Origin of the sequence: Bradyrhizobium sp. LTSP849 (genome assembly GCF_000938255.1) — a bacterium.
GTDB lineage: Bacteria > Pseudomonadota > Alphaproteobacteria > Rhizobiales > Xanthobacteraceae > Bradyrhizobium.
Window position 1 is genome coordinate 1 of the sequence record NZ_JYMR01000018.1, and the last position, 54,920, is coordinate 54,920.

Consider the following 54,920-nt stretch of genomic DNA (forward strand, 5'->3'; position numbering starts at 1 on the left):
TGTTGGATTAGTCCAATTGGTGCGTAACAGTCCTTATGGACAGCCATAAGCGCAGTACTCAGCTTGAACGGCTTGAGGTGGTCGAGACTGGTCGCCGGCGACGCTGGTCGGATGACGAAAAGCTGCGGATCGTGACCGAAAGCTTTCAAGCGCCGCGCGCGATATCGTCGACAGCAAGACGCCATGGCATATCACGTTCGTTGCTGATGACATGGCGGCGCTCGTTCGGTCCCGAGCCGATCAGCCCTCAAAGCGAGCAATCCGGCTTTGCGCGGGTCGTCCTTGCCGCTGAGGTCGAGCCGGCGGTTGCTGCCACAGCGACGAGCGGGCAGATGGTGATCGTCGTTGGCCGGGATCGTCGGGTGATTGTCGATGCGGGCGTCGATGCGGCCGCCCTGGCGCGGGTGCTGCAGGTTCTGGAGCGTCGATGATCCCAGTCTCTTCGAGCGCACGCATCTGGATTGCGACCGGCTACACTGACATGCGCAAGGGCATGCAGGGTTTGTCATTATTGGTGCAGGAAAGCCTTGGTCGCGATCCGTTCGCCGGAGATGTCTTCGTGTTCCGCGGACGCGGCGGTTCGCTGATCAAGGCCTTGTGGCACGATGGAATTGGATTGTCGCTCTACGCGAAGCGGTTGGACCGTGGCCGTTTTGTCTGGCCGGCGACGGTGGGCGGTGTGGTGGGGCTGAGCGCGGCGCAGATGAGTTATCTGCTGGAGGCGATCGACTGGCGCAATCCGCAGCACACGTGGCGGCCACAGAGCGCAGGATAGGCTCAAAAAAGTTCTGAGGTGCGGAAGAAAAGACGCCTCAAATCGCCTCTTTTGTGATTCCATCGGGGCCATGGGTGACGGCCTTGAATCGCTGCCAGACGACATCGAAACGCTGCAAGCGGCATTGATCGTTGCTCGGGCGGAGGCTGCGGCCGCCCGTGCCCGGCAGTCCGACGACCAGGCGTTGATCGCCCATCTGAAGCTGCAGATCGAGAAACTCAACCGCGACCGCCATGGTCCGCGCTCGGAGCGTACCGCGCGGCTATTGGATCAGCTTGAACTGACGCTGGAGGAGCTGGAGAGTTCGGCGACGGAGGACGAACTCGCCGCCGAAATGGCCGCGGCCAAAACCACGAAGGTGGCGTCGTTCACGCGCAAGCGGCCGTCACGCCAGCCGTTCCCGGAGCATCTACCTCGCGAGCGGGTGATCGTGCCGGGACCTGTGGCGTGCGCCTGCTGTGGCGGCGCGCGGCTGTCCAAGCTCGGCGAGGACATCACCGAGACGCTGGAGGTGATCCCGAAATCCTGGAAAGTGATCCAGCACGTCCGCGAGAAGTTTACTTGCCGTGATTGCGAGAAGATCAGCCAGGCTCCGGCGCCGTTCCATGTGCTTGCCCGCGGCTGGGCGGGGCCAAGCCTGCTGGCGATGGTGCTGTTCGAGAAGTTTGGTCAACATCAGCCGCTGAACCGGCAAGCGGAGCGCTATGCCAAGGAGGGCGTGCCGATCAGTCTGTCGACCCTGGCCGACCAGGTCGGCGGCTGCACCGCGGCGCTGGCACCTTTGTTCAAGCGCCTCGAGGCCTACGTACTGAGCGCCGAGCGATTGCACGGGGACGACACCACGGTTCCGGTCCTGGCCAAAGGCAAGACCGACACCGGCCGGATCTGGGTCTATGTGCGCGACGACAAGCCTTTTGGAGGGCAGGCCCCGCCGGGCGCGGTGTTCTATTACTCGCGCGATCGGGCCGGCGAGCATCCCCAGGCTCACTTGGCCAACTACAGCGGAATCTTCCAGGCCGATGCCTATGGCGGCTATGGCAGGCTTTACGAACCGGGCCGCAACGCAGGTCCGATCCTGGAAGCCGCGTGCTGGGTCCATGCCCGGCGGCCGTTCTTCGTGATGGCTGATCTGGCCGAGAATGCGCGTCGCAAGGCTCAGGGCAAGAGGCCGGCAGTGATCTCGCCGCTGGCGCTGGAAACAGTCCGCCGGATCGACGCCCTGTTCGAGATCGAGCGGACCATCAACGGTCAGAGCGCCGAAAGGCGCCAGGCAGTTCGCCGGGAACTCAGCGCGCCGCTCGTGGCCGATCTGGAAGCCTGGATGCGCACACAACGCGCCAAGCTCTCGCGCAGCAACGATGTCGCCAAGGCCATGGACTACATGCTCAAGCGCTGGAGCGCATTTACCCGCTTCCTCGATGACGGCCGCATCTGCCTGTCCAACAATGCGGCGGAGCGTGGCGTGCGCGGCATCGCTTTAGGTCGGAAGTCGTGGTTGTTCTGCGGCTCGGATCGCGGCGGCGAGCGGGCGGCGGTGATGTACAGCCTGATCGTCACCGCCAAGATGAACGACGTCGATCCGCAAGCCTGGCTCGCCGACGTTCTGGCGCGCATCGCCGAGCATCCCGTCCAAAGGCTCGACGAACTGCTGCCATGGAATTGGCGCTCTGCCATCCGGAACGTTGATCAAGCCGCCTGAGCCGAAAATGACCCGCGCGCGGTCTTCGCCGGATGCTTACTATGAATCGGCACTTCGCCTGCCAGTTTGGACACTTCCCCCATGTAAGGCACATGGTCACGGATGCGGGCGATGAATTGGTCAGCGACATGACTTGGGCGCACTACCGGCTGCTCAAAGCTGGCGACCGAAAAACGGTGTTTCATCGCCCGGCGGACTGGATTCCTCCCGCCTCGACCCCCAGCGACGGGTAAGTCTGCCGCATCTTGGAAAACCACGCGTTGTCAGGGATTTCCAAAAGCTACATGGCACATATTTGGCACATGGCGGGGGAGTTACGGTGCACTCAACGCGCCGTCAGAGTTGAGTGCACCGGACTGCAATCTCCGAAAATGGCCCGTATCACGCGGGCTATTCTTGTTTGACCACCGCTCCGGGTGGAAACGTCAGCGACACCCTCCCGCAAATCTGCTGTCGCGCGCGACTGCCCTCAATCAGGAAAGCTCAGGATCATCTTCAACAGTTTCGGAAACCGCGCATTGATGTCCCCCTCGCGCAAAACGTTGCGGTGCTGGACGCCCTGCTTTGACGTCCGGATCAGGCCGGCTTCGCGCAGGATGCGGAAATGGTTCGACAGGGTTGATTTCGCCATCTCAGGGCAAGGCGCCGCTTCGGTGCACGACATACAATCGTTTTGCGCGGCCAGGCTTTTGACAATGCGCAGCCGCATCGGATCCGCGAGAGCTGCAAGCACCCCGGCCAGCGTAATCTCGTCCCGCGATGGGTGAACGAACTGCACCATGACTAAAATATAGCGCCTCCCTTGAACTTATTCAATAGTTCACTAGTATTGAACTATTGAATATCGCGTACAGCCGGATCATGGAGAACTGCGATGACCAAGAGACTCGAAGGAAAAGTTGCGCTCGTGACCGGCGCATCCAAAGGCATCGGTGCCGAAATCGCTACCCGGCTTGCGGCTGAGGGTGCGGCGGTCGCTGTCAACTACAGCACCAGCAAGCAGGCCGCCGACCGCGTGGTCGCGGCCATCGTCGCCAAGGGTGGCAAGGCCGTCGCGGTCCACGGCAACCTGGCCGACTCCAAGGACGTGAAGAGCGTGGTCGCAGAGACCGTGAAGGCGTTCGGTGCGATCGACATCTTGGTCAACAACGCGGGCGTTTACGAATTCGCCCCGCTCGAGGCCATCACGCCTGAGCATTTCCACAAGCATTTCGACCTCAACGTGCTTGGCCTGCTGTTGGTCTCGGGTGAAGCGTCGAAGCACTTCAACCCCAATGGCGGAAGCATCATCAACATCAGCTCCGGCGTATCGACCATCGCGCCGGCGAACACCGCCGTCTACACCGCGACGAAAGCATCGGTGGATGCAATCTCCGCCGTGCTGGCCAAGGAGCTGGCGCCGCGCAAGATCCGCGTCAACGCCGTCAATCCGGGTATGATCGCCACAGAAGGCGTCGTCTCCGCCGGCCTGCACGAGGGCGACATGCGCAACTGGATCGAATCCGCCACCCCGCTCGGCCGCATCGGCAAGGTTGAGGAGATCGCCGCCGCGGTGGCCTTCTTCGCGTCGGACGATGCATCCTACATCACGGGCGAGACACTTCACGTCACCGGCGGGCTGCGCTGACAAGGCACGAACTTTGGCCGGCCGACGGTGCTGAAGGCCGTCGTCCCGGCATGGTCGGTGGTGGTGTATCTCCGCAACCAAGTTCGGACATCCGGTTCCGATGAGAAAATGGCCCGCATCAAGCGGGCCATTTTTGTTTTGCGGGGGACGGATCCCGACATCAGCGCGAGTCATTCAGGTCTCATCTCAGCGGGCGGAAGACCGGTAGCTCGTACCGCCGTCTGGCGTCGAAAATGATCGACGTCTCAATGCGCGTGACGCCTGGCCGGATCGTGAACTGATCGAGCGCAAGATCCTTGAGGTGCTGGGTGTCGTGGACCACGACATGAACGACCAGATCGTAGCGCCCGGAAACGAGGAAGGCTGACCTCACTTCGGGCACGCTGACAATCTCGTCCAAGAACTGATCGACGATGCCGCGGTTGTGTTTCGAGAGCTCGATCATCAGCAATGCTTCGAGCCCGATGCCGAGCGCCTTGGGATTCACCTCGACATGAGTTCCCAGCAGGATGCCGGTCTCACGCATCCTTCTGATCCGCTCATGCGTGGTGGAGGGTGCAAGGCCGATCTCGGCGGCGATCTCTTTGACCGAGAGCCGGGCGTTATTCTGCAAAAGCCGCAAAATGCCGACGTCAATTCGGTCAAGGTCGGGAGTCTGAGTGATATCCCGTGATTCATTCGGTCGATCTTTATCCATGCCGATGTAATATCAGTATAATGTCGAATTTTGCAGATTAATTATGGCTGGTGGGGCCGATCGCCGCTGATTTGACGGACGACGCGCTCGGCGAGCGGACAGCTCGCCGGGGCGGCTACTGGCCACGTTGTGCGCTCTGAGCCGGGAAGGATTGTGATGTCACGACGTAACGAACAGCAAGGGTTCGCCACCAGAGCGATCCATTTCGGATACGACCCTCTCGACTACCACGGCGCTTTGAATCCGCCGGTCTTCCTGACATCGACATACGCCTTCGACACAACGGAGTCTGGTAGCGCGCGTTTTGCAGGCGAAGCACAGGGATATATCTACGGTCGCGTCGGCAACCCGACGGCCACTGTTCTGGAAACCCGTCTCGCCGCGTTGGAAGAGGGTGAAGCCGGCCTTGCGACGTCATCGGGCATGGGGGCGCTGACAGCGGTCATCTGGACGCTCGCCAAAGCCGGGGACGAGATCATCGCCGACAAGACGCTTTATGGCTGCACCTTCGCCCTGCTTCACCATCATCTCGAGCGATTTGGAATCACCACGCGCTTTGTAGACATGACTGACGCGGCCAATGTTGCGGCTGCGATCGGCCCGAAGACGCGACTGGTCATCACGGAAACGCCGTCCAATCCGAACATGCGCGTCGTCGACATCGCCGCCATTTCCGAAATCACCTCCCGGCATGGCGCGTTGTTCGTCGTCGACAACACCTACTGCACACCCTATCTACAGCGACCTTTGACACTCGGTGCCGATATCGTCGTTCATTCGGCGACGAAATATCTCGGCGGCCACGGCGATCTGCTGGCGGGCGTCGTCGTCTCGCGCAAGGAACTCGTCGACCAGTTTCGTTTCATCGGTATCAAGGAAATGAACGGCGCATGCATTTCCGCGCTGGATGCATTCCTTGTTCTCCGCGGCCTCAAGACCCTGTCGCTGCGAATGGATCGCCATTGCGCGACCGCCGAACGATTGGCCCACGACCTCGAGGGCCATCCCGCGGTCGCGCGCGTTTTCTTTCCTGGCCTTTCCAGTCATCCTCAGCATGCGCTCGCGACCCGGCAAATGAAGGCCTATGGCGGCATGATCGCGATGGAACTCAAGGGCGGGCTCGCCGCCGGCAAGGCATTCATGGATGCGACAGCCTTGGTGACCCGTGCGGTCAGCCTCGGCGACGCCGAGACCCTGGTTCAGCATCCCGCCAGCATGACGCACGCGACATACGCGCCTGAGGAGCGTACCAGGCACGGATTCACCGATGGGCTCATCCGCTTGTCGGTCGGCCTGGAGGACTACGAGGATCTGCGCGCCGATATCTTCGGGGCTCTTTCCAAGATCGAGCAATAGAAAGGTTCAGGCGCTCGCCTGAGCTCGATATCGCTCGGCGATCTGGGCAGTTCGGGCCTGGCGTGGCGTGATCTTGATCTTTCCAACCGCCGGACATCTGCTAGCTTGGCGGCATGTTCCGGTCCATTCAGCAGCTTCGGGATACGGCGGCCGCAACCATGCTCGTCGCCGACGACGATCAGCTTACGCTGATGGGTGGAGGCGGTGACTACTTCATGCCGTGGCACTGGCATGACGGCCTGATGATTTTCCTGCCTCGCACCGGCGCCGTCGATTTTCGCGATGAGACGAGAAAGTCGGGGGCCTGGCTGAGCGAGGACCGTTTCGTTGCGGTACGAGGGGGCCTGGCGCACCAGACTGCCGCGGCCCGCAGCGGACATCGTCATCTGGCGATCTACACGACCGACGAGCAGTTCGCCAGGATCGAGGCGCGCCTGGGATCGCTGAGCCGGGTCCGGGCCAGGCTTGATCTGCCCGCCTTCTTTTCGATGACCCCGGAGATACGATCGCTCCAGAGCCTGTGCCAGGCAGCGGCAGATCCCGACGATGTGGCAAACCGCACCGCGCGAGGCCATGTCGCGGCGGCGCTTCTGATCAATTGCCTGTCTCAGATCGAACGCAGCGAGCAACTTTCGGCGGCCCGTGCCGAAGGTCATGGCGACGCGCTCGTGTCCGAGATCAAGAGCTTCATCAGGCAAAATGTCGCCAACGACCTGCCGCTGGATGTGATCGCTGATTTCTTCGGTCTCTCCAGGCGGCATGTCACGCGTTTGTTTCGTGAGAAGACCGGCATGTCGCTGCTGGAATGTCACGAGCGGGAGCGGGTGATGCGGGCGCGCGAACTCCTGCTGGAGACGAATTTGCCTGTCGGAGAAGTCGCCTGGCGGGTTGGATTTGAATCCGGCTCGTCCCTCGCCCGGACCATGCGGCGCGTGGTCGGCCTTACGCCCACGGACATACGTAAGGGTATGGCCCGATCTGACGGGACATAGGGCCCGTCCGGTCGCGCACAGGGCGGCATTCGCCCTTACCCTCAATCCTTGCCGGAGTTCGACATGGCGAGGGTGAGCAGATCACAATGGAAAATGTCCAGCGGGACGACTTCATCACCTTCACGGATGTGATGAAGACTTTCCAGATCGGCGCCGAGAGCCACACCGCGATTCGTGGTGTCACGATGTCGATCAAGCGTGGTGAAGTCGCGATGCTGCTGGGGCCGTCCGGCTGCGGAAAGTCCACGCTGCTCAATCTGGTTGCCGGGCTGATCGGGCCGAGCGCGGGGCAGGTCGCCTATGACGGCGCGCCTGTCGTCGGATTGAATCCGAAGGTCGCCTACATGACGCAGCAGGACCATCTGCTGTCATGGCGGACGGTTGTAGAGAACATCTCGGTCCCACTGGAAATCGCCAGACTTCCTCGCAGTCAACGTGAGGCGCGGATAGCAGAGCTCCTGGCGCTGGTCGGACTTGAGGACTTCGCCAGATCATATCCGAGCCAGATCTCCGGCGGCATGCGGAAGCGCTGCGCGCTGGCGAGACTGCTCGCCGCCGACCGCGAAACGCTTCTGCTCGACGAGCCATTCGGTGCATTGGATGCGCAACTCAGGATGACCCTCCAGGCCGAACTCCTGCGAATCTGCCGGAGCGTCAATCTCACCGTGATGTTCGTGACGCACGACATCGAGGAGGCTGCCGCGTTGGGGGACAAATGCGCGGTGTTCCAGGGCCGCCCGGGCACGGTCGCGAAAATTGTCGACAATCCGCTGCCCAGGGATCGCGACCTGATGCGCTTGCGATTCGACGCGCGCCACCACGCCTTCACCAACGAGCTGTGGACGCTGCTGACGCCGGACCTGAATTCGTCCTCGCCGACTCCACTTGCGGCAACAGCCTGAGGAGGCACGTCATGGAGAAAGCTCCGTCGACATCGACGATCCTGCTCGCCCGCCTCGGGCTCCTGATGTTCCTGCTGTTGGGTTGGCAAGTCGGGTCGACCTGGTCGGGGAGCGAGTTCTATGTTTCGACGCCATCCATCATTGCCGCGAGTTTCTGGTCGGCGTTGAGAAGCGGGGAGTTGTTGTTCCACGCCTCGATCACGACCGTCGAGGCCTTGCTCGGCTTCTTGATTGGCGGGGGCGCCGGCATCGTCGTGGGTTTGCTTCTCGGCAGTTCGCGTCTTCTTGCCGATATTCTGGATCCATTCCTGACCGCTTTGTACAGCCTTCCCAAGGTCGCTTTGGCGCCACTGTTCGTGCTGTGGCTCGGCATCGGCATTGAAATGAAGATCGTGCTGGCTGCCGCCACCGTTTTCTTCCTCGTCTTCCTCAATACCTACACCGGTGTTCGCAGTGTGAGCAGAGAGCAGTTGACCGTCATCCGCCTGATGGGAGCGTCCGAACGCCAATTGATGACGAAGCTGGTGCTGCCTTCCGCGATCAATTGGGTCTTTGCCGGCCTGCGGCTGTCGGTGCCGTATGCGCTGATTGGCGCGATCGTCGGCGAGATCATCGCCTCCAACAGAGGCCTCGGCTACCTCGTTTCCAACGCCGCTGCCAAATTCGATACGCCCGGCGTGTTCGCGGCCCTGATCGCGATTGTCGCTCTCACGATGCTGCTGAATCTTGCGGTCAAGACGGCTGAGCGAATGCTCATGCCCTGGAAACAGGCCGAAGAACACCGCGAAACCACCGTGTAGCGCGTCGTTCGCACCCACTCGCCCTTTCGTCCCGCGGAGATCAACATGCCAGTCACACGCCGTAAGGCAATCGCAATCACCAGCGCAGGTGTCGCCGGCATTCTCGGAGCCCCCGTCATTGCGCAGTCGAAGCAGAAGGTCGTCCTTGGTCAGCCCAGCGAGGGCTTCATCTACATTCCGATCTACGTGGCGCGAACCAAGGGGTTCTTCGAGCAGGAGAGCCTGGATGCCGAGGTGATCACCTTCTCCAAGGGAGGCGCCGAAGCGCTGGCCGCCGTGCTGGGTGGTCAATCCGACATCTATGTCGGCAGCCCGACCGTCCAATTGAGGGCACAGGAGAAGGGGCAGTTGTTGAAGTCGTTTGCCGCGGTGCAGACCCAGTTCGGCTCCGACCTGGTTCTGTCGGCCGACGTCGCCAAGAGGATCGACCTGGCCAATCTGTCGGATCCCAAGGCGAAGGCGGCGGCCTTGAAAGGGCTCACCATTGCCGTGGCCGGGCCCGGCAGCCTGACCGACCTGATGGTCCGGCACATTGCGCAGTTCGGCGGATTGAATCCGGATCGCGACATGACCATCACGCCGATCGGGGGAGGCGGCAGCATGCTCGCCGCCTTCGGTCAGAAGCGCATCGATGGATATGCATTGTCCGCGCCGACCTCGACGACGGGCATCGAGCGTTTTGGCGGTGCCATGCTGTTCAATTTTGCCAAGGGCGAGTATCCGCCGTTTGCCAACTTTCTCTTCTATACCTTGATCGCGCGGAATGACTGGATTGCCGGAAAGCCCGAGATGGCGCAGAAGGTGGTCCGAGCCCTCTGGAAGGGGCTTCGATTTGCAAAGACAAATCCGGATGAAGCTCGGGAGGCGGTGCGTCCCTTTTTTACGCAGGTGCCAAAGGGCGAGTTCGACATGGCCTGGGCGTTGAGCCTTCCGTCATTCGGCGACAATCCGAAAATCGACGAGGCAGGTATGTTGCAGAACTACGGTTTCCTGCAAGAGGCCGAACGGAGGCCTGTCACCGTTCCGGTCGCAGAATCCTACACCAACGCGATCGTCGATGCCGTCGCGCCGTCCATGAAGTGAGCCGTCCGATGACCGAGATCGAACTTGTCAGTGTGTTCACGCACCTGGGGCGCGGTGGCAACCCTTGTCCAATCGTCGTCGATGCATCGAACCTTCCGAGCGCGGGAATGCAGTCGGTGGCCCGGCATTTCGGGCACGAATCGGGTTTCGTGCTGCCGGCCCCAGGCCTCGACTCCGACTATACTTTCCGGTTCTGGGTTCCGCGGCATGAGATGGAGATGTGTGGTCACGCGACGATTGGTGCGCTCTGGGCCCTTGCGATCAAGGGCCGTTTGCCGGGCGAACAGGTTCGCATCCAAACGCTCAGTGGACCGGTGACAGGCTATGTCGATCGTGGAAGCTCGGGTGAGCCATCTGTCGAGATCAGCCAGCCGGTCGGCAAGGTCGTCGATTTGACGCGCGCCGAGGAGGATGAGGTTCTGTCTGCGCTCAAGATATCGCGTGGCGATCTGCTTGATCTTCCGGTGCAGAACGCCGTCACGTCGCGCGTGAAGACCCTCGTCCCGATCAAGGGCGGCCGCGAGCTCAATGAGCTGGTACCGGACCCGGCGCAGATCGAGGCGTGCTGTGGGCGGATCGGGTCCACTGGACTTTACCCCTACGCCATCGAACATCAGGGCGAACGGCGTTTCGAGGCGCGACAGTTTCCGAAATCATCAGGCTACCCGGAAGATGCTGCCACCGGCATCGCCGCCGCGGCACTCGCGTTCGGACTGCTTAGGAACGGCCTTGTCGAACGCAACAGCGAGCGGATCACTGTCATGCAGGGGCGGGCCATGGATGCCTTGTCCGAGATCCACGTTCGCCTCGGCTTCGCCGGCAGCCGGCCTGTCGGCTGCCTTCTTGGCGGCTCCGTGACGCTCGTGGAGTCGCATATCTTGCAGCTCGAAGACGCGAGGCCCACGGCTGATTCATGACAGCGAGCGAGACTTTAGCCTTCAGACCTGCGCCTTCAGACCTGCGCCTTCAGCGCGGTGGCGAGAAAATCAATCGTGGCGCGAACGCCGGGCAGCATGCCGCGCCGGGACGGAAACACGAGATGGATGATGCCGTCCTTGGCGCTCCAGTCCGGCAGAATGCGGACCAGCAGTCCATCGCGCAGGGCGTCCTGACATTGAATTTCGGGCAGCAGGGCTACGCCGATCCCGGCTTGGGCCGCCTCGATGAGAATGGCAAAGTCACCGGCCGAGACCTTCGGCTCGACCGCGATCGAGGCCTTTTGCCCCCGGGGGCCTGAAAGCTCCCATGTGCGCGGACCCGGCGTTTCCGTTGCATCGAGCAGCGGCAGCCGCGAAAGGTCGCTCGCCTCCTTGGGCGCTCCATGCTCCCTGAGGAGGGCTGTGTTCGCGACCAGAATCCTCCGGCTGATCCCGATCTTGCGCATTTGCATCTCGGCGTCGGTGTCGAGATTTTCCCGGATGCGAATGGCGACGTCGACCTGCTCCTCGATCAGGTTGATGGGCCGGTTGGTGATGAGGAACTGGGTCCTGAGGCGCGGATATTTCGCGAAAAGCTCGGGCAGTTTCGGCGCAAGCGTCCTCTGGACGCCGACGGGGCAGCCGATGCGGACGAGGCCCTGAGGTTCGGATTTCATCCGCAGGGCGACTTCATCCACGGCGTCTGCGGCGTCGACCACGGTTTGCGCGTACCGATAAACGTCCCGGCCGACGGCCGTGATGCTCAGACGGCGCGTCGATCGCTCGATCAGGCGAACGCCCAGCTGCTCCTCCAGCAGCGCGACATGGCGGCTGATCCTGGACTTAGGCAAGCCGAGTGCGCGGGCCGCTGCCGAAAATCCCTCGTGCTTGACCACGGCCGCGAAGAAGTAGAGATCGTTGAAGTCCCGCATGAAGGGCGCCGCCGGGTCAATTCCTCCCGCGTTCGGCGGGATCAGGGCATTCATCCGCATCATAAATTCTCCCGGCTTTCAACGCCGAATCGCTGCTGTCGACCGGAAAGCGGGTCGACGGGCCCCAAATCTCGCTTCAGAAATCAGTCTCGCTTCAGAGATCATCGTCCCCGCAGCTCTTCGGCGTCGCGATGTCACCGTCGTCTCCGTCATCGTCCCGCATGACCGGTGTCAGACAGGCGTGCTGGAAGCTTCGCAGCGTTGCGATCAGCTTGATTTTCAACATGTCGAACATGATCCGTCTCCTTCGATGGACCGGTTATAGAGACGGTTGATCCGCCGCATTAGCCGGCGTGGGTCGGACGGACCGTTCCATTGGCTGAACGACGTCGCGCAAGGCTGCTGCTGGCCGGCGATCGTTCACCAGATGGAACGATCCGTCTGAAATTGACCGACTAATCGCCAGACCGGTTCAGACCGATAACAGGGGGGAAGCGGACGCCGACAGGGTTCGCGACCGGCGAGGCCAAGGCCTGCGAAATCAAGGCTTGGCTCGCCGAAATTCAATCATCGCAAGCAAGGACCACGATCATGAGCTTCACCCGTTATCTTCCCTTCGCCGGCCGTCTTCTGATCGGCCTCCCGTTTGCCATGAGCGGCCTCGGCAAGCTGGGCGCCTACGCGGCGACCACGGCCCTCATCAGTTCGGCGGGGCTGCCGCTACCGCCGCTTGCTTATGCCGTGGCCGTCGTCGTCGAACTGGGCGGTGGCCTGCTGCTGATCGCCGGCTACCAGGCCCGCGCCGTCGGGCTTGCGCTCGCCGTGTTCTCGATCGCGACCGCTGTTGCATTTCACAGCAACTTCGCCGACCAGAACCAGATGATTCACTTCCTCAAGAACGTGATGATGGCCGGTGGACTGCTCCAGATCGCGGCCTTCGGCGCCGGCGCGCTCAGCATCGACAACCGCGCCAAGAGCACGGCGTCCTACGCCGGGGCAACTGTCACCGGCTAGGCCGAATTCGAACCCGGCGACGGGAGACATGACACCATCACGCGCCTGGGTTCAAAGTTCTCCGATGTGAAGAAGCCCGCCGTTTGGCGGGCTTCTTGTTTGCCGGTTGTTTGCCGGCTCCGCCCGGCGAAGAGCCGAACGGCACCACCGATGCTACGACGTAGACCGAGCTCTTCGACTCGGCGATCCGGACGCGGTCGCTCGGTTGGTTGCGTCCGGCCGTGCCGGAGAGTCGATGTCCGAGGAACGCGTTGCAGGCTTCCAGACCGCGAGGCGTTGCATGGTGTCGTGCGCGGCCGCAGCGACCTGAACAATCGCCCTGCTGATGTCCTCTTCGGTCGATGATGCCTCGGACAGAACCAGGCTGATGCAGCCGGTCAATCCGATACCCTTGTCCGCGAACGGGGAAGAGATGCCAATGCGTCCCTTGTCGACCTCGCCGCGCGCGACGCAATAGCCTGCGCGCTGGATCGCTTTGACGTTTGCCAAAAACGCCTCGCGGCTCTCGCCGAAGCCCGCTCGCCTGATATCATCCGACTGCCGATCGTACAGTTTTGTCAGCCGCGGGCGATCCAGCGCGGCGAGAACGGTCTTTGACGAGGAGCCGCGATATAGCGGCATCGGGCGCCCGACCTGATAGCTCACCGCCTCCTGCGGTCCCGGCGCCATCTCTTGATGGACGCACATCACGCCATCGAAATACGACCGGCAAAGCAGAACAGCACTTCCGCGCGGGGCAGTCGCCGCCAAGGCCATGCAAACGGGGCGTGCGACCTGGAGCAGGGGATCACCGACTTGCAGCAATCGATAAAGCTGAAGGATTCTCGGCCCGAGCGAATAGCCCTCGTCGGATACGCGGTCGAGGAATCCTGCGCGGCTCAATGCGCCCACCGTCCGATAGGCCGTGCTGCGGGGAAGCTCCAGTTTGGCCATCACCTCGTCAATGGTCACGATCCATTGCCGGTCGGTGAATAGATCCAGGAGCGCTGAAAGGTGTTGGACTGATCCAGTTCCTGCCACGGCCTTTACCTCAACATATTCAGTATACGAGATTCATTACAAATAAGAAAGTTTTAAATCCCAAATAATGGGATTATAGCAGATATGTCGATCTGATCCTGGAGGCATTGTGTTCAAACTGGCTCGTTTCACCGCTTTGGGTTTGCTGCTTGGTCTGCTTCCGGCCTACGCCGAAAACTTCAGCCTCGATAGCACCCATACCTCGGTCATGTATTCGCTGGATCATCTGGGCTTCTCGATCAGTCGAGGGGTGTTCAGAGAGGTTCAGGGACAGCTTTCGATCGACGAAAAGGCGCCTGAGGAGGCCCGACTTGAGGTTCGCATCAACGCGGCGAGTATCGATGCATTCGACGCCGGCAGGTCGAACGCGGTACGCGGCGGCAATTTTCTCGAAACGGACCGCTTTCCGGAAATGAAGTTTGTTTCCACCAAGGTGGAACGGTCCGGCGAATCGACCGCCAAAATCACCGGCGATCTGACATTGCACGGTGTGACTCACCCGGTCACGTTGAACGCGACGCTCCAGAAGAAGGGCAAGCATCCGATCACAGGCGCGCAGCGGATCGGGTTCGCGGCGAGCGGCGTTATCAAACGCAGCGACTTCAAGATCATGGGTTTTCTTCCGATGGTTGGTGATGACGTCACGATCACCGTTGATGTCGAGTTCGGTGCGTCATGAATCAGACGGCGGTTACGCGCTACAGCGGCCCGGCCATTCTATTTCACTGGGGAAGCGCCGCGATCATTGCCGCCCTGTTCGTGATCGGCTGGCAGATGGTCAGGATGCCGCTCAGTCCAGGCAAAATGGAAGCGTACGCCCTCCACAAATCTCTCGGCCTCTTGATCTTGGTGCTCGCCATCGTCCGTATCGTCTGGCAGAGGCTGCGGCCGCCACCACCCAAGCCGACGGGGACACCGGAGTGGCAGCGTCGCGCCGCCAATGCCACTCATTTCGGTCTCTATCTTCTGATGTTCGGTCTCCCGCTGAGTGGATGGGCCTATAATTCGAGCGTTGGATTTCCGCTCTCGTTCTTCGGCCTGATCGACGTACCCCCGCTCCTCGGTGGCGGCACGGATATGAGAGAGCTTTGGCGGTCCGCTCATTGGCTGCTGGGATGGGGAGTCGTCGGACTCGTTTCTCTCCACGTCGGCGCGGCGCTCTACCACCGGGTGATCATGCGCGATTCGATATTGCAGCGAATGCTGCCGAGCGTTCCGACGTTGCGGAGACGGTGATGAGCGTATTGCGTCATGTTGCCGTCGCGGTCGTTGGAAATCTGCTCGTCGGCGTCGGCGCCGGACAGGCTGCCACCCGATGGATACCGGTCACGGCCGCAAGCCGGATCGAATTCGAGGTGAGTCAAGCAGGGGCAACGGTCAAGGGAGAGTTCCGGCGGTTCAGCTCCGACATCGCGTTCGACCCCAACGACCTCCCCTCATCGAAAGTGCGGGTCGAAGTGGATGCCGCCAGCGTTTCGACCGGCGCGGAAGACCGGGACCGCGAACTCCCCAAGTCCGACTGGTTCGACATCGCGCGATTTCCGCGAGCCGTATTTGAAGCCGAGACTTTCGAGCGGACCGAAAAGGGCTTCATGGCCCGCGGCACGCTGTCGCTCCGCGACGTCAAGCAGCCGGTTGCCTTGCCTTTCACGCTCGATATTAACGGCGAGATCGCGCGGATGGATGCGAAGCTGGATTTGGATCGCACCACATTCGGCATCGGCCAGGGGATGTGGACCGCCTCCGACATGGTCGGGAAAACAGTGAGCCTGACCATTCATCTGGAAGCAAAGCGGAATTGATTCCATCATCGTTGAGGAAATAGCCATGACAAATCATTTGATTTCGAGGCGAATGGTCGTCGCCGGTGGTGTCGCGATGGCCGCCGGTGTGCGGTTCAGCCGCGACGCTGCGGCGGAGATCGGGGCCGGATCCATCGCGGCTTTGCCGAGCGAAGGCGGAGTTGCCCCCTGGGATTATTGGCAGTCGAATGCGGGAGCCGGAGCGCTTCGAGTAGCTTCCGGCGCCATCCTGGCAGCCAGCCCTTATAATACGCAGCCTTGGCTGTTTCGGCTCGGGTCCAACGAGATCCAGGTCATCGCGGATGAAAAGCGAAATCTTGGCGGCCTGGATCTCTTTCGCCGCGAATTCTATATGGGGCTCGGCTGCGCCATCGAGAACGCCTGCGTGGCAGCGCCCTCCCAGGGTTTCAACGCCAAGGTCTCGCTGCTGCCCGATGGGGCGGCGGACGGCGTTGCCGCAACGCTGGCATTCGAGCTGACGCCCGCGTCAGCCCATCCCCATCAGGACGCGATTGCGCGGCGGCATACGCACCGTGGGCCTTACCAGCGAGACCGGCAAATTGAGACGAGTATCCTCAATGCGTTCAACCGTCAGGCCACGTCGCCTGACGTCAAACTCCTGCTGATCAACGCCCGTGACGATGCAGGCAAGGCTTTCAGCGATTTGACCCTCGAGGGGACGCGGCGGATTCTCGATGTCGAATCGCTGCGCGAGGGCCGTCATGCCGGCATCCGGGCGTCGGCGAGCGGCACCAACATCGACGAGGCCGCGTTTCAGAAAATCGACAAGAGCTGGCTCGAATTGACCCAGGCCGTTACCTGCGCCACCGCACCGTCATTTGGATTGATCATGGTTCGCGGATCGAGGGCGGATCATCGCCTGCACATCGAGGCTGGTCGCTTGTGGCAACGCATTCACCTCGAAGGGGTGCAGCGCGGGTTGGCCTTGCAGCCGATGAACCATTCCATCGAAGTCATCGACTTCGAGACGCAAGGCGGCGGCAATTCTTCGATCGCCGCTCGAATGAATCTCGGCGGCGTCTGGAACGGCTGGGAGCCGATCTTCGGCTTCCGGGTTGGCTACGCGGATGGTCCGGCGCCGGCAAGCGGGCGTCGCCCTCTCAGCGCGGTTGTCATTTCCTGACACCCGTGCGGCGCAGGCTTCAGCACGCGCTTTGCGCGGCGTTGACGGCCGGTCTCTCGTGGGGCGGCGCATTATCGTGGGCTGAGTGGCGAGGGAAGGATCGATCCGTCGTGTAGCGCGGGCCGCGACGACGACGGACCATCTTCAGTCGATACAAAAGCTTCCGCGTTTGGTCTCTCGCGCAATCAGGATCTGTGCGGGCAGACCATCGTCAGATTGAGCAGCGTCGGCGCATGGTCCTCGCCATTATCATACTCCCACTCCAGCCTGATCTCGTGCCGATGGGCAAAGGCATCGCTTGCCGCGTGGGTGATGATCTTCGTCTTCATCGGGATCGGCGGCTCGGAATTGAAGCATTTCCGGACGCAGGCATCGAGCAGCGTACACCGCGTCAGGGGGATCACGCCGGGCTCGTCCTTGGACAGCGGAATCGTATTCGGCTGGGTGCTGAGGTCGACGCGAGCCCGGCCCTTCTCCTTGTGCCAGTGCGCTGCGCTTCCGTCCGGCCATCTGTCCGCCGGCGTCAGGATCAGGTGATACTGGCCATACTCCAGGGTCGGCAGGTGGATGTCCTCGGACGCCTTGAGGATGTCCACGCTCCTCTGCATGTTTTCCAACGGGAAATAATTGTCGTTCATCAAATCTTTGAATGAAGCCCCGGTGTAAGTTCTCGAGCCCATCGTCTTTTCCTTCAATATGTCCTTGGCTTTGCGGAAATACATACGGCTGCACGACGCTGGTCAGTTCGGCCAACCTAGCGTCGCCAGAATATATGCCCCATTTTTGCTGGGATTTGCATACGCTACCACTCAGGACTGTGTTTCGTCCAGATCGCCACCCACACCGTGCCCCGCGGCGATGGGCGAGCCTGATTGCTAAGCGGTTCTCGATAGGTATTCTTACCAGGGGTTGCTCGCGGGTGCTGGTCGACAGCAATGCCGCGATCTTTGAAGGCGCAGGAATGCATTGCTTCGCGTGCCAGTCGGCGATTGATCCGGACGATAGCTGGTGCTCCAAATGCGGGGCGGCGGTACGTCAGCGCGGCGATCCCGATAGCGAACGGCGATTTGTGACGATTCTCCGAGCCGACGTCATCGACTCCACGGGGCTTGTTGCCGAACTGGAGCCGGAGGAGGCGGTATCGCGCCTGGAGCCTGCACTGGCGGCCATGAGGGGTGCGGTACGCCAGTTTGGCGGAATCGTCAGCAAGGAGCTGGGGGACGGGCTGGCTGCGGTCTTTGGCGCGCCGATTGCCGACGACAACCACGCTCCCCTGGCCTGTCATGCGGCCATCGAACTGGTCCGGCGCGTTGGGAGCCTGGGCGATCCCGGACTTCAGGTCCGGGTTGGTCTCCACTCAGGTCACGTCGTCGCCTACATGGTCGCCAGCGAGTTTTCCAAGGTCTACGAGATCGGAGGCGCCGCCCAGCATCTGGCCGCCCGGCTGGAGGCGGCGGCCGAGGCGAATCAGATCTACGCGTCGGAAGCCTGCCAGAAGCTCGCTGATGGGCATGTCCGGTTCGAATCCTTGGGCCGCAAGGGGCTACGCGGCTTCAATGAGCCGCTGCCAGTCTACCGTGTCGTGGGCGCGAGCGATCTTTCGAGCTGGCGGGTGCGACGGGCACGGAGCGTTTCGCGGTTTGTCGATCGCACCACGGAGCGGGCGCTGTTGGGACGCGCCGCGGAACGGGCCAGCGCGGGGCGACAAACCGTCCTGCTGATCGGCGACGCTGGCATTGGAAAATCCCGGCTCGCGCACGAGTTTGCCCAGGACCTCAGGGCCGGCGGTTGGCGACTCGTTGACGCCGAATGCAGTCCGAATCTTCAAGGCGCGCCGTTCAGCGCGCTCAAGCGTACTATACTCTCGATCTTGGAGGTTGCCGCCAGAGATTCGGATCGTCTGGCTGACATCCGAAAGGAGTTGTCGGCGATCCATCAACTCGCGATCGACTCAATATTGGATATTCCGGTCACGGATCCTAGCTGGAGCGACCTGGAGCCCTACGCGCGTGCTCGCGCCATTTCCGATGCAAGTTGCGCCATCGTTCAGAGCTTAGCCCTTCAGCAACGCACGGTTCTTCTCGTCGAGGACTTGCACTGGATCGATCGAGCCAGCGACACGGTCGTTGCTGCAATCGCGTCGCTACAAGTCTCGAACCTGCTGGTTTTTCTTACGAGCCGGCCGAACGGGATGCCTGAGTGGGTCGCACGGTGCCGTGCGGAAGTGATAGCAATGCGTCCCCTGGACGACGATTCGGGATTGGCCATGTTGGCAGATATGCTCGGCCCATCCATGACGAACTTCGATTTGAAGAATCGGATCATCTCTCATACCGCCAACGTTCCCCTGTTTCTCGAGGAGGTCTGCCGCGGGCTGAAGGACAGTGGCACGCTTCGCGGTCAGTGGGGTGACCTCGCCCTCGTTCGTCCCATCGATGAGCTCGGAATCCCCACCAGCATCCAAGGAGTGATTGCCGCGCGGCTCGATCGCGTATCGAGGCAGGAACGCTCGGTTCTTCAAATCGCGGCGGCGCTCGGCCCACGTTCAAGCATAGCCATGCTGCGGAATGTCGCGGTCCTGCCTCAAGACGTCTTTCAGGATTGTCTCGAAGCGCTCGATCGGGCCGAGCTGCTTGTCAGGATCGATAGCGAACTTGAGGACTCGATCGAGTTTCGACACGAGATGGTCCGCCAAGTGACCTACGAGTCGATGGTGGAAAAAGTGCGCGAAAATATACACGCGCGGATTCTTGCGGCCTTCGAGAGCGATGAGACATGGAGCGATGGTCCTGACACGCTCTGCTACCACGCCATGCGGGCGAAGGATTGGCTGAAGGCGTTCAGCTACGGGAGGAGCGCCGCCCAGAAATGTCTCGTGCGCTCGGCATACGCCGATGCGGTCGACTATTTCGAGATCGGGATGAGTTCACTCGACAAAACCCCGATGACGCGTTCGCGGGAGTCGGATGCCATTGACCTTCGGATGGAGGCCCGCATGGCGTTCATCTGGTCCGGTCGGGTTGCCGAGTGGGTCGATCTCGGAAAGGAGGCCGAACGCCGGGCCAATGATATTGACGATATCGGAAGAAAGGTCGCCGCCATGACCGTCATGGCGGGTGGGCAGAACTTCTACGGGACGCCGATTGAAGCAGTTGCTCTCGGCGAGGAAGTCGTTGGCCTTGCCGAGGAGTCGGGCAACCCAGGTTGGCGTAACCTTGCACAATACAATCTCGGGCAGGCCTATTTCCTTGCCGGTCGTTATCGAGAGGCAGAGCAGACATTCGCGAGAGCCCGGGCCCATCTGATGGGGCCGGAGGCAAGTGCGCCCTTCGGCGCTCCCCCAAAATACACTCTCCTCCTCTGCTGCATGATGAAGAGCTTCACCCACACCGTCATGGGTGAGCTCGATGTTGCAGAACAGCTCCAGCAGCAGGCCGTCGCGATCGCGGAGGAGGCCAACCGTCCCTATGACCGCGTCGCCACCGCCTATAGCGGCGGCTGGCTGAAGCTCGGCCGCAACGATCCGGCGGCGGCCGCGGCCGTTCTCGAAGAGGGTTTCGTGCTGGCGCAGAAGCACGGCATCCGGCTGTTCGTACCGGTGCTCGCCTGCCATCTCGGCATGGCGTATCTTGAGCAAGGGCTATTCGACCGGGCGCGCGGCATGCTTGGCGAGGCGCGCGAGGAGGCGAAGGCGATCGGCTATACCTCGGCGGTGCTGCGCAGCTCGATCTACCTGGCGCTGGCCACCAGCCAGCTTGGCGATGTCCAGGCCGCGCAGAACATGCTGCGCGAGGCGCGCAACACCGCCCGGCAGCAGGGGTTTTCCGGCCTCGAGGCCGAGGCCCTGTTCGGCGAAGCCGTCGTGACGCCGGCCTCCAGCGCGGAGAACAAGGCCGCGATCCTTGTCGCCCTGCGCGGCACGATCGCCATTGCCTCCGCGAGTGGCGCGCTGCCGCTCCAGCACAAGGCCGAGGCGATGCTGAACGAGATGCTCGCCCGCGGCGATCAGCTCACCTGACCCTTGTCGCTCATGGGCGTGCGATCGTACCGTCGCGCCGATTTTTTTGCCCGACGGACCAACTTGATTTCGAAGTTGATACAATGGCTTGGCGCATTGCTTCTACTGTGCATGGGGTTGTTTTCGACATTTTTTGAAGGAAAGAGCTCCCGCGGTGGTCCCTGCCTGCCATTGCGATGACAAAGCCCCTTGCGCGGGGGCCACGGTCGGCTACCGTTGGCAGGCTAGCCGCGGGGTTAGGTGACCTTTTGATTCACATTTTTTAGCATCCGATTTTGCCGGCGCCGCGACGGCGCGACGCCTACCGGAAGAGGCGGGGGCCATGACCACACGGGACCAGCAAGCTCTCCTGGCGCCGGTCGAGCGCGATTTGCGGCTCGATCTGTTCCGCGGCATCGGCCTGTGGATGATCTTTCTCGATCACATCCCGCATGACGTCGTGGCCTGGCTGACGCTGCGCAATTACGGCTTCAGCGATGCCGCCGAGTTCTTCGTCTTCATCTCCGGCTATCTGGTCGGCTGGATCTACGGGCCGATCGTCGCGGGCGGCTGGTTCCTCGCCGCGCTCAAGCGGCTGTGGCGGCGGGCGGCCGAGATGTACGTCGCCCACATCATGCTGTTCCTGCTGTTCACGGCGCAAATCGCGCGCACGATCAGGAGATTCGACAACCCGTTGTATGCGGACGAGTTCAACGTTCACAGTTTTCTCGACCATCCGGACATTCTGATCGGGCAGGCGCTCTCGCTGCGCTACAAGCCGGTCAATCTCGACGTGCTGCCGCTCTACATCACGCTGGTGCTCGCAGCGCCCTTCATCGTGTGGTGTCTGGTGCGCCGGCCGAACCTGACGCTCGCCGCCTCCGTGGTGCTCTATGTCCTGTCGCGCTGGTTCGACTGGAATATCGCGTCCTATCCGCCTGGCACGACCTGGTACTTCAACCCGTTCTGCTGGCAGCTGATGTTCGTATTCGCCGCCTGGTGCGGCGTCGGCCAGATCGAAAAGATCGCCAAATGGGTCTGGTCGAAGCCGGTGATGGGCCTGGCGGCGGCATGGATTGCGTTCGCCCTCCTGATCGTGATGACATGGCACGTTCACGCGCTCGAGGCGCTGATCCCGAAATGGATGATCAAGGCGATCTACCCGATCGATAAGACCGACCTCGACATGCTGCGCTTCACGCACTTCCTGGCGCTGGGAATCTGGGTGGTCTATTTCGTCCCGCGCCATTGGAAGGCGCTGCATTCGAAATGGTTGCGCCCGGTCATCCTGTGCGGCCAGCACTCGCTGCCGATCTTTTGCCTCAGCGTGTTCCTGTCGTTCTCGGCGCATTGGATCCTGATGCAATACACCAGGGGCGTCTGGGAGCAGCTCGCCGTCTCCTTCGCCGGCTTCGTCATCATGATCGGGGCGGCGTGGCTGCTCGACCGCGCCGAGCGAGTGCCCAGCCTCTTCGTCAAGGTGACCGACGTCGACGACGAGTCGGAGCCCGCCGCCGAAGGCGCACCGGTCAAGGTCATCGCCGCAACTCCGTCTGGCCGCTGAGGGCCCATCGCGCCGCGCGGACGATTTTTCGGGAGAGATCCATGTCGAGACTCTTGTTGACGATTGCCGGCGCCCTTCTGCTTCTCCTCTGCAACGCGTCGGCGCAGGCGCAGGCGCCGTCGCCCGAGGCGATGGATGCTGCGCGAAAACTCGTCACCACGCTGAAGATAGCGGATCAGTATCGCACGGCTCTCCCGCAGCTCATGCTCAAGCTCAGGCCCGTGGTCGCGCAGGACAGGCCGGAGATCGAGCACGATTATGATGCGATGACGGCGCCGGGCGCCGAGATCTACGCCCCGTTCTTCGCGTCGATGGCCGATCAGATCGCCGCGCTCTACGCCGCGAGCTTCACCGTCGACGAGCTCCGCCAGATTGAGGCGTTCTACAGCGGACCCGCCGGAAAGAAGTATCTGGAGAAATCAGATGCGCTGGCGCAGGCGAGCGCGCAGATCGGCCAGGACGTCAGCCAGAAAGCGGCCGACGAGCTGAAGCTGCGCCTGATCGAGGCGCTGCGCCAGAAGGGGCAAAAGCCGTAGGCGCCTCCTTTAATGAATGGCCGCGTACATGATCCGCTCCTCCGTCGCCTCCAGCGCGGAGAACTCCTCCACGACCTTGCCCTGCCGCGAGACCAGGATGCGGTCGGACAGCGCCATGATCTCGGGCAGGTAGGACGAAATGACCACGACTGCCTTGCCCTCGTCGGCGAGCCGGTTGATCAGCTCGTGGATCTCGACGATGGCGCCGACGTCGACGCCGCGGGTCGGTTCATCGAAGATGATCAGGTCCGGCTCCTGCACCAGCGATTTGGCGATCACGACCTTCTGCTGATTGCCGCCGGAGAGCTCGACCACCTTGCCGTTCTCGCCAATGGTGCGAACCTTGAGCCGCTCGATCCAGGTCTTGCCGACCGCATCGTTTTCCCGCCGCGACAGCATCATACGGCCCTTGGGAAACTTCGACAGCAGGCCGAGATAGATGTTGCGCGCGATCGAGGAGGTCTCGAAGAAGCCCTCGACCTTGCGGTCCTCGGTGACATAGGCGATGCCGGCCTTGACCGCCGGCGCCGGCACCCGGTAACGCACCGGCTTGTCGTGCAGCAGGATCTCACCGCCGTGGAAGAAGTCGCGCTTCAGGACGCCGGCGACGATCTTGAAGGTTTCGGTGCGGCCGGCACCGACAAGACCAAACACGCCGGTGATCTGCCCCGCGAACACCGACAGCGAATTGTTCTTCACCATCGGCGCCATCTTCAGGTTCTGCACCGTCAGCACGCGCGCACCGGCCGGTCGAACGCTGCTCTTCCTCGAGCCGTAGAGGGTGTTGGAGAGGTCACGTCCGACCATGGCCTGGATGATCGCGGCGCGATCGAATTTGGCGGCGTCATCGGTTACGACGTGCTTGCCGTCGCGCAGCACCGTGATGCGGTCGGCGAGCAGCAAGGCCTCTTCCAGGGCGTGCGAGATGAAGACGATCGAGACGCCACGCTTCTTGAGGTCGCGGACGAGGTCGAAGAAGTATTTCTTCTCTTCCGGCGTCAGCGATGCCGTCGGCTCGTCGAAGATGATGACCTTGGCGCGGTGCAGGACCGCACGCGCGATCTCCACCATCTGCTTCTTGGCGGCACCAAGGCCGCCCACAGTCGCAGTCGGCGTCACATCGAAATTGAGCGACTGCAAGAACTGCTGCGCGGCGATGTAGATGCCGCGCAGGCGATTGTAGAACTTCTCCTGTCCGAGAAACAGATTCTGCGCCACGGTCATGGTCGGCACCAGGCTGTTCTCCTGGAACACCATGGCGATGCCGAGATGGCGCGCCTCCAGCGGCGTCTTCGGAGCGACGTCCGCACCGTCGACCGTCATGGCGCCCGAGGTCAGCGTCACGACGCCCGCCATCACCTTGGTCAGGGTCGACTTGCCCGCGCCGTTCTCGCCGACCAGCGCGTGAATCTCGCCGCGACGGAGCTCGAAGTCGACCCCGTCGATCGCGGGCACGCCGGCGTAGAGTTTTGTGGCCTTGCGCAGCGAGAGCATGATGTCGCTCATGGGCGAAACTCCTCGGCGAGTCCGGTCAGGGGCAGTTTCAGGACACGACCGGGCCCCTTGGCGATCAGGACGAGGTCGTCGCCCATCTCGATGGCCGCGACGATGCCGTGATTGACGCCGTCGACCCGGCTGTGCAGCGAATAGAGCGGCTGGCCGTCCGCATCGAGGCGGATGACGAGGCCATAGGAGCGCGGTGGCGCCCATGGCTTGATGACGCCCATGGTCTTGATGTGCGCGCCCTGCATCGGCTCCTTGAACGACATGCCGGAGCGTAAGCGAGGCGCAACCCAGTAGGCCGGATCGATCTCGGCCATCATGCGGCGCCGGTAGCCAGGCTCGCGCAAGACGAACTCGACGAGCTGAGTTCGTGCGGTGAAAGCGGTGAGCCAGTATCCGCCGCCCGAGGCTTTTGTCAGTCGCGACGGATAGACGGGAAGGTGGGCAAGCACGACCCGGGGCGATGCGCCGGGCGTCACGAGAACGAGGCGGTGGCGCCAGCTCTCGCTGACCAGCATGGCGTTGCCGTGGGCGCAGGCGCCGAAGGCGTAGCCGAGTCCCTGGGTCAATCGTGTGACGGTCTTGTTGGCGGGATCAAGCCGATACACGCGGCCGCTCCGGTTGAGCTCCAGCAGATCGCGCGCCCAGTCATCGACGCCGCAGGTCGCCGAGCCGTCCGTCGCAATAAGCGTGCTGTCGTCCGCCAGTGCGAGCGCGTTGATCGCGTTGAACGCCGGATCGGCGAACGTCACGCTCGGCTGCTCGGCCGAAGGACTTGCGTAGAGACTCACCTCGCGCCCGCCGAGCGCGACGGCGAGGCTGCCGTCGGGAAGGGCGCAAAGCGCCGATATCGGTCGTTCGAAGCTGCGCACCTGCGTTGCCGTGCCGCCGCTCAGGGACATCAGCCGCTGGCCATCAGCGATGAAGAGGTTGCTTCCATCGGTGGCGAGGTCTTCCGGTTCCTTGCACGTCAGCAGGGTCTCGGCCGATTCCAGCTTCTGGTTGGGCTTCAGTGCGCCGTCAAAGGACGGCACGGTGATGGTGGCGTCGCCGCGCCCGAGAAAGCGGTTGGCGAACTCTCTGACGGCGGCGATCACGACAGCTTCCCCCACCGCTTGTCATATTGGACGAAGTTCGGATCGGCATTGTCGAGCTTGTAGCGGCCGATCCGGTTGTTGAGGATGCCGCCCAGATAGAGATAGCCGCGATGCTCGCGCATCGAGGTGATCATCGGATGGTTTTCACCGTGCAGATCCCAGAACGATTCGACGATCTTGCCCTGCTCGTTGAACTTGACCACGCAGCCGGTGTTGATGTTCGGGAATAGCCATTCGTCGACCGGCACGCGCTTGGCCATGCGGCGCCGGAAGCCGGGCATCTTCCAGGCGAGGTCGAGCGAGGGGCTGCGCATGCCGACCAGCGCCAGCCAGTAATTGCCGTCCGAGGCGAGGTTGATGTTGTCGGGGTAGCCCGGCAGATTATCCATCACCACTTCGACCGCACCTTTCTTCGGTCCCGCGAACCAATAGCGCTTGATCGAGCAGCCGAAGGTCTCGGCGAACAGGATCGACTGGCCGTCACTGGCCACGCAGATGCCGTTGGGGAATTTGAGGCCGCGCAACTCGGTACGGGTCGCGCCGGTCTTGGTGTCGTAGGAGATGATGCGGCCGTTGCCACGCGCCTCGAGGCCGTCGATCGGCCATTCGTCCATCTCGTAGCGCACGGTCGCTTCGGAGAAGAAGATGAGGCCGTCATCGGTGATGTCGAGATCGTCGGCGAGCCTCAGGCGGCTGTCGTCGTTGACCGAACGCATGCTGCGGTTGGTCTCATCCGTTGCCTTTTCCACCGTGCCATCAGGTTTGATGCGATAGAGCCCCATGCCGCCGATGCAGACGTAGAGATTGTCCTGCCGGTCGAAGGCCATGCCGAGCGGCTGGCCGCCGATATGGGCGAACACTTCCATCGTCTGATAGTCGGGCGCGAGAAAGCGCATGATGTCGCCGTGGCGCGAGCCGGCATAGAGATTGTCATGGCGGTCGAGGATGACGTCCTCCGGTGCCTCGATCCGGCCAAGGCCGATCGATTCGACGTTACGCAGCTTGTCGTTCTGCTCGAACGGGCCGCCTTGCCCGATCTCGGTGGGCGGTGGAGGCGGCAAGGCGTGGTAGGTCGGCGCGACATAGACCTTGCTGATGATGCGCGTGCGGTTCTTCTGCCAGCGGATATCGACCATCGCGGCGACCAGCAGGATGCCGGCCAGCGCCATCCGGTTGACGCCGCCGCGCGCGTTCATGGTCGTGAGACCATTGGTGATCAGGAGCACGATCAATACCCCGACCGCCGATTTGGCGACCGAGCCCTTGCCGCCGCCAAGCGTGATGCCGCCGAGCACGGTCGCGGTCAGCACGATGACCTCGAGGCCAACGCCGATGTCGCCGCCGACGGTTCCCAGCCGCGATGCGAAGAACAGCGCGCCGATGCTGGTGAGCACGCCGCTCGCGACATAGCAGAGCGCAATCGTACGACGGACGGGAATGCCTGAATTGTACGCCGAACGGCGCGAGCCGCCGATCGCGGTGATGTGCCAGCCTGGCCGTAACCGGGTCAGAAAGATATGACCGAAGATGGCGATGACGACATAGACCAGTGCCACGGTCGGGATGCCGAAGACGCTGCCGCCGCCGATGAAATCCCAGGACGGGATGTCGGGGAAGGCCGACGCGATCGCGTTGGAGTAGCGCTGGATCAGGAGATCGTAGGCCGAGCGATAGACGATCAGGGTAATCAGCGTTGTGATGAAGGCACGTAGTCGCAAATATCCGACCAGAATGCCGTTGACTGCGCCGAGCAATGCGCCGCAGAGCAGCGTGGCGACGACCACCGCCGGGACCGGCCAGCCCAACACGTCGAGAAGATAAAGCGCGCAGAAATCGGTCAGTGCGAAGATCGAACCGACGGACAGATCGATGCCGCCGACGATGACCACCAGCGCCAGCCCGAGCGCGATGAAGCCGATCTCTCCGGCTTGGCGCGCGGTGTCGGCGAGGCTCGCCGGCGACAGGAAGTTATCGATGGATCGGCTGAGCGCGAGGCCAATGATCAGGAGAAGTATCACTGGAATGGCCGTCTCGGTCCATCGCTTGGACAGGATCTCGCCGAGCAGATGATCGGGCCAGTAGCGGTAACGCAGGCTTGTCAGGGTGTCGCGCATCGGCATTCCAGGACCTTGCAAAGTTCGGGACAACGTCCCGGACATGAAGCTGCCCGGGACGTTTGGGTCGTGCGTTGGAAGACCTATTTCTTCAGGTCGCTGAGATTCCAGCAGGCCGTCTGGCTGTCGGCGTTCTCTTTGGTGATCGGAATCAGCGTGGTGTATTCCGAGCCCTTGATCGAGCCGGGCTTGGCGCCCGAGGACAGCAGAAATTTGATCGTGCCCGCCATCTGCGCCGCCTGGGTCGGCACGTCGTAGCTCATGTTGAGATCGAACGCGCCGGACTTCACCAGCTCGCAGGCGCCCTTGCGTTCGCCGCCGCCGGAGGTGGTGAGGAACACCTTGCCGGTGAGACCAGCTTCCTTGACCGCGGCAGCGGTGCCGATATCCATGCCGTCCCAGAAGCCGACGATGCCGCAGAGATCGGGATTTTGCTTCAGCACCGTCTGCGTGATCGCCTTGGCCTTGGCAGCGTCCCAATCGGCGGCCTGGCTCGACACCACCTTGATCTCGGGATGCTTGGCGAGAACGTTTTCGACGCCTTTGAGCGTATAAGCGCTTGCCGCCGCCGATAGCGCACCCTGGATGATCGCGATCTTGTTCGACTTGCCCTCGCAGGCCTTGACCACGGCTTCGGTCTGGCGTTCGCCAATCTCGACCCAGTTGGCGCCGACGAAGGCGGAGCTTCGATAGGCAGAGCCCATGTTGATCTGGATGACGTAGATGCCTTCGTTCTCGGCGCGCTGGAGCAGCTTGGCGTAGGTCTGCACGTCTGGATTATGAACCACTATCACCGCCGGTTTCTCTGAGATCAGCGAGGTGACGGCCTGCGCGCCGGCGTTGGTGTTCCAGTTGGCATCGCGGATCACGAACTTGACGCCAAACGGCTCAAGCTCCTTCTTCAGTCCGGCATACCAGCCCTCGGTGAGGTCGAAATTCATCGCGACCGGAACATAGGCCACGGTCTTGCCGGCCAGCGCGTCCTTGAACGGCTTCTGGAACGGTTCGTCGAGGCCCTGCTGGGCGAGAGCCGGTGCGGTCATCGCCGCGAGAGCCAGTGCGGCCAGGGTCGCCTTTGTCGGGCTGCCAAAAGTCTTCATTGCTTCCTCCTTGGTTGTGGTTGTCGTTCTTGTCGGTGGTTCAGATGTCGCCCTGCTGTGCCGTTTCTTCGTTGCGCGGATTCAGGAATGAGTCCGTGATGACGGCGAGCAGCAGCACCACGCCCTTGATGAGATTTTGCCCGGCGTAGGAGATGTCCATGATGGTCATGCCATTGAGCATGGTGCCGATCAGCAGCGTGCCGATGACGACGTTCAACACGCCGCCGCGCCCGCCGGACAGACCGATGCCGCCCAGCACGACGACCAGGATGACGTCGTAGATCAGCGTCGAGTTGAAGACGCGGGTCGGCATCGAATTGACGGATGCGGCCATCACGAGGCCGGCGAAGCAGCCGATCAGGGCGGCGACGACGTATTGCAGGACGATGATCGGACGCGAAGGGATGCCGGTGACGCGCGCGGCGTAAGGGTTGTCGCCGATGGCGTAGATATAGGCGCCCCAGCGCGTTTGGCGCAGCAGGACGGCGACCACCACGCAGGCGATCGCGAACATCACGATCGACGTCGGAATGCCGAGAATGGTGCCCTGCCCAAGCCGCTCGAAGCCGTTCATGCCCGGGCTCCACTGCACCACGTCGAGCTGGAACAATGCGGCTTGCCCAAGTCCGGCCAGCAGCAGGCCGGTTGCGAGCGTCGCAAACAGCGAGGGGACTTCGGCATAGGCGATCAGCCAGCCATTGACGAGGCCGAAGGCAATCGTGAGCAGCATGGCGGTCAAAAGCGAAGCCGGCAGCGAGTGACCGTTCTGCACCATCTGCAGCACGAGCCCGGGAGGCACCGCGAGCGCCGCGATCAAGGAGATGTCGATGCCGCGGCCGATCACGACGATCGCCATGGCAAGGCCGAGGATGCCGAGCACCGCCACGTTCTGGAGCAGCGTCAGCATATTGTCCGCCGTCAGAAAGCCGCGCAGAAAGATCGAAAACACGAGGAACAGCAGCGCGAAAACAGCGAAGACGATCTCTTGTTGATTGAACCGGAATCGTTTCATCGCCTGGTCTTTCCTGCGTTCTATGAGTGCGCCATCTGCTTTGGCTTCGAGCGGCTCCTGACGGCCGTGCGCGCGTTGATGCGGCTGCCGCTCGACAATGCGGCGCCCACGAAGTTGCCGACGCCGTCGATGTATCCGTCGATCGACGTGCCGCGTTTGCGATATTTGGCGCGCTTCACGTACCAGTCCTGGAGCAGGGGCTTGATGAGTGACGCCGTGAGCCTGACATGGTCGATCGTGAAGGCGCCGCTGGCGACGCCCTGCTTGAGCACGTCGGCGATGATCTTCTCGGTCGTCGCTTCCATGTCGATCGCGCGCTGGCGTTCCGCCGGCGGAAAGGACTTCGCCTCCATGAAGGCGAAGACGAACCAGGGCTGCATCGCTTCGCTCATGCGGATGTGGGTGGCGATGATCCAGTCGAGGTGCTTGTGGGCATCATGCTTGACGTCGTCAGGGGGCGCCGTCAGCACCTCGGTCGCCGTTGCCGCGACCTCGCCGAGGATCATGGACAGCAGCCTGGGCTTGCTGTCGATATACGTATAAAGGCCGCCCATGCTGAGGCCCGAGGCCTCCGCGAGCTGGCGCAGCGTGGTGGCGTGAAAGCCCTGCTTGTTGGAGAGCGTAAGGGTGGCGCCGATGATGCGTGCGAGATTTGCGACCGCGAGCCGCGGCTTCTGGACGCGGATGGAGGCGCGATGACGTTCCAGAATGCGCGTGCACAGCGCTTCTGTCGAGAACGCGTTGGTCCAAGGTCGTCGGCGCGCGAGATTCACGCTGCCTCCCCAAATTTCCCCCTGGACCTTTTGGCGTTGTTATTGATCCAGGCGTGGGCTTTGCGCCCTTGCCGTTATTCCTAGCGCAGAGCGTGCCTGTCAGGAAAGGGGTTGGAGCAGATTTTCTGAGAGAGCGCTCGCTCGCTTTTTCCGCGCCATGCAATGCACCTTGCCTGATTTGACGCGGCCAGTTGCCCCGAATACCCTTCTTGCAAACTCGAAAAGCGCGTAAACGCAAGAGCCTGACGGCGATCAAGGCTGGCGTACACGGATGACGGACTGCCGGGGGAACGAACATGTCGAGCGACGTCGCAGCGACCATCTCGAAAGCGCGCGAGCATTCCATCGGCGATCTGCTGCGCCGTTCGGCCGGCCGCGAGCCGAACAAGCTTGCGGTGAGCTGCGGCAGCGTGAGCTGGAGCTTTGCCGAGATGGACGCGATCTGTAACCGGCTCGGCCGCGGCCTGCTCGGCCTCGGCGTCAAGAAGGGCGATCGCCTCGCCGTGCTCTCGCGCAACTCGCACGCCTTTGCCGCACTGCGCTTTGCGGTGGCACGGATCGGCGCGGTGCTGGTGCCGATCAACTTCATGCTCAATCCGGACGAGATCAATTTCATCCTCAAGAGCTCCGGCGCGAAGCTGCTGGCGGCCGGGCCTGATTTCGTCGAGCCCGCGCGCGCGGCAAGCGCCAAGGATAGTGCGGTCGAAAAGCTGATCTGGCTGCCGGGCGAGGATCCCGCCACAGCGCCGGCTGGTCTCACCACTTTCGACGATCTCCTCAGCCCCGACGGCTCATTCCTGGAGGCGTCCGTCGATAGCCGCGATCTCGCGCAGATCGTCTACACCAGCGGCACGGAATCCCTGCCCAAGGGCGCGATGCTGACGCATGAGGCCGTGATGTGGCAGTATGTCAGCTGCATCATCGATGGCGGCATGAGCGTGGACGACAAATTCCTCCACGCGCTGCCGCTCTATCATTGTGCCCAGCTTGACGTCTTCCTGGGGCCGCAGATCTATCTCGGCGCCTCCGGGGTGATCACGGGCAAGCCGACCGCCGACAACATCCTGGCGCTGATCCAGTCGCACAAGACCACCTCGTTCTTCGCGCCGCCGACGATCTGGATCGCGATGCTGCGTTCGCCGAATTTTGACAAGACCGATCTGTCGACCTTGCAGAAGGGTTATTACGGCGCCTCGATCATGCCAGTGGAGGTGCTGCTCGAGCTCCAGCGCCGCCTGCCCAATGTCAAATTCTGGAACTTCTACGGCCAGACCGAGATCGCGCCGCTTGCAACCGTGCTGCGGCCCGAGGACCAGCTCCGCAAGGCCGGCTCGGCCGGCAAGCCCGTGCTCAACGTCGAGACGCGTGTGGTCAATATCGCGATGGAGGACGTCAAGGTCGGCGAAGTCGGCGAGATCGTGCACCGTTCGCCGCATCTGTTGTCCGGCTATTACAACGATCCCGTCAAGACCGCGGCGGCGTTTTCCGGTGGCTGGTTTCACTCCGGCGATCTCGCCACCGTCGATGCCGAGGGCCACATCACCGTGGTCGACCGCGTCAAGGACATGATCAAGACCGGCGGCGAGAATGTCGCGAGCCGCGAGGTCGAGGAGATGGTCTATCGCATCCCCGCGGTGTCTGAAGTGGCCGTCGTCGGTCTGCCCGATCCGCGCTGGATCGAGGCGGTCACTGCGATCGTCGTGGTCAAGACCGGCGAGACGCTGGACGAAGAGTCCGTGATCAAGCATTGCGCCGGCCAGATGGCGCATTTCAAGGTGCCCAAGCGCGTCATCTTCGTCGACAGCCTGCCGAAGAACCCGAGCGGCAAGCTGCTCAAGCGCGAGCTGCGCCAGCGCTTCGTCGGCGGTGAGACGCTCGACAAGGCGATCCAGAAGAATTTTGCGACGTGAGGGATCACGACCATGCCTCTCTGGACCTGCGAAACCTGCGGCGCGCAATTCCCGGACAGCGGACATCCGCCAGATTCGTGTTCGATCTGCGAGGACGAGCGGCAGTTCGTGAACTGGAAAGGACAGACCTTCCTGACCCGCGAGGCGCTCGCGGAAAGCCATCGCCTGGCCTGGCGTGATGATCTCGGCCTGACCGGGATCGCCCTCGATCCGAGCTTTGCCATCGGCCAGCGTGCGTTGCTGGTGCCGCTGGGCGATGGCTGCATGATGTGGGACTGCATTCCGTTGGCAACGCCCGAGGCGACCGCACATGTGCGCTCGCTCGGCGGATTGAAGGCGATCGCAATCTCGCATCCGCACTACTATGGCGCGCTCGCCGACTGGAGCGAGGCATTTGGCGGGGTGCCTGTCTATCTGCATGCGGATGACCGCCAATGGGTGACGCGTCCGCATGCCTCGATGGTGCACTGGACCGGAGACAGCCATCGCCTCTCCGATGATGTGCTGCTGCTGCGCACCGGCGGTCATTTCGCCGGTGCCACCATGCTTCACTCTGCGCACGGAGCGGACGGCAAGGGCGCGCTGCTCACCGGCGACATCGCGCAGGTGACGATGGACCGCCGCTTCGTCAGCTTCATGCATTCCTATCCGAACTACATGCCGCTCAATGCAGCCACGGTGAGAAGGATCGCAGCTGCCGTGGAGCCGCTCGCCTTCGACCGGATCTACGGCGCCTGGTGGGGCCGTAACATCGCCGCCGGAGCCAAGGCGGCGTTCGCGGCATCCGTGGAGCGGTATATCGCGGCGATTGCCTGAGCCGAGCCGATTGTCCTTGCCCTCAAAAAATACATGTACTATTAGTACAGTTATTGATCGCGGACGCAACGATGCGTTTGCTGGTTCGGCATGATCGATGCATCCTCGAACCGGCGGCGCGTTCTGTGGCCGCGTCACCGGGAGCCGGGTGGATGGCGGAGCGCGATTACGAGATCTTCGAAGCGGGCGACGTTACGCTTCAATCCGGTGCTGTCTTCCCCGGGCTGAAGCTCGCCTACAAAACCTTTGGCCGACTTAACCCGGGCAAGGACAACGTCATCCTCTATCCGACCTCGTTCAGCGCGCAGCACTACGACACCGAGTGGCTGATCCAGCCCGGTGGCGTGCTCGATCCCGAGCGTTACTTCATCGTTATCCCGAACCTGTTCGGCAATGGTCTGTCGTCTTCGCCGTCGAATTCGGCCGTGCCGTTTCCGCAGCTCAGCTATCACGACGCCGTCGCGATCCAGCACCGGCTGCTCACCGAGCGCTTCGGTATCTCAAAGCTTGCGCTGGTCTATGGCTGGTCGATGGGCGGCATGCAGGCCTATCACTGGGCAGCCTGTCATCCCGACATGGTCGAGCGTGCCGCCGTCGTGTGCGGCAGCGCGCGCTGCGCGCCGTACAATCATGTCTTTCTCGAAGGCGTGAAGGCGGCGCTGACGGCCGATCCCAACTTCCGCAACGGTCGCTTCGTCGAAAAGCCTGTCGTCGGCTTCCGTGCGATGGGGCGGGCCTATGCCGGCTGGGCGATGTCGCATGCTTTCTATCGTGACGAGGTCTGGCGCGAGGCGGGCTTCACCTCGCTCGAGGATTATCTTGTCCGTGCATGGGATGCGACGTTCGCTCGGCGCGATGCCAACGATCTGCTGGCGCAGATCGGCATCTGGCAGAACGGTGACATCAGCCGCTGCGCTGCGTTCAGCGGTGATTTTGATCGCGCGCTTGCGGCGGTCACGGCGCATATGCTGCTGGTGCCGGGCGCGACCGATCGCTATTTCGACGTTCGCGACAACGAGGACGAACTCGGCCGGTTGGTCAACGCAAAATCCGCGGCGCTGCGCCCAATCCCGTCGGTGCACGGCCATCGCGCCGGCAATCCCGTCAACAATCCGCGCGATCATGCCTTCCTCAAGGCCGAGATCGCAGAGCTTCTCAGCAAGTAGGGCAGGCAACCGATCATGAGCGACGCGACCGTTTCAGAGTCCGGCCATCGCCTGAAGCCGCTGACGCCAGCAATGCTGCGCGAATTGTCGGTGCGCTCCGATCTCAGGGGGGCCGCGAAAAGCCTCAGCCATTACGGCCTGGTCGTGCTGGTCGGCGCGCTGGTCTGGAAGGTCTCTTCGGCCTGGGGTGTGTTATGGGCGCTGCCGCTGATGGCGGTGCAGGGCTATTTCGTCGCCTTCCTGTTCATGGCGCTGCACGAGACCGCGCACAAGACCGCGTTCAGGAGCCGTGGCCTCAACCTTGCGGTCGGCTATCCCTCGGGCTTCATCATCGGACAACCTTACGAATATTACTGCCTGTTTCACTGGGACCATCACCGCTACACTCAGGATCCGGACAAGGACCCGGAGCTGATCGTCGGCGTGAAGCCGAAATCCGACACGCAGCTCGTGCTCGCCTATAGCGGCCTGCTCCAGGTCGCCGGCCGCCTCTGGCTGATGTTCCGCCATGCCGTCACCGGCAAGGTTACCGTGCCCTGGATTCCCGAGAACAAGCGCGCCATCATCGTGACCGAAGCCCGCGTCTATGCTGGACTTTATGTCCTTTTGCTCGCGCTCTCGCTGTGGTCTTCTTCTGCGCTGCTGCTCTGGGTCTGGATCGTGCCACTGATCATCGGGCAATTCTTTCTGCGGCCCTATCTCTATGCCGAGCACATCGGCTGCGACCGAACCCGCAGCGCCTTCGAGAATACCCGCACGACCTATACCAGCGCGATCGTCAAATGGTTCGCGTGGAACATGCCCTATCACGTCGAGCACCACGCCTATCCCTCGATCCCGTTTCACGCGCTGCCGAAGCTGAACGAGATCGTCGACGGCGAGATCGTCTATCGTGGCCGTGGCTATATCAGAACGACGCGCGAGACCTGGGCTTGGTTTCGCCGGCAAAGGCAGGCCGGCTAGCCAGACGAGAATTCAAACGCGCAAAGCCCCGATCGCGATGCGATCGGGGCTTTGTCGTGGTCTCCTGATATCAATAGACCCCATACGCGCAGACGTTCACGACGCGCACGCGCGGCCCATGGCGGGTCGGAACGACGCGCTCCTGGTAGCAGTTGTTGACGGCGGTGTTGACGTAGAGGCCGCCAAAGCCCCAACCGGGACCCCAGTGGTGGAAGCCGTGGGCCGACGCGGCGGTGGGCGCGAGAGCGGCAACGCCGAGCGAACCGGCAGCGATCAGACCAAGAGCAAGCTTACGAAACATCTTTCATTCTCCAGTGTGGCGCGAGGCCGTTGTTGTGTCCCTGCATCTCGGTCGGGCCGAGGCGGGAACGCGTTCATGCGGCGGGCCGAGAATCGTGTTTCAGGATTGTTTCGTGGGCTGCGGCAGAATGCGCCGTCGTCCGGCTTTCCGCGCCGCGCGATAGCGCGCGGCCATCGCTTGCGTCAGCTCTGTCATCTTCTCGCGGAGATCGGCGGGCTCCAGCACGTCGGCCTCGGGCCCAAGCCGCAACAATTCGGCGGCGGCATGCCACGAGGTCTTGCCGGTTGGCACTCTCGCAATGCGCCAGCCGTCCGCATTGGCGGTCTCGTCAATCTGCGTGCGCGCCTTGACATAAGGCTGGCTCAGCGCGTCGAGCAGCTTTACGCCCAATGGCGACAGCCGAACGATCGCGACATTCGGATGCATCTCGGCCTCGAGACGGAGCGTTGCAGCCTGCCAATAGGCGGCGAGATCGAAATCGGCGGGGCGATCGAAACGGTCGTCAAGCGCAGTGCAATCGAGCACGCGCGCGACGCGATAGGTGCGCACGCTGCCGTCGACCTGCCCTGCGAGATACCAACTGCCGCCCTTCAGCACGAGGCCGAGCGGGGCAACGCGGCGCTGCTTCTCGGCGCGCCAGCTCTGGTAGCGGATCTTGATCAGTGTCCCACGTAAAGCCGCGCCGGCAATGGCGCGTAGATGTTTTGGCTCGTCCGCCTCGCCGAACCAGCCGGGCGCGTCGAGGTAAAAGCGCTCCTGCATCCGGCCGGCATCCTGGCGCAGGTGAGCGGGCAGCGCCGCCATCAGCTTGTTCTGCGCGGCGATCATCGCCGCATCCAGACCGAGTGCGGCGGCAGGGCCCGGCAATCCCGTAAGGAACAGCGCCTCCGCCTCGCGCTGCGACAATCCGTTCAACCGCACCCGGTAGCCGTCGAGCAGGCGATAACCGCCCTCGGCGCCGCGGTCGGCGTAGACGGGAACGCCGGACGCCGCGAGCGCGTCGATGTCGCGATAGATCGTGCGCACCGACACCTCGCAGGCCACCGCCAGTTCAGGCGCGGTGACTTGTCCCCGCGCCTGAAGGGTGGTGAGGATCGACATCATTCGGGTCGCGCGCATGATCCCTTAAACCATACCTGACACAGGATGTCAGGTATGGTCGGCTACAAGCGCGCCATCGCCAGCCGGCCAGATGGGAGACCCGCCATGACCGATCCGAACCGCATCACGCTGTATTATTCGCCGCAGAGCCGCGCCACCGGCACGCGGGTGCTGCTGGAGGAGTTGGGCGCGCCCTACGATCTGCATGTCCTCAATATGAAGGCGGGCGAGCAGCGCCAGCCCGCCTATCTCGCCATCAACCCACTCGGCAAGGTGCCGGCGATCCGCCAAGGCGAGGCGCTCGTGACCGAGCAGGTCGCAATCACCATCTACCTTGCCGATCTGTTTCCGCAGGCGGGGCTCACGCCCACGCTGAGCGATCCGCTGCGCGGTCCTTATTTGCGCTGGATCGCCTATTACGGCTCCTCGTTCGAACCGGCCCTGATCGACAAGTTCATGCAGCGCGAGCCTGCGCCGATCACGCAATCGCCCTATGCCGATTACGACGCCATGCTGGGCGCACTCGAGGCGCAATTGTCGAAGGGGCCATATTTGCTCGGAGATCGCATGACGGCCGCGGATATCTTGTGGGGTGTCGCCTTCAGCTGGACGATGATGTTCGGCATCGTGCCAAAGAAGGATGTGTTTGTTCGTTATTCCGAGCGGATTACGTCGCGTCCTGCGTTTCGGCGGATCAATGCGGCCGACGATGAGATGGCAGCGCAGCATGCCGCGGCCGCTGAGGGATAGACGGCGCGTGCCCCACATTCAGTGTCGTCCCGGCGAAGGCCGGGACCCATAACCACCGAATTAAGCTTTGCGAAAACGCGGAGTTACCAGTCCGCCTTAAAACCACTCCCTGGGAGTATGGGTCCCGGCCTTCGCCGGGACGACACCGATGATGTGAGACACTTGCTTTTCTAACTCAAAACCTCGGCGCTCGCTTCTCCGCGAACGCCTTGATGCCTTCCTTGATCTCGTCGCCGCGCATGCTGTCGCGGTGGCGTTGGTCGGCGGCTTGCTCATCCAGCTCGCCGCGGGCGAATTCATTGATCGCGCGCTTCATGCCGCGCATCGCGTTCGGTGCGTTGCCGGCGAGGATGTTGGCGAGCTTGTCGACTTCCTCGTCCAGAAATTCCACCGCGACCATGGCGGTGAGATAGCCGATGCGCAGCATCTCCGGTGCGCTGATCTTCTGCGCGGTGAGGAACAGCTTTTTCGCGTTGTCGACGCCGAGCCGCGTCACGTAGCGTTTGATGCCGCTCCTGTAGTAGTGCAGCCCGAGCCGCGCCGCCGGCATGAACATCTCGGCGGTATCGACACCGATGCGGAAATCGCAGGCGAGCGCGAGGTCGGTCGAGCCGCCATAGACGCCGCCGTTGAGCCGGCAGATCGTCGGCACGCCGAGATCCTCGAGCCGGTTGACGACCACCTCGAACGCCGAGCCCGCGCTCTGCTGCTCGTTGGCGCTCGCGGCGCGCTCGGCGACAGAGTTGAGATCATAGCCCGCGGAAAAGGCGCGTCCTGTGCCGGTCAGCACCAGCACGCGGATCGCCGGATCGGCCTCGATCCTGTCGAACAGCTTGACAAGCTCGCCAAGGTCTTCGGCTTGCAGCCGGTTGAGATGCTTGGGACGGTTGAGGCGGATGGTGGCACGTGCGCCGTCAATTTCGAGCACGGGGCCAGAGGCCGCGTCGGCGGTATCAGACATTCTTGTCTCCGATTACTTGTTTTCGAGCGTGCGCCGTTTCGCTTCAGTGTCGATGGTCTCGGCGAGATCGGGGTGCCGTGCCATCAGCACGCGGAAATCGACGAGGTCGAGCACCAGCAGCCGCGACACTTTCGTGGTCGAGACGTTGGCGCCGCGCATGTTGTTGCCGAGCAGCGCCATCTCGCCGAAGAAGGCGCCGTCGCCGAGCTGCACCTTCTTGCCGGGGAGGTCGACCTCGACCTCGCCGGCGGCGATGAAATACATGCAGTCGCCCTGGGTACCCTTGCGGATGATCGTGGTGCGCGCCGGCAGCTCCATGGTGCGCAGCATGTGGGTGACGTCGGCGATCGCAGCCGGCCCAAGCGCCGCGAAGAACGGCACCTTGCTGACGGATTCCCAGGTCTTGAGGAAATTGTCGCGCCGAGTCTCGGCCGCAAACCCGGTTGCCAGAATACCGGTCCACAGGCCGAACACGCCGAGGCCGGAGATCATCACCAGCGCTGCCACCATGCGACCCGCTGGCGTCACCGGCACGGCATCGCCATAGCCAGTCGTGGTCAGTGTCACGACGGCCCACCACAGCGCGGCGGGGACGCTGCCAAACGTCTGCGGCTGCACGTCCCGCTCCAGAAAATATTCGGCGACGGAGGCGAGGAAGACCACCATCAGGAAGATCACGAGCACGCTGAACAGCGGCCCCGATTCCAGCACCAGCACCCGGCGGAGCTGGCGCAAGCCGGGAATGCCCGGCACCACCTTCAAGACCCAGAGCACGCTGAGCAGCCAGGCCGTCCTGGGCTCGGCGCCGAGTATCAGCGCGACCGGCACGGCCAGCGCCCCCATTGCGTCGACCAACCCGGCGGAAGAGGACATATAGAGCGCCAGCCGCTGCTGCCGCGCCATGTGACGCAACCGGACCAGCCATTCGAACACAAAATAGACGAGGGAAGCCCAGAGCAGCAGATCGACCCAACGGTGCGCTGTCTCATAGGCCGGATCGACCGTCAGCAGCACCATGCTCAGCACGCCGACGGTCACCGCCACATAGGCCGCCTTGGTCATGTTGCGGCCGGCCGTGGCGGCCACGAACTGGGCCAGAGCGGGAATCATCGGCTTGGACATGCGGGAGGGCGGCTCGGTCTTGATTTTGCGGTCCCGGCTGGGACGTCGGCACCAAAGTGCCCGCCCGTACCGAGGCCGTCAACGACGGGGCGGCTGCCCGGCGCTGCAGCTGACGCGGCGGCGGGCCGGATCGTTACTTGAAGTGTGGCGGCTCATCATAGCCGCGGCGGCTGCTCAAAAACAGCAGCAACATCAAGCCGATGCCAACGATCACGGAGAAGCCCGCTCCCAGCGCCAGTGCCACGTAACCTTCCGTCGGGATCGGGTCGCCCTCGACCGACATGGCCGAATAGGCGAAGTAACCTACCGCAACCAGCATTCCCAGCAGGATGATGAGAAGGAGCATACGCATGGTGCGTTCTCCGGTTGAGCCGGGAGCCAACGGTTGCGTAGGGGAAACGGTTCCAGGGGGGCGGGCTGCGACCAGCCTAAAGCGCGAGCGAGCCGGACCCTGAGGCACGAATGGATAGGTCAGGCACTCTGAGCTGTCTTCACCACCACGACATTGGTGTCGTCATCCGGGAGAGGGGTGGCCTCGCGGGCGGCTTTCTCGATCTCGTTGGCGTGGCGCTTGAGGTAGTCGCGGCGCATGCCGATCTCGTCGCGGACGAATTCATAGCCGAGCTTGAAGGTGTCGAGCCCGTCGGTACTGATCGTGCCGTCGCGCAAGCCTATGACCGCACCGCGCAAAATGCCCTCGAGCTCGTCCTGGAGACATTCGATCTGGTCCAGCGAATGGGCATGCTCGATGCGTTCGCCGATATCGAGGATGGCAGTGGAGAGCTCGCTGGCCTTCTCCGGCGCGATCCGGGTGATCTTGGCGTAGATCCCGGCGAAGATCGAGCCGATCACGCTGAGCGCGCCGGCGCCCAGATACATCAGATCGCTGTACTTATCCATGAACGACTTGGTGTCGTCGTTGATGTAGTCGGCCGCTCCCTGATGCGCCATCACGAAGGCATCCTTCTCGACGGAGGCTGGTTCGATGTGGGTCGCGAAGCCGCTGTCGAGCCCGAGCGCGGACTTGTTCTCGTAGACAGTACGCGCGAGGTCGCCGGCGGTGGTCGCCGACATCTTCGATTGCGCGACCAGCAGCCATTCGAGCCCGATCGTATCAAGATCATCGTCAGGGATCTCGGGCGAGGCGGATAGCGTGCCTGCCGTCAGAGTCTCGTCGGAAATCCCGGGGAATTTGCGCGCCAGCGCCTTTGCCTCGTCGATCGCGTTGAGCGTGAAGCCGCCGCGCTTGGCGACCTGCTCATAGGCCTTGTCCCGTACCGCCTTGGAGGTATGGACGATGGCGATCACCGCGCCAAAACCGCTCGACGGCGCAAATAGCTTGTCGAGGGTGGCGCCCTGCGGCGCCATCTGGATCTTCGCTGCGTCTGGACCGTCGGGAATGTCGAGAATGCTGCGGACGAAGGCGAGCGAGGACTCGCTCTCGGCGACGACTGCGACCTTCTTCTTTTTCAGCTCGGCGAGCGATTTGATCTTCTTGTTGCCGGGACCGAGCAGGAGCACGAGATCGTGCTCGAGGATTGCGAGGGCCCGTGCCCGCGGCGGCACCTTGGCATCAGTGCGCAGGACAGCGAGGTCGGCCTGCTTGCGGTCGAATTGCGCGATCGCTTTGGTGTTGTCGGGGTTGTTGACGACCTTGATCCGGAAGCGCGAGGCGTTGTTCTTCAGCACGGTGGCGAGCTTGGTCGCGAACAGCGCCTCGTCGCTGTTGGGGGCGCCGACGGCAAAGGTCAGCGTCTCCGAATTGTGCACCAGCGCGCGGCCGGCCCAGACGGTGGCAAGCGACAGCAGCAGGGTCAGCACGACGTACAGTAGGACCTGCTGCTGATTGGTCTTGATGACCTTGGGACGCCGGGGCGGCGGGAGCTCGGTCGACGAGGTGGGGCCTTCAGCACTCATGGCAGCACCCTGGCCTTATTCCTGGGATGGCGGGCGGCGCGGGATCGCCGGACGCACGCGCTTGAAAATTCGTAAGCGTCTGAAAAAAGAAAGCTATTTCTCTACCTGGGGATGATAGCGCTGTGGCAACAGAAAGCAAATTCCGCGCCGAAGGTAACCTTACTCAACTCGTCCGCGGCGATTGGTCGTCCTATCACCGTTTAGCCACAGTTGGTGATTTTCCAGTTCCCCCCGGCTGCATTCCGCCGCGGGAGATGTCATAAATCACCGGTCCTCGATAATCTGACGGGGTCCAAGAAGAAGTTGCGCTGAACGCTCCATTTTTCCTTTTGAAGTCAACGAGGGCGTCAGCTTTGTCGTTTCCACCCATGTCATCGGCGATTCCGGTTGAAGCGCTCATTGGCTGGATGTTGCTGCTCACCTTCAAGCACATCATCGCCGATTTCGTTCTGCAAACCGCCTGGATGGCGCAAGGCAAGGACCAGAAGCACGGCTGGGCTCTGCCGCTTCTGGTGCACTGCCTGATTCACCTTGCGGTTGCGCTGCCTCTGATCCTGATCGTCGCGCCCAGATTCTGGTTCGTCGCGCTGATCGATTTCGCGATCCACATCACGATCGACCGGGCCAAGGGGCTGGTCTCGGCCAATTTCGGCGTCAACCAGGAGCATCCCTGGTTCTGGACCCTGATCGGCGTCGACCAGGCGCTGCATCATCTCACCGGCTTCGGCCTCTCCATCTTCATGGCGGCGAACTGAGGCCGATGCCCCCGCCGGAGGCCGGCTGATTCGCGGCCTAGGCGCAAGGACCCCGGGTGACTACCGCCCCGGGTGGTTAACCTTTCATTAGAGAATTGCGCTGCATCTTCGGCGTCGAGGGAGAACTTAAATGTTTTCAAGCCGCGACGCCTATGAAAGCGATTTCTGCCCGGTCCGCGACGAGCTCCTTGGCGAGATGTATCGCGCCAATGAAAGCGGCCTGCCGAGGTTGGTTGAGACTGTTTCCCCGGACGTCCGCGCCATGCTGGCGCTGTTCTGCTATCGCCGCAGCCATCTACATTCGCTGGCGGTCGCGATCGCAGCGAGCTGTAACGAGCGCGACCTGATCGAGAGCGGCGGCCGTGTCGGCTCGACGCTCTACGCGCTGTCGCGTGAGGGCTCGGCCAAAGCATCACCGTCACAGACGGGTGGCCGCAAGCCAATCACGCTGTCGACAAAACCGCTCTCGGTGCTTGCACCGATCGATGACGAGCTCGACGACGAGATCGGCGAAGCCGTTCTGGCTTAAAGCGCGATTGATCGCGCTTTAACTTTCTAGTTGACGCATGATCTTGTCGGAAAACCGCTGCGCACTTTTCCGGATCATGCGCTAGCTATCTCGATCACCGGCAGCCCGAACTTCCGCCGCGCCATCGTGCATTCGGCATCGCCCGGCATACAGGTGCGACACACCTCCGGCCGCACTTCATAGATGCCGCAGGCGGTCTCTTTCCCGATCCCTCCACGCAACGCCGAACAGCGATCGCCCTCGCAGCGAATGCCCGATTGGCGTTCGTTGACGAGCGCCTCCGGGATCAGCGCAAGCTCCTCATCGCTCTCGATAGAGAAACGCGGCCAGTTCTGCGAATAGCCGCAGCAGGCGCCGCAACTCTGGCAGAGGCTCGACAGGTCGATCGCGGACGTCTCATCCATCGTCGTCATGTGTCCTTGTCAGGTATCCTTGGGCGGGCCCCAGACCAGGCTCTGCCGCCATTTCGCGCGCAGCACGTCGCGCCGCTCCGGATATCTTTCGTCGAGATATGTCGCCTCCACCACGCGGTCAGTGCGGAAGCTGCGGAAATCGCTGCGCAGCTCGCACCAGGCTGCGAGCAGGCGCACAGCTTCGAGATAGCCGACCGAAATTGGCCAGATCATGCGCTCGCTGGCGCGGCCCTGCTCGTCACGATAACGCAGCATGATCTTCTTGCCTTCGTGGATATGGGTGCGCGTGCGCGCCATATCCAGGCGGTCCGGCTCCCTGTTCCAGCTCGGCCGCGCGCGGCTCGCCGGCTCCAGCACGAAGGGACGCAGGCGCTCCGGCACAGTGTCGGCGATCTTGGCCATCAAATCTTCAGCCGCGCGTGCCAGCGCGGAATCGGCATGCCCCGCGACCCATTGTGCGCCCAGCACCGCCGCCTCGATCTCATCGGGTGTCAGCATGAGGGGCGGCAGGTCAAAACCCTTTTCCAGGATGTAGCCCATGCCGGCTTCGCCGCGGATCGGCACGCGCTGGCCCATCAATGTCGCGATGTCGCGATAGATGGTGCGCTTCGAGGTCTCGAGCTCGGCCGCGATCGCATCCGCGGTCAGCGGTTTACGGGTGCGCCTCAGCACCTGGATGATCTGAAACAGCCGGTCCGCGCGTCTCATGTCAGTTCTCTTATCGGTGATCGATTCAAAAGACGGCGCGCTGATGCTGACAGGATGTTGGCAGCAGGGGAGTTCTATACCGGGACAACACATCGACTGAAGAGGATTTGTCCATGATCATTCCAACCCATTTCGGTCCGGCCGGTCCGTTGTGGCGGCCACAGGCTTTCCAAGCCAAGGCTTTCCAGGGGAAGGCTTGGCAAGCCTGGGCGTTCAACCGCGTCGTGTCCCTCGATCTCATGGCCGTCGACCTCCGCCTTGCGCTTGCGACCGTTGTGGCTCGCTCGCTGGTCCAGGCCGCGGACGCACTGGTCCGCCACGTCATGGGCCGCGCCTGGCGAGGGGCCCGTTTTGCAGAAGATATCACGGCTGCTGCCACCATGGTGGCAGCAGCCGGCAGGTAGGTTCCCGTCAACTCGTTCGGTGGTTCAGGAGAGCTCACATGATCACGCTTTACGGCTTTGGTACGGGCTTCGGCCTGCCGGAAATCAGTCCCTTCGTCACCAAGACGGAGGTGCAGCTCAAGATGGCGGGACTGCCCTACCGGAAGGAGCGGGCGATGCCGCCGGCCTCGCCCAAGGGACAGTTGCCCTTCATCGACGACGGCGGCGAGGCGGTGGCCGATTCCACCTTCATCCGCGCCCATATCGAACGCCGCTACGGCTTCGATTTCGACGCCGGCCTGTCGCTTGCCGAGCGCGCGCAGGCCTGGGCGTTCGAGCGCATGATCGAGCATCACGTCTATTGGTCGCTGGTCGGCGCTCGCTGGGTCGACGCCGCCAATTTTGCCAAGGGGCCCGCGCATTTCTTCGACGGCGCGCCGGAGCACAATCGCGAAAAGCTGCGCGAGGATGCGCAATTCCGTGTCGCCGAGAACTATCTGCTCTCCGGCCTTGGCCGCCACGGGCCCGATGACGATGTCGATCTCGCCGTGCGCTCGCTGTTCGCGCTCTCGGTGCAACTCGGCGACAAGTCTTATCTGATGGGCAACAAGCCCTGCGGCGTCGATGCGACCGCCTTCGGCGCGCTCGCCGGAATTCTGACGCCGTTCTTCGAGTCCCGCCTGCGCGAGCGCGCCGAAGGATTTCCGAACCTCACCGCCTATGTCGATCGCATGATGGACACATACTATCCCGAGTTCGCCTGGACGCCGTTGCGGCAGGCGGCCTGAGACGGCTCAAGCATCTCAAAAGGAAAGAGCCGGCCCATCGGGCCGGCTCTCGTCGTCTCAAAACTGCCCGTGCGCTTACTTCGCGAGCGTATACTTGCCGTCCTTCACCGTGAGCAGGATGCGCGAGCGGTCGTCGAGACCGTAGCGGTCTTTTTCGGTGAAATTGTAGACGCCCTGGCTCGCGGCGATTTCTCGCTCCGACAACAACGCCTGGCGGATCGCTTCGCGGAATTCCGGCGTGCCGGGCTTGGCCGTCTTCAGCGCGGTCGGGATCACGCGCTTGAGGATCTCGAAGGCGTCGTAGGAATGGCCGGCGAACTGGCTGCGGCTGTTCGGGCCGTACTTGCCTTCATAGGCCGTGTTGAGCGCGAGGCCCGGCTTCTTGGTCGCGGCTTCGTCCGGCTGGTCCTCGGGGTCCATCACCGGGCCCGACGCCATCAGCACGCCTTCCGCCGCCTTGCCGGCGATGCGGATGAAATCCATGCTGGCGGCGCCATGGGTCTGGTAGATCAGGCCCTGATAGCCGCGCTCGCGCAGCTCGGTCTGTGGCAGGGCGGCCGCGGTGCCGGAGGCGCCGACCAGGATCGCGTCGGGATTGGCGGCGACGAGCTTCAGCACCTGGCCCGTCACGGAAGTGTCCGGACGCGCGAAGCGCTCCTCGTCTGCCAATGTCATGCCCATCGGTACACCCTGGGCCTTGAAGTCGTTGAACCAGAGGTCGCCATAAGAGTCGGAATAGCCGATATAGCCGACCGTTTTCACGTTGTGCGCCTTCATGTGCTCGTAGAGCACCTTGCCCATGATCGGAATCGGCTGCGGCATTGCTACCGACCACTTGGCCCGTTCTGGCGTGATCGGGAAGGGGGAGAGGCCGAAATGCGGAATGCCGGCTTCGTTGGCGACGTTAGAGACCGCGATCGTCGGCGGCGTGATCGCCGAGCCCATGATGATGTCGGCCTTGGATTCGGTGACGAAGCGGCGGGCGTTAGTGGTCGCGGTGGTAGGATCGCCGCCGTCGTCGAGCACGATGATCTTCAGCGGCACGCCGCCAATCTCCTTCGGCACGAATTCCAGCGCATTGCGCTCGGGTATGCCGAGGGCTGCGCCCGGGCCGGTCGTGGTGGTGGTGATGCCGATGGTGATTTCAGCGGTCTGGGCCAGCGCGGGCAGGGCCGGCAGCGCGAGCGCAGCCGCCGCGACGGCGGCGGTCAGGTAAAAGCGGTTCATTTATTCTATTCCTCCCTTGACGTGTTTCTTTGAAAGCAGAAATCGCGGGGTAATTCAGCCCCGTCTTTTGGCGATGCGGCGATTTAGCCTCAGTTTCTAACTCCCTGTGAATTTCGCTACCATTTCCGCCGGAAACGGTGCCGACTTCAGCTTGTCGGGGTTAACGGGATCGCGGCCGACCAGGACGCGGGTCTCAAAACCCTCGATCGCCAGTGCCTCGCCCTTGTAGACGTTGTGCTTCACCTCAAAGCTCGAGCGCTTGATGCTCTCGATCTTCGTCTCAACGGTGATCCAGTCGCCGTAGGTCGAGGGGATGTAGAACTTGGCCCGCGTGTCGACCATGGGGATGCCGACCAGGCCGTATTTGCGGACCAGGTCCTGCTTGGAGAACCCGGCGACCTCGAACAGGGTCGACGTCGAATCGTCGAACATCGCGAAATAGCGCGGGTAGTAGACGATGTTGGCGGGGTCGCAATCACCCCACTGGATCTGGACGTCGCGCCGGTTCACGAACATGCGGTGGCCTTGCTTTTCGTTGCGCCCTACTTCGGTGCCATGCGCAGCGAGCCGTCGAGGCGCACCACTTCGCCGTTCAGGTACGAATTCTCGACCATGTGCAGTGCGAGCGCGGCGAACTCGTCCGCGTGGCCAAGCCGGCGCGGGAAGGGGATCGCTGCGGCGAGCGAATCCTGGGCTTCCTGCGGCAGGTTGGCGAGCAGTGGGGTGAGGAACAGGCCGGGCGCAATCGTCAGCACGCGGACGCCGAACTGCGCGAGCTCACGCGCGATCGGCAGCGTCATGCCGACGATGCCGCCCTTCGAGGCCGAATAGGCCGATTGCCCGATCTGGCCGTCATAGGCGGCGACGGAGGCGGTGTTGATGATGACGCCGCGCTCGCCGGTTGCCTGCGGCTCGAGCTTGGACATCTCGGTCGCGGCGAGGCGCAGCATGTTGAAGGTGCCGATCAGATTGACCTTGATCACCTTGTCGAAATCGGCGAGCGCCATCGGCCCGTCGCGACCGACGACTCGCTTTGCAACGCCAATGCCGGCGCAGTTGACCAGCACGCGGGCAGGCCCATGAGCTTTCGTGGCCTGCGCGATCGCAGCTTCAGCGGAGGCGGCGTCGGAGACGTCGCAGGTCACGGCCACGCCCTTGATCTCGGCGGCGACGGTTTCCGCGAGCTTGGCATTGAGATCGAAGACTGCGACCTTGGCGCCCTGCGCCGCCAATTTTCGCGCGGTGGCCGCGCCCAGTCCCGATGCGCCGCCGGTGACGATGACTGCCTGATCCTTCAACAACATGGCGTTCTCCTGTAGCGATGGTTTCTTAGCCGACCGATATCACACGGTCCGATGGATTGGCAGCGTAGAGCTCGTCGATCAACGCTGCGCGATGCTCCAGCACCTTGCGCTGGTTGATCGAGCCCTTGTCGGTAACCTCGCCCTTGTCGATCGACAGCGGCGTATCCACGAGGATCGCGCGCGTGATCCGCGTCGAGGAGCCGGTGGCCGAGGCCAGGAACTGCGTCAGACGCTCGCGGAAGGCTTCGCGCACCAGCCGGTCGCGCGCGGTGACGGTGAGGTTGTCCGCCGGCAGCGTCGGGTTGATCAGCCGGCAGCCGTCGAGATCAAGCAGCACCAGCGCGGAGATCTCGTCGCGGTTGATGCCGGCGATGACGACGTCGCGCACCAGCGGCGCGCAGGCCGCGACAAAACGTGCGCGCAGCGGGCCAACGCTGACCCAAGTGCCGCTGCCGAGCTTGAAATCCTCACCGATGCGGCCGTCGAAGTCGAAACCGGCGTTGAAATCACTGGGGTCGGACGGCTTGAGCGCATCGCCGAGCTTGTAAAAGCCCTCTTCGTCGAAGGATTTTGCGGTGATGTCGGGCTGGCGCCAGTAGCCCGGCATCACGTTCGGCCCCTTGCAGCGCACTTCCAGCTTGCCGTTGTTTGGCACCAGCTTTGCGTCATTGCCTGACACAGGCAGCCCGACATGGCCGGAGCGGCTGGTGCGCGGATTGACCGACATGAAGAACGGCGCGGTCTCGGTGGCCCCCAAGCCGGTCAGCATCGGTACGCGATAGCCCTTCTCCTTCACCGCGAGCTCGTCGAGGCTGTTCCAGACGAAGGGCGAGAGCGCCGCGCCGGAGAAAAACATCGCGTGCAGCCGGTCGAAGAATTTTGCGCGCAGGCCCTGGTCGTCGCGCAGATAAGGCAGCAGCGATTCGTAGCCCTTGGGCACGTTGAAATAGACCGTTGGCGAAATCTCCTGGAGATTGCGCACCGTCTCCTCGATGCCGCCGGGCATCGGCTTGCCGGCATCGAGATACATCGAGCCGCCATTGTAGAGCGTCAGCCCGATATTGTGGTTGCCGCCAAAGGTATGATTCCAGGGCAGCCAGTCGATGATGACCGGCGGCTCGTCCTTGAGGAAGGCGAGCGTCTCGCGCAGCATCACCTGGTTGGCGCAGATCATGCGCTGGGTGTTGATGACGGCCTTGGGATTGCCGGTCGAGCCCGACGTCAGCAAAAATTTCGCGATCGTGTCGGGGCCGATCTTGCCGTGTACCGCGTCGAGATCATCGCGAACCGGCGTTGCCATGAGGTCGGCGAGCAGAGTGACATCGCGGCCCGGCACGTTGCCGTAGGACGCCGCGATCTCGGTGCCGAGCGGGACGTTGGCCGCAAGTGCGCCGGCGAACCTGTCGGCGTCCTCGGCGAACACGAGGCCGGGCGTCAGCAGCTTCATCAGGTAGGACAGCTTGCCGTAATCCTTCGACACCAGCGAATAGGCCGGCGACACCGGGCAGAACGGGATGCCGGCATAGAACGCGCCGAAAGCTATGAGCGCGTGGTCGATCGAATTGCCGGAGAGGATCACGAGCGGCCGCTCCGCCGACAAGCCGCGCTGGATCAGGCTCGATGCAATGTGCCGGCTCGCGGTGAGCAGCTCGGCATAGGTGATCTTGCGCCAGAAGCGGCCGCCTTCGCGCTCAGCCATGAAGACGCGGTCTGGCGTGGTTGTTGCCCAATGGTGCAGGCGATCGGTGATGCGAACGGGATAATTGCCGAGCGGCTGCTTTGGCCGCAGGTAAATCGTGCCGTCGTCGCGCCGCTCGATGTTGATGACGGGATCGCCGAACGAGATCGGCCGCAGCGGAGAAGTGCTCGCACCGCGCTCTGTGCTGGAAGAGGACGGCTGCGCGCTCATGATTTCGGCTTTACCTTGGCGGTCTTGTGCTCGAGGAATTCGCGGATCCTGCGCTTTGCTTCCTTGTCGCTCTGCGCCACCGTCGCCATCAGCGATTCCATCAGCAGGCCGGTCTGCGGATTGGCCTCCGCAATCATCGGCAGCGCCTGGAGCACGGCGAAATTCGTCAGCGGCGCGTTGGTGGCGATCTTGGTCGCAAGCTCCAGCGCCTTGCTGAGGCCGTTGCCGGCCTCCGTCACATATTGCGCAAAGCCATAGGACGCGCCCTCGGTCGCGGAATAGACCCGGCCCGTCAGCATCATGTCCATCATTCGCGCGACGCCGATCAGCCGTGGCAGCCGCACCGAGCCGCCGCCACCGACGAAAATGCCGCGTTGTCCCTCGGGCAGCGCAAAATAGGTCGAAGGCTCGGCGACGCGGATATGGGCGGAGCAGGCGAGCTCCAGCCCGCCGCCGATCACGGCGCCCTTCAGCGCGGCGATCACGGGCACGCGGCTGTACTGGATGCGGTCGAACACCCGGTGCCACATTTGAGAATGCAAAAGGCCGCCGGTGGCGTCGTGGTCCTGGAGTTCGGAGAGGTCGAGGCCGGAGGAGAAATGATCACCGATGCCATGAATGACGACTGCGCCGATATCCTCGGGCAGGGACGCAAAGCACTCGCCGATGTTCAGAATGATGCCGTCGTTGAGCGCATTGCGCTTGGCGGGGCGGTTCAGACCCACGGTCAAAACCCGGTCCACCCGCTCAATCCTGAGCAGCCCTGCGGCACCCGCGTCAGCGGTCTCGGCGTTTCCCTGTGTCATTTGCGTCCTTGTCAGAATAGTTATGTTGTATAACGAATTCTGGGGGAGTCAATAAGGGGGAGCCGCACAGCTCCGCCGAAGCGGGTTCCGTCAAAGGTGGAGGATGTCAGGCAATCGGCCGTAATGTGGGAGAGCGCCTCAGGCGGCTTCGGTCATCAGCTTCTTCGCAGCCTGAGCAAGCAGGCCCGATCGTGTGTATCCGTGGGCCTCAGCATATTTGTCGATTTGCTCCAGGACATCGCCGGGCAAAGTGACATTGACGCGCACGATCTTTGGCTGGTTGTTCTTCACCGACACCAGAATGGCGACGCCCGAGCGGTTCTCGGGATCTGACATGATGTCTTCGAGCGACGAAGGCTCCGGGATCGCTTCTCCGTCTTCCGCCATGCCCTCCAGGTGAAACGCCAGCGCTTCCTCGGCCATGTCGCGCGCTTCGTCGAGCGTGATCCCTGCGGTCACGAGGCCCGGCAAATCGGGAAACGACACACCGAAATCGCTGTCGGCATCCTTATGGATAAGACCAATGTAGTGACGCATGGCGCTCACCTCAGCTTCAGGCCGGATTGCCGTTCAATACTCTTCAGGGTCCCGAGCGGGATGTCCCGCTTCGGATGAGGGACCGTGACGCGGTCCTGCTTCGTCGGGTGCTTGAATTGCACGTGGCTGCCTTTTTGAGCCACTTGGACCCAGCCATCCCTCTGAAGGGCCGAGATAATCTCCCGGCTATTCATGGTGTGTATTTATACACATTTGCGACATTTGTCAATGAGAGCGTCACACCACCTGATGCACGTCGATCACGACGCGGTCGGCATGCCGCGCGGCTGAGCCCACAAAAATGTGCTCCATCAACCAGCGATATTTTTCGTGCCCGGTCTCGAATCTCGGCACGGTGCGGAAATAAATCAGCTTTGGATCGACCGGCTCGCCGCGCTTGAGCTTCTGCAACAGCTCGACCGGGCCGAAGCGCATGCCCTTGTTCTCGACATAGACGGTGGCGCCGTCGTCGGTCTCGAAGGCGTACTTTGCTTCGAGATCGATCAGCTCGTTGGGACGGATGGTCTGGAAGTCGGCGCCGAACGGCAGCACCCTTCCAGTGATCGCACCCTTCACCTCGCCGCCGATGATCGGAATGATGCGGCGGACGCCGATGCCGGTCTCGCCGGCGGTGACGACGTCGCCGATCTCTGCGGTGATGGTGAAGACGTACTTTGTCTCAAGCGTTGGTCGGGTCATCGCTTCGCCTCTCAATGCGCCATCATGCGCGTCGGCAGCCACGTCGCCAGCAGCGGGAACGCGATCAAAATCACCAGCCGCACCAGGTCGGTCGCCACGAACGGGATCACGCCCTTGAAGATGGTGGAGAAGGATACGTCCTTCACCACGCTCTTGATGACAAAGACGTTCATGCCGACCGGCGGATGGATCAGGCCGAGCTCGACGGTCATCACGATGATGACGCCGAACCAGATCGGATCGAAGCCGAGATGCATGATGACGGGAAAGATGATCGGTACCGTGAGGATGATCATCGCCATGGCGTCCATCAGGCAGCCGAGCACGAGGTACATCACCATGATCAGCGCCAGCACGCCGTAGGGGCCGAGGCCGAGGCCGGTCAAAATTTCCGTCACCTTCTGCGGGGTCTGCGTCACCGTGAGGAAATAGCCGAAGATCAACGCGCCGATCAGCACGGTGAAGACGGCCGCCGCGGTGCGCGTTGCTTGCAACAGCGACGCAAAGATCTTCTCGCGGTCGAGCCGCCCTGTGACCACGCCGATGATGAAGGCGCCGGTGGCACCGACACCGCCGGCTTCCGTCGGCGTAAAGCGCGGCAGGAAGGGCAGGCCGTAGAGGCCACCGATGACGAAGACGAACAGCAGCACGGGTGCCCAGATGTCCTTCAATCCGGCAAAGCGCTCGCGCCATGGCAGCACCTTGCCCTTGGGCAAAAAGTCTGGCCGGAAATAGCCGATCAGGAAGATCGTGATCATGTACATCGTCATCGCGAGCAGGCCAGGGATGATGCCGGCGATGAAGAGTTTTCCGATGTCCTGCTCGGTGATGATGCCGTAGACCGCAAGCACGGTGGAGGGCGGAAGCATCGCACCCAGCGTGCCTCCCGCTGCGATCACGCCCGTGGCGAACGATTGCGGATAGCCGAAGCGGCGCATCTCAGGGTAAGCGACCGCGGAGAAGGTTGCGGCAGTCGCCACCGACGAGCCGCAGATTGCGGCGAAGCCGCCGCAGGCGCCGACGGTGGCGATGCCGAGGCCGCCGCGCAAATGCCCGACAAAGCCGTTGGCGGCGCGGAACAGCTCGCGGCTCATGCCGGAATTGCTGACGAAGGAGCCCATCAGCAAAAACATCGGGATGACGCCGAAGGTGTAGTCGGTGACCGTGCGCATTGAGGTCTGGCCGACCAGCTTCAGCGCCGGCGTTGCGCCGACCAGATAGGTGAAGCCGGAGACGCCGACGAGGCCCATGGCCATGCCGACGGGCACGCGCAGCAGCATCAACGCGAACAGGGAAACGAAGCCGAGAACGGCGACGGCGTCAGTGCTCATGATTACTCCGTCGCCTTCAGCTTGGGGTCGTGCATTTCTTCGGGATGGAAGATCAGCCGGTAGGTGCGGATTGCGATCAGCAGCACGGCCGAGACGTCACCGATCCAGGCGATCGCGAAGAACGGCCAGGTCGGCATGTGCATGTCGAAGGTCTGGACGTTGTCGTTGTAGGTGCCGCGGACTTTGTCAAACAAGGTCCATGTCTGCACGGTCACGACGAACAGCAGCACCAACGTTGCGAACACGTCGATCCAGCGCTGATAGCGCGGGCTCGAATTGGCCCAGATCAGGTCGACCGTGATGTGGGTGCCGCGATAGGAGGTCGCCGCGATGCCCCAGAAGATGAGGATGCCGAGCAGCATGCGGCCGATGTCGAAAGAGTCGGGGATCGCATAATTCAGCGTGTTGCGCAGCAGCACCGACAGGAAGATGTCGAGCGCGACGATGCCGACGAAGCCGGCCGCGATCCATTCGATCGCATCGATAAAGCGATCCATCCAGGCGCGCTTCATGGGTGGAAGGTCCTCAAGGTGGCAGGAAAACGGCGGCGGGACGATTCCCGCCGCCGTTTCTGTTTCGGTGAAAACTACTCCGCCAGCGCGTTGTACTTCTTCAGCGACGCCTTCAAATCGGCCAGTGCTGCGTCCGGGTCGGCGCCGGCCTTCTTGGCACCGTCACCCCAGGTCTTGACCAGCGGATCGGCGGCCTTCTTCCAGGCGGCGGTCTGGTCCGGCGTCAGCTTGTAGACCTCGTGGCCCTCTTCCGCCTTGACCTTGTCGACACCGGCGTCCTCGAACTTGCCCCAGTACTCGCCGACCACGCCGGCCATCTCGGTCGTGCAGTTCTTGTCGATCGCGGCCTTCTGCTTGTCGGACATCGAATTGTATTTGTCCTTGTTGATCACGAACACGAAGGTCGTGGTGTAGAGCGGCGCCTCCATGTGGTACTTCGTGACCTTGTCGATGCCGAACAGCACCAGCGAGCCCCAGGGGAAGGTGACGCCGTCGGCGACGCCGCGCTCGATGATGTCGCGCACTTCAGGCGCAGAGGACTGCACATTGGTGCCGCCGAGCGAGGTGACGAAGTTCGCCATGGTGGCGTGGGCAGGACGGATCTTCAGGCCCTTCACGTCCTCCGGCATCACGATCTTCTTGGTGCGGGAGTGGAAGGAAGAGGGCGAGTGGACGAAGGCGAGGCAGTATTTGACGTCCTTCATCTCCTTCTCGGCATATTTGCGATACCAGGCGTCGAGCCCCATCGAGCCGCCCTTGGCGTCGGAGATCAGGAACGGCAATTCGCCGGCGCCGATAATCGGGAAGCGGCCGGGCTGGTAGCCGGGATTGACATAGGTGACGTCGGCGATGCCGTCGCGCGCCATGTCGTAATGGTCGAAGGCCTTGCCGAGCTGCTGGGCCGGAAACACCTTGCCCTTGATGGTGCCGCCGGAGTCCCTCTCCACGGCGGCCGCCCAGTCTTCCAGCGATTTTTGCAGCGGATGCGAGGCCGGCACCCAGTGCGAGATCTTGAGATCGAAGGTCTTGTCCTGTGCGAACGCAGGCGTCACGCTTGCTGCCAGCAGCAAAGCCAGACAGGCTTTTCTCATCACGCGTCTCTCCCTCTTTTCGACGGCGGGCTTCGATGGCCCGGCCTCTTTAGTTAACATGTTATCTAATTGGCCGGCGTGTTCAAGCCGGAAACTGGCGCGGCCGTGCCGCCGCGTCATCTATGTCAGCCATGTTGCATGGATTTGTCGCGCTGCGGCGACGAGCATTCCCCTTTTGCCCAACCGTTATATGTTATAATTATCCTGCGTGGTCAGCAGCGACAAGCGCGACCGCGCCGCACCCTACAAGATCGGGAGGAGCAAGTATTGCGGACAAAAGTCGCAATCATCGGGGCCGGGCCGGCAGGATTGTTGCTTGGGCAACTGCTGCACACATACGGCATCGACAATGTCATTCTGGAGCGCCAAAGCCCGGATTATGTGCTCGGCCGCATTCGCGCCGGCCTGCTCGAGGAAGGAACCGTCGCGCTGCTCGACCAGGTCGGCGCCGGTGCACGGGCGCAT

General features: G+C 62.7%; 59 protein-coding genes (1 of these 59 running past the window's edge). 28 read left to right on the plus strand and 31 right to left on the minus strand.

The window, feature by feature from the left end:
• Positions 1–35 precede the first annotated feature (35 nt).
• The 3 genes from tnpA (at position 36) to tnpC (ending at position 2,474) form a co-directional block, all read left to right on the plus strand.
• Positions 36–431 (plus strand): IS66-like element accessory protein TnpA, encoded by a 396-nt coding sequence (tnpA, locus tag UB31_RS13445; protein ID WP_044999804.1) that lies wholly within the window; start codon positions 36–38, stop codon positions 429–431.
• Positions 428–775 carry an IS66 family insertion sequence element accessory protein TnpB gene (gene tnpB / locus UB31_RS13450; protein WP_044999806.1) on the plus strand — a complete coding sequence of 116 codons (348 nt, stop codon included), beginning with the start codon at positions 428–430 and terminating at the stop codon, positions 773–775. The genes tnpA and tnpB overlap by 4 nt, the downstream gene beginning before the upstream one ends.
• Positions 776–845: 70 nt before the next feature.
• Entirely contained in the window at positions 846–2,474 is a 1,629-nt protein-coding gene (tnpC, locus tag UB31_RS13455) for an IS66 family transposase (RefSeq protein ID WP_044999807.1), read from the plus strand.
• 469 nt (positions 2,475–2,943) lie between these two features.
• Here tnpC and UB31_RS13465 read toward each other — a convergent pair whose 3' ends face one another.
• Complete coding sequence (locus tag UB31_RS13465) at positions 2,944–3,255, minus strand: ArsR/SmtB family transcription factor (protein WP_045011186.1); 312 nt, start codon at positions 3,253–3,255, stop codon at positions 2,944–2,946.
• Positions 3,256–3,348: 93 nt separating this feature from the next.
• On the opposite strand from UB31_RS13465, the gene UB31_RS13470 reads away from it, so the two are divergent.
• Positions 3,349–4,101, plus strand: coding sequence for an SDR family NAD(P)-dependent oxidoreductase (locus UB31_RS13470; RefSeq protein WP_045011187.1), 753 nt, complete (start codon positions 3,349–3,351; stop codon positions 4,099–4,101).
• Between the two features lie 181 nt (positions 4,102–4,282).
• Here UB31_RS13470 and UB31_RS13475 read toward each other — a convergent pair whose 3' ends face one another.
• Positions 4,283–4,798: an Lrp/AsnC family transcriptional regulator gene (locus tag UB31_RS13475; RefSeq protein ID WP_045011188.1), complete on the minus strand. Its 516-nt coding sequence runs from the start codon at positions 4,796–4,798 to the stop codon at positions 4,283–4,285.
• 156 nt (positions 4,799–4,954) lie between these two features.
• On the opposite strand from UB31_RS13475, the gene megL reads away from it, so the two are divergent.
• The 6 genes from megL to UB31_RS13505 all read left to right on the plus strand — a co-directional run bounded on the left by megL (position 4,955) and on the right by UB31_RS13505 (position 10,848).
• Positions 4,955–6,154 (plus strand): methionine gamma-lyase, encoded by a 1,200-nt coding sequence (gene megL / locus UB31_RS13480; RefSeq protein ID WP_045011189.1) that lies wholly within the window; start codon positions 4,955–4,957, stop codon positions 6,152–6,154.
• 158 nt (positions 6,155–6,312) lie between these two features.
• Positions 6,313–7,146 carry a helix-turn-helix domain-containing protein gene (locus UB31_RS39890; RefSeq protein ID WP_197090815.1) on the plus strand — a complete coding sequence of 278 codons (834 nt, stop codon included), beginning with the start codon at positions 6,313–6,315 and terminating at the stop codon, positions 7,144–7,146.
• Positions 7,147–7,232: 86 nt separating this feature from the next.
• Positions 7,233–8,048 (plus strand): ABC transporter ATP-binding protein, encoded by an 816-nt coding sequence (locus UB31_RS13490; RefSeq protein ID WP_045011190.1) that lies wholly within the window; start codon positions 7,233–7,235, stop codon positions 8,046–8,048.
• An 11-nt stretch (positions 8,049–8,059) separates the two neighbouring features.
• The gene (locus tag UB31_RS13495; protein WP_050031906.1) at positions 8,060–8,848 is read left to right on the plus strand and encodes an ABC transporter permease; all 789 of its coding nucleotides are present in this window, start codon (positions 8,060–8,062) and stop codon (positions 8,846–8,848) included.
• A 45-nt stretch (positions 8,849–8,893) separates the two neighbouring features.
• Positions 8,894–9,931: an ABC transporter substrate-binding protein gene (locus UB31_RS13500; protein WP_045011191.1), complete on the plus strand. Its 1,038-nt coding sequence runs from the start codon at positions 8,894–8,896 to the stop codon at positions 9,929–9,931.
• A gap of 8 nt (positions 9,932–9,939) precedes the next feature.
• Entirely contained in the window at positions 9,940–10,848 is a 909-nt protein-coding gene (locus UB31_RS13505) for a PhzF family phenazine biosynthesis protein (protein WP_045011192.1), read from the plus strand.
• Between the two features lie 35 nt (positions 10,849–10,883).
• Here UB31_RS13505 and UB31_RS13510 read toward each other — a convergent pair whose 3' ends face one another.
• Positions 10,884–11,843 carry a LysR family transcriptional regulator gene (locus tag UB31_RS13510; protein WP_050031905.1) on the minus strand — a complete coding sequence of 320 codons (960 nt, stop codon included), beginning with the start codon at positions 11,841–11,843 and terminating at the stop codon, positions 10,884–10,886.
• A gap of 91 nt (positions 11,844–11,934) precedes the next feature.
• Positions 11,935–12,075, minus strand: coding sequence for a hypothetical protein (locus UB31_RS41415; RefSeq protein WP_156175330.1), 141 nt, complete (start codon positions 12,073–12,075; stop codon positions 11,935–11,937).
• Between the two features lie 296 nt (positions 12,076–12,371).
• Here UB31_RS41415 and UB31_RS13515 point away from each other — a divergent pair, with 296 nt between their 5' ends.
• Positions 12,372–12,794, plus strand: a complete 423-nt coding sequence (locus UB31_RS13515; protein WP_045005511.1) for a DoxX family protein — start codon at positions 12,372–12,374, stop codon at positions 12,792–12,794.
• Between the two features lie 153 nt (positions 12,795–12,947).
• On the opposite strand, the gene UB31_RS13520 is transcribed toward UB31_RS13515, so the two are convergent.
• Complete coding sequence (locus UB31_RS13520; protein WP_082078521.1) at positions 12,948–13,814, minus strand: IclR family transcriptional regulator; 867 nt, start codon at positions 13,812–13,814, stop codon at positions 12,948–12,950.
• Between the two features lie 109 nt (positions 13,815–13,923).
• On the opposite strand from UB31_RS13520, the gene UB31_RS13525 reads away from it, so the two are divergent.
• From UB31_RS13525 to UB31_RS13540, 4 genes are read left to right on the plus strand one after another with little or no spacing between them, the layout of a single operon-like run.
• A complete protein-coding gene (locus UB31_RS13525) occupies positions 13,924–14,493 on the plus strand; it encodes a YceI family protein (RefSeq protein ID WP_063775629.1) in 570 nt (189 codons plus the stop codon).
• Entirely contained in the window at positions 14,490–15,050 is a 561-nt protein-coding gene (locus UB31_RS13530) for a cytochrome b (protein ID WP_045005510.1), read from the plus strand. The genes UB31_RS13525 and UB31_RS13530 overlap by 4 nt, the downstream gene beginning before the upstream one ends.
• Entirely contained in the window at positions 15,050–15,616 is a 567-nt protein-coding gene (locus UB31_RS13535) for a YceI family protein (RefSeq protein WP_050031899.1), read from the plus strand. The genes UB31_RS13530 and UB31_RS13535 overlap by 1 nt, the downstream gene beginning before the upstream one ends.
• Before the next feature lie 25 nt (positions 15,617–15,641).
• Positions 15,642–16,760 (plus strand): hypothetical protein, encoded by a 1,119-nt coding sequence (locus UB31_RS13540; RefSeq protein WP_156175331.1) that lies wholly within the window; start codon positions 15,642–15,644, stop codon positions 16,758–16,760.
• A gap of 185 nt (positions 16,761–16,945) precedes the next feature.
• Here UB31_RS13540 and UB31_RS13545 read toward each other — a convergent pair whose 3' ends face one another.
• Positions 16,946–17,440 (minus strand): hypothetical protein, encoded by a 495-nt coding sequence (locus UB31_RS13545; protein WP_045011428.1) that lies wholly within the window; start codon positions 17,438–17,440, stop codon positions 16,946–16,948.
• 281 nt (positions 17,441–17,721) lie between these two features.
• Here UB31_RS13545 and UB31_RS13550 point away from each other — a divergent pair, with 281 nt between their 5' ends.
• From UB31_RS13550 to UB31_RS13560, 3 genes are all read left to right on the plus strand, one after another.
• Positions 17,722–20,778, plus strand: a complete 3,057-nt coding sequence (locus tag UB31_RS13550; protein ID WP_045011194.1) for an ATP-binding protein — start codon at positions 17,722–17,724, stop codon at positions 20,776–20,778.
• Positions 20,779–21,100: 322 nt separating this feature from the next.
• A complete protein-coding gene (locus UB31_RS13555) occupies positions 21,101–22,321 on the plus strand; it encodes an OpgC domain-containing protein (protein ID WP_045011195.1) in 1,221 nt (406 codons plus the stop codon).
• Between the two features lie 41 nt (positions 22,322–22,362).
• Positions 22,363–22,857 (plus strand): DUF2059 domain-containing protein, encoded by a 495-nt coding sequence (locus UB31_RS13560; protein ID WP_045011196.1) that lies wholly within the window; start codon positions 22,363–22,365, stop codon positions 22,855–22,857.
• Between the two features lie 9 nt (positions 22,858–22,866).
• On the opposite strand, the gene UB31_RS13565 is transcribed toward UB31_RS13560, so the two are convergent.
• The 6 genes from UB31_RS13565 to UB31_RS13590 form a co-directional block, all read right to left on the minus strand.
• Positions 22,867–24,363, minus strand: coding sequence for a sugar ABC transporter ATP-binding protein (locus tag UB31_RS13565; RefSeq protein ID WP_045011197.1), 1,497 nt, complete (start codon positions 24,361–24,363; stop codon positions 22,867–22,869).
• Complete coding sequence (locus UB31_RS13570; protein WP_045011198.1) at positions 24,360–25,457, minus strand: SMP-30/gluconolactonase/LRE family protein; 1,098 nt, start codon at positions 25,455–25,457, stop codon at positions 24,360–24,362. Before UB31_RS13570 ends, UB31_RS13565 begins: the two co-directional genes overlap by 4 nt.
• Complete coding sequence (locus UB31_RS13575) at positions 25,454–27,577, minus strand: ABC transporter permease (protein ID WP_045005501.1); 2,124 nt, start codon at positions 27,575–27,577, stop codon at positions 25,454–25,456. Before UB31_RS13575 ends, UB31_RS13570 begins: the two co-directional genes overlap by 4 nt.
• Before the next feature lie 77 nt (positions 27,578–27,654).
• Entirely contained in the window at positions 27,655–28,671 is a 1,017-nt protein-coding gene (locus UB31_RS13580) for a sugar ABC transporter substrate-binding protein (protein WP_045005499.1), read from the minus strand.
• Between the two features lie 40 nt (positions 28,672–28,711).
• Positions 28,712–29,683, minus strand: coding sequence for an ABC transporter permease (locus UB31_RS13585; protein ID WP_045011199.1), 972 nt, complete (start codon positions 29,681–29,683; stop codon positions 28,712–28,714).
• A 20-nt stretch (positions 29,684–29,703) separates the two neighbouring features.
• On the minus strand, positions 29,704–30,456 hold the full coding sequence (locus tag UB31_RS13590) for a TetR/AcrR family transcriptional regulator (RefSeq protein WP_045005494.1): 753 nt from the start codon (positions 30,454–30,456) through the stop codon (positions 29,704–29,706).
• 296 nt (positions 30,457–30,752) lie between these two features.
• Here UB31_RS13590 and UB31_RS13595 point away from each other — a divergent pair, with 296 nt between their 5' ends.
• The 4 genes from UB31_RS13595 to UB31_RS13610 all read left to right on the plus strand — a co-directional run bounded on the left by UB31_RS13595 (position 30,753) and on the right by UB31_RS13610 (position 35,311).
• A complete protein-coding gene (locus UB31_RS13595) occupies positions 30,753–32,366 on the plus strand; it encodes an acyl-CoA synthetase (protein WP_045011200.1) in 1,614 nt (537 codons plus the stop codon).
• A gap of 12 nt (positions 32,367–32,378) precedes the next feature.
• The gene (locus UB31_RS13600; RefSeq protein WP_045011201.1) at positions 32,379–33,182 is read left to right on the plus strand and encodes an MBL fold metallo-hydrolase; all 804 of its coding nucleotides are present in this window, start codon (positions 32,379–32,381) and stop codon (positions 33,180–33,182) included.
• 152 nt (positions 33,183–33,334) lie between these two features.
• On the plus strand, positions 33,335–34,348 hold the full coding sequence (locus UB31_RS13605; RefSeq protein ID WP_045011202.1) for an alpha/beta fold hydrolase: 1,014 nt from the start codon (positions 33,335–33,337) through the stop codon (positions 34,346–34,348).
• A 15-nt stretch (positions 34,349–34,363) separates the two neighbouring features.
• Complete coding sequence (locus tag UB31_RS13610) at positions 34,364–35,311, plus strand: fatty acid desaturase (RefSeq protein WP_045011203.1); 948 nt, start codon at positions 34,364–34,366, stop codon at positions 35,309–35,311.
• A gap of 70 nt (positions 35,312–35,381) precedes the next feature.
• Here UB31_RS13610 and UB31_RS13615 read toward each other — a convergent pair whose 3' ends face one another.
• Together UB31_RS13615 and UB31_RS13620 are read right to left on the minus strand one after the other, a co-directional pair.
• On the minus strand, positions 35,382–35,612 hold the full coding sequence (locus UB31_RS13615; RefSeq protein WP_045005485.1) for a hypothetical protein: 231 nt from the start codon (positions 35,610–35,612) through the stop codon (positions 35,382–35,384).
• A 99-nt stretch (positions 35,613–35,711) separates the two neighbouring features.
• A complete protein-coding gene (locus tag UB31_RS13620) occupies positions 35,712–36,731 on the minus strand; it encodes a helix-turn-helix transcriptional regulator (RefSeq protein WP_045011204.1) in 1,020 nt (339 codons plus the stop codon).
• A gap of 87 nt (positions 36,732–36,818) precedes the next feature.
• Between UB31_RS13620 and UB31_RS13625 the strand changes: the two genes are divergently transcribed.
• Entirely contained in the window at positions 36,819–37,463 is a 645-nt protein-coding gene (locus UB31_RS13625; RefSeq protein WP_045011429.1) for a glutathione S-transferase family protein, read from the plus strand.
• Positions 37,464–37,638: 175 nt separating this feature from the next.
• On the opposite strand, the gene UB31_RS13630 is transcribed toward UB31_RS13625, so the two are convergent.
• The 4 genes from UB31_RS13630 to UB31_RS13645 all read right to left on the minus strand — a co-directional run bounded on the left by UB31_RS13630 (position 37,639) and on the right by UB31_RS13645 (position 41,463).
• Positions 37,639–38,424, minus strand: a complete 786-nt coding sequence (locus tag UB31_RS13630; RefSeq protein WP_045011205.1) for an enoyl-CoA hydratase/isomerase family protein — start codon at positions 38,422–38,424, stop codon at positions 37,639–37,641.
• Positions 38,425–38,436: 12 nt separating this feature from the next.
• Positions 38,437–39,546 carry a cyclic nucleotide-gated ion channel gene (locus tag UB31_RS13635; RefSeq protein ID WP_045011206.1) on the minus strand — a complete coding sequence of 370 codons (1,110 nt, stop codon included), beginning with the start codon at positions 39,544–39,546 and terminating at the stop codon, positions 38,437–38,439.
• A 133-nt stretch (positions 39,547–39,679) separates the two neighbouring features.
• Positions 39,680–39,898, minus strand: a complete 219-nt coding sequence (locus tag UB31_RS13640) for a hypothetical protein (RefSeq protein WP_045005477.1) — start codon at positions 39,896–39,898, stop codon at positions 39,680–39,682.
• Between the two features lie 119 nt (positions 39,899–40,017).
• On the minus strand, positions 40,018–41,463 hold the full coding sequence (locus UB31_RS13645) for a TAXI family TRAP transporter solute-binding subunit (protein ID WP_045005475.1): 1,446 nt from the start codon (positions 41,461–41,463) through the stop codon (positions 40,018–40,020).
• Positions 41,464–41,870: 407 nt separating this feature from the next.
• Here UB31_RS13645 and UB31_RS13650 point away from each other — a divergent pair, with 407 nt between their 5' ends.
• Together UB31_RS13650 and UB31_RS13655 are read left to right on the plus strand one after the other, a co-directional pair.
• Positions 41,871–42,218 carry a DUF3307 domain-containing protein gene (locus UB31_RS13650; protein ID WP_045005783.1) on the plus strand — a complete coding sequence of 116 codons (348 nt, stop codon included), beginning with the start codon at positions 41,871–41,873 and terminating at the stop codon, positions 42,216–42,218.
• A gap of 130 nt (positions 42,219–42,348) precedes the next feature.
• Positions 42,349–42,747 carry a hypothetical protein gene (locus tag UB31_RS13655; RefSeq protein WP_045011207.1) on the plus strand — a complete coding sequence of 133 codons (399 nt, stop codon included), beginning with the start codon at positions 42,349–42,351 and terminating at the stop codon, positions 42,745–42,747.
• A gap of 74 nt (positions 42,748–42,821) precedes the next feature.
• Here the strand turns inward: UB31_RS13655 and UB31_RS13660 are convergent, their stop codons facing one another.
• Positions 42,822–43,151 (minus strand): YkgJ family cysteine cluster protein, encoded by a 330-nt coding sequence (locus UB31_RS13660; protein ID WP_045011430.1) that lies wholly within the window; start codon positions 43,149–43,151, stop codon positions 42,822–42,824.
• A gap of 18 nt (positions 43,152–43,169) precedes the next feature.
• Positions 43,170–43,868, minus strand: coding sequence for a helix-turn-helix transcriptional regulator (locus UB31_RS13665; protein ID WP_045005472.1), 699 nt, complete (start codon positions 43,866–43,868; stop codon positions 43,170–43,172).
• Positions 43,869–43,981: 113 nt separating this feature from the next.
• Between UB31_RS13665 and UB31_RS13670 the strand changes: the two genes are divergently transcribed.
• Both UB31_RS13670 and UB31_RS13675 read left to right on the plus strand, forming a co-directional pair.
• Positions 43,982–44,272, plus strand: a complete 291-nt coding sequence (locus UB31_RS13670) for a hypothetical protein (protein ID WP_045005470.1) — start codon at positions 43,982–43,984, stop codon at positions 44,270–44,272.
• 38 nt (positions 44,273–44,310) lie between these two features.
• Entirely contained in the window at positions 44,311–45,039 is a 729-nt protein-coding gene (locus UB31_RS13675) for a glutathione S-transferase family protein (protein WP_045011208.1), read from the plus strand.
• A gap of 75 nt (positions 45,040–45,114) precedes the next feature.
• On the opposite strand, the gene UB31_RS13680 is transcribed toward UB31_RS13675, so the two are convergent.
• From UB31_RS13680 to UB31_RS13730, 11 genes are all read right to left on the minus strand, one after another.
• Entirely contained in the window at positions 45,115–46,266 is a 1,152-nt protein-coding gene (locus tag UB31_RS13680; RefSeq protein ID WP_045011209.1) for an ABC transporter substrate-binding protein, read from the minus strand.
• A 96-nt stretch (positions 46,267–46,362) separates the two neighbouring features.
• Positions 46,363–46,782, minus strand: coding sequence for an acyl-CoA thioesterase (locus UB31_RS13685; RefSeq protein ID WP_045011210.1), 420 nt, complete (start codon positions 46,780–46,782; stop codon positions 46,363–46,365).
• 26 nt (positions 46,783–46,808) lie between these two features.
• On the minus strand, positions 46,809–47,570 hold the full coding sequence (locus tag UB31_RS13690; protein ID WP_045005464.1) for an SDR family NAD(P)-dependent oxidoreductase: 762 nt from the start codon (positions 47,568–47,570) through the stop codon (positions 46,809–46,811).
• 25 nt (positions 47,571–47,595) lie between these two features.
• On the minus strand, positions 47,596–49,479 hold the full coding sequence (locus UB31_RS13695; protein ID WP_045011211.1) for a feruloyl-CoA synthase: 1,884 nt from the start codon (positions 49,477–49,479) through the stop codon (positions 47,596–47,598).
• Positions 49,476–50,285 carry a crotonase/enoyl-CoA hydratase family protein gene (locus UB31_RS13700; protein WP_045011212.1) on the minus strand — a complete coding sequence of 270 codons (810 nt, stop codon included), beginning with the start codon at positions 50,283–50,285 and terminating at the stop codon, positions 49,476–49,478. Before UB31_RS13700 ends, UB31_RS13695 begins: the two co-directional genes overlap by 4 nt.
• 138 nt (positions 50,286–50,423) lie before the next feature.
• Positions 50,424–50,822, minus strand: coding sequence for a type II toxin-antitoxin system HicB family antitoxin (locus tag UB31_RS13705; RefSeq protein ID WP_045005458.1), 399 nt, complete (start codon positions 50,820–50,822; stop codon positions 50,424–50,426).
• A gap of 5 nt (positions 50,823–50,827) precedes the next feature.
• Positions 50,828–51,016, minus strand: a complete 189-nt coding sequence (locus UB31_RS13710) for a type II toxin-antitoxin system HicA family toxin (protein WP_045005456.1) — start codon at positions 51,014–51,016, stop codon at positions 50,828–50,830.
• 43 nt (positions 51,017–51,059) lie between these two features.
• Positions 51,060–51,521 (minus strand): DUF3237 domain-containing protein, encoded by a 462-nt coding sequence (locus UB31_RS13715; RefSeq protein WP_045005454.1) that lies wholly within the window; start codon positions 51,519–51,521, stop codon positions 51,060–51,062.
• A gap of 11 nt (positions 51,522–51,532) precedes the next feature.
• Positions 51,533–52,852 (minus strand): TRAP transporter large permease, encoded by a 1,320-nt coding sequence (locus tag UB31_RS13720; RefSeq protein ID WP_045005452.1) that lies wholly within the window; start codon positions 52,850–52,852, stop codon positions 51,533–51,535.
• Between the two features lie 2 nt (positions 52,853–52,854).
• Entirely contained in the window at positions 52,855–53,364 is a 510-nt protein-coding gene (locus UB31_RS13725; protein WP_045005450.1) for a TRAP transporter small permease, read from the minus strand.
• Positions 53,365–53,438: 74 nt separating this feature from the next.
• The gene (locus UB31_RS13730) at positions 53,439–54,455 is read right to left on the minus strand and encodes a TRAP transporter substrate-binding protein (protein WP_045005448.1); all 1,017 of its coding nucleotides are present in this window, start codon (positions 54,453–54,455) and stop codon (positions 53,439–53,441) included.
• A gap of 267 nt (positions 54,456–54,722) precedes the next feature.
• On the opposite strand from UB31_RS13730, the gene pobA reads away from it, so the two are divergent.
• Positions 54,723–54,920 carry the start of a 4-hydroxybenzoate 3-monooxygenase gene (gene pobA, locus UB31_RS13735; RefSeq protein WP_045011213.1) on the plus strand. It continues 972 nt past the right edge of the window, so 198 of the gene's 1,170 nt are visible here — the first part of the coding sequence; its start codon is at positions 54,723–54,725; the stop codon falls past the right edge of the window.

Coding starts and splice junctions, on each gene's coding strand:
- tnpA (WP_044999804.1), top strand. CDS start 36: ATGGACAGCCATAAGCGCAGTACTCAGCTTGAACGGCTTGAGGTGGTC.
- tnpB (WP_044999806.1), top strand. CDS start 428: ATGATCCCAGTCTCTTCGAGCGCACGCATCTGGATTGCGACCGGCTAC.
- tnpC (WP_044999807.1), top strand. CDS start 846: ATGGGTGACGGCCTTGAATCGCTGCCAGACGACATCGAAACGCTGCAA.
- UB31_RS13465 (WP_045011186.1), bottom strand. CDS start 3,255: ATGGTGCAGTTCGTTCACCCATCGCGGGACGAGATTACGCTGGCCGGG.
- UB31_RS13470 (WP_045011187.1), top strand. CDS start 3,349: ATGACCAAGAGACTCGAAGGAAAAGTTGCGCTCGTGACCGGCGCATCC.
- UB31_RS13475 (WP_045011188.1), bottom strand. CDS start 4,798: ATGGATAAAGATCGACCGAATGAATCACGGGATATCACTCAGACTCCC.
- megL (WP_045011189.1), top strand. CDS start 4,955: ATGTCACGACGTAACGAACAGCAAGGGTTCGCCACCAGAGCGATCCAT.
- UB31_RS39890 (WP_197090815.1), top strand. CDS start 6,313: ATGCTCGTCGCCGACGACGATCAGCTTACGCTGATGGGTGGAGGCGGT.
- UB31_RS13490 (WP_045011190.1), top strand. CDS start 7,233: ATGGAAAATGTCCAGCGGGACGACTTCATCACCTTCACGGATGTGATG.
- UB31_RS13495 (WP_050031906.1), top strand. CDS start 8,060: ATGGAGAAAGCTCCGTCGACATCGACGATCCTGCTCGCCCGCCTCGGG.
- UB31_RS13500 (WP_045011191.1), top strand. CDS start 8,894: ATGCCAGTCACACGCCGTAAGGCAATCGCAATCACCAGCGCAGGTGTC.
- UB31_RS13505 (WP_045011192.1), top strand. CDS start 9,940: ATGACCGAGATCGAACTTGTCAGTGTGTTCACGCACCTGGGGCGCGGT.
- UB31_RS13510 (WP_050031905.1), bottom strand. CDS start 11,843: ATGATGCGGATGAATGCCCTGATCCCGCCGAACGCGGGAGGAATTGAC.
- UB31_RS41415 (WP_156175330.1), bottom strand. CDS start 12,075: ATGTTCGACATGTTGAAAATCAAGCTGATCGCAACGCTGCGAAGCTTC.
- UB31_RS13515 (WP_045005511.1), top strand. CDS start 12,372: ATGAGCTTCACCCGTTATCTTCCCTTCGCCGGCCGTCTTCTGATCGGC.
- UB31_RS13530 (WP_045005510.1), top strand. CDS start 14,490: ATGAATCAGACGGCGGTTACGCGCTACAGCGGCCCGGCCATTCTATTT.
- UB31_RS13535 (WP_050031899.1), top strand. CDS start 15,050: ATGAGCGTATTGCGTCATGTTGCCGTCGCGGTCGTTGGAAATCTGCTC.
- UB31_RS13540 (WP_156175331.1), top strand. CDS start 15,642: ATGACAAATCATTTGATTTCGAGGCGAATGGTCGTCGCCGGTGGTGTC.
- UB31_RS13545 (WP_045011428.1), bottom strand. CDS start 17,440: ATGGGCTCGAGAACTTACACCGGGGCTTCATTCAAAGATTTGATGAAC.
- UB31_RS13550 (WP_045011194.1), top strand. CDS start 17,722: ATGCATTGCTTCGCGTGCCAGTCGGCGATTGATCCGGACGATAGCTGG.
- UB31_RS13555 (WP_045011195.1), top strand. CDS start 21,101: ATGACCACACGGGACCAGCAAGCTCTCCTGGCGCCGGTCGAGCGCGAT.
- UB31_RS13560 (WP_045011196.1), top strand. CDS start 22,363: ATGTCGAGACTCTTGTTGACGATTGCCGGCGCCCTTCTGCTTCTCCTC.
- UB31_RS13565 (WP_045011197.1), bottom strand. CDS start 24,363: ATGAGCGACATCATGCTCTCGCTGCGCAAGGCCACAAAACTCTACGCC.
- UB31_RS13575 (WP_045005501.1), bottom strand. CDS start 27,577: ATGCCGATGCGCGACACCCTGACAAGCCTGCGTTACCGCTACTGGCCC.
- UB31_RS13580 (WP_045005499.1), bottom strand. CDS start 28,671: ATGAAGACTTTTGGCAGCCCGACAAAGGCGACCCTGGCCGCACTGGCT.
- UB31_RS13585 (WP_045011199.1), bottom strand. CDS start 29,683: ATGAAACGATTCCGGTTCAATCAACAAGAGATCGTCTTCGCTGTTTTC.
- UB31_RS13595 (WP_045011200.1), top strand. CDS start 30,753: ATGTCGAGCGACGTCGCAGCGACCATCTCGAAAGCGCGCGAGCATTCC.
- UB31_RS13600 (WP_045011201.1), top strand. CDS start 32,379: ATGCCTCTCTGGACCTGCGAAACCTGCGGCGCGCAATTCCCGGACAGC.
- UB31_RS13605 (WP_045011202.1), top strand. CDS start 33,335: ATGGCGGAGCGCGATTACGAGATCTTCGAAGCGGGCGACGTTACGCTT.
- UB31_RS13610 (WP_045011203.1), top strand. CDS start 34,364: ATGAGCGACGCGACCGTTTCAGAGTCCGGCCATCGCCTGAAGCCGCTG.
- UB31_RS13615 (WP_045005485.1), bottom strand. CDS start 35,612: ATGTTTCGTAAGCTTGCTCTTGGTCTGATCGCTGCCGGTTCGCTCGGC.
- UB31_RS13620 (WP_045011204.1), bottom strand. CDS start 36,731: ATGCGCGCGACCCGAATGATGTCGATCCTCACCACCCTTCAGGCGCGG.
- UB31_RS13625 (WP_045011429.1), top strand. CDS start 36,819: ATGACCGATCCGAACCGCATCACGCTGTATTATTCGCCGCAGAGCCGC.
- UB31_RS13630 (WP_045011205.1), bottom strand. CDS start 38,424: ATGTCTGATACCGCCGACGCGGCCTCTGGCCCCGTGCTCGAAATTGAC.
- UB31_RS13635 (WP_045011206.1), bottom strand. CDS start 39,546: ATGTCCAAGCCGATGATTCCCGCTCTGGCCCAGTTCGTGGCCGCCACG.
- UB31_RS13640 (WP_045005477.1), bottom strand. CDS start 39,898: ATGCGTATGCTCCTTCTCATCATCCTGCTGGGAATGCTGGTTGCGGTA.
- UB31_RS13645 (WP_045005475.1), bottom strand. CDS start 41,463: ATGAGTGCTGAAGGCCCCACCTCGTCGACCGAGCTCCCGCCGCCCCGG.
- UB31_RS13650 (WP_045005783.1), top strand. CDS start 41,871: ATGTTGCTGCTCACCTTCAAGCACATCATCGCCGATTTCGTTCTGCAA.
- UB31_RS13655 (WP_045011207.1), top strand. CDS start 42,349: ATGTTTTCAAGCCGCGACGCCTATGAAAGCGATTTCTGCCCGGTCCGC.
- UB31_RS13660 (WP_045011430.1), bottom strand. CDS start 43,151: ATGGATGAGACGTCCGCGATCGACCTGTCGAGCCTCTGCCAGAGTTGC.
- UB31_RS13665 (WP_045005472.1), bottom strand. CDS start 43,868: ATGAGACGCGCGGACCGGCTGTTTCAGATCATCCAGGTGCTGAGGCGC.
- UB31_RS13670 (WP_045005470.1), top strand. CDS start 43,982: ATGATCATTCCAACCCATTTCGGTCCGGCCGGTCCGTTGTGGCGGCCA.
- UB31_RS13675 (WP_045011208.1), top strand. CDS start 44,311: ATGATCACGCTTTACGGCTTTGGTACGGGCTTCGGCCTGCCGGAAATC.
- UB31_RS13680 (WP_045011209.1), bottom strand. CDS start 46,266: ATGAACCGCTTTTACCTGACCGCCGCCGTCGCGGCGGCTGCGCTCGCG.
- UB31_RS13685 (WP_045011210.1), bottom strand. CDS start 46,782: ATGTTCGTGAACCGGCGCGACGTCCAGATCCAGTGGGGTGATTGCGAC.
- UB31_RS13690 (WP_045005464.1), bottom strand. CDS start 47,570: ATGTTGTTGAAGGATCAGGCAGTCATCGTCACCGGCGGCGCATCGGGA.
- UB31_RS13695 (WP_045011211.1), bottom strand. CDS start 49,479: ATGAGCGCGCAGCCGTCCTCTTCCAGCACAGAGCGCGGTGCGAGCACT.
- UB31_RS13700 (WP_045011212.1), bottom strand. CDS start 50,285: ATGACACAGGGAAACGCCGAGACCGCTGACGCGGGTGCCGCAGGGCTG.
- UB31_RS13705 (WP_045005458.1), bottom strand. CDS start 50,822: ATGCGTCACTACATTGGTCTTATCCATAAGGATGCCGACAGCGATTTC.
- UB31_RS13710 (WP_045005456.1), bottom strand. CDS start 51,016: ATGAATAGCCGGGAGATTATCTCGGCCCTTCAGAGGGATGGCTGGGTC.
- UB31_RS13715 (WP_045005454.1), bottom strand. CDS start 51,521: ATGACCCGACCAACGCTTGAGACAAAGTACGTCTTCACCATCACCGCA.
- UB31_RS13720 (WP_045005452.1), bottom strand. CDS start 52,852: ATGAGCACTGACGCCGTCGCCGTTCTCGGCTTCGTTTCCCTGTTCGCG.
- UB31_RS13725 (WP_045005450.1), bottom strand. CDS start 53,364: ATGAAGCGCGCCTGGATGGATCGCTTTATCGATGCGATCGAATGGATC.
- UB31_RS13730 (WP_045005448.1), bottom strand. CDS start 54,455: ATGAGAAAAGCCTGTCTGGCTTTGCTGCTGGCAGCAAGCGTGACGCCT.